This is a genomic window from Comamonas sp. CAH-2 (genome assembly GCF_009668305.1).
Lineage (GTDB): Bacteria > Pseudomonadota > Gammaproteobacteria > Burkholderiales > Burkholderiaceae_C > Comamonas > Comamonas aquatica.
On record NZ_VSWF01000002.1, the window covers coordinates 167,184 to 224,854 of the forward strand.

Genomic DNA, 57,671 nt, shown 5'->3' on the forward strand with positions numbered 1-57,671 from the left:
GCAACGACTGCGCCAGCCACAGGTAAGCGGCATCGTAGGTGGGCAGGCCGGTATCCAGCGCCACGTCCAGCACGGCCTTGTGCTGGGCGGGCGCCAGCTCGTGCAGCTCCACACGGTGGCGGATGGCTTCCAGCACGCCCCACAGCCCCTCGACGGAGCCATGCGGAATACGGCCCTGGTGCACGCCCGATGCGATCAGGTTGCCACACTCCCACTGCCAGAGGTTGGGGGCCTGCGGCTCCACCTCGTCGCGGCGGATGCGGACATACAGGCGCTGGGTGTGGGGGCTGGCCTGATCGGGCAGCAGCCAGGCGGCGGTGACGGAGGTGTCCAGCACAAAGGCGGTCATGCGCGGCTCCGGCCGGTGTGACGCAGCTCAACTACAGAAACTGTAGCTGCTGGCGCTTGTATGGTGCGCTGCAATGCCTGAATTTGCTCCAACTCCCGCGCAATCTGCTCGTCGGTGATCACCGGCCGGCGGCGCACCGGCAGCATGCGCACCACTTCCTTGCCGTGGCGCGTGATGCGCACCTCTTCGCCGGCCTCGACCAGTTCGATCAGGGCAGAGAAACGGGTCTTGGCTTCGTAGATACCGACGGATTGCATGGGATGGAAATAAAAAAATCTGGCCGAACCAGAAGTTCAGACCAGATTTTAGCATTCTGACCAGAACTATGTGGTTCTGGTCTGTTGAAATCACCCCACACCGTGCCAGCACTGCTTTCGCTACAGGCAGCGAGCAAGCGTCGCCTGGCAGTGACACAACTATCCCGCTGAGGGGATGCCGCGCAGCGGCACCGGGGGTGATCGACGATCAGTCGGCGCGGTAGTTGGGCGCTTCCTTGGTGATCTGCACGTCGTGCACGTGGGACTCACGGATGCCGGCGGCCGTGATTTCCACGAACTCTGCCTTCTCGTTCATCTCCTTGATGGTGGCGCAACCGCAGTAGCCCATGGAGGCGCGCACGCCACCGGCCATCTGGTAGACGATGGAGACCATCGAGCCCTTGTAGGGCACGCGGCCTTCAATGCCTTCAGGCACCAGCTTGTCGGCATTCGGGTTGCCGGTGGACGATTCCTGGAAGTAACGGTCGGCCGAGCCCTGCTGCATGGCACCGATGGAGCCCATGCCGCGGTAGCTCTTGTACGAACGACCCTGGTACAGGATCACTTCGCCGGGCGCTTCTTCGGTACCGGCGAACATGCCGCCCATCATGATGGTGGAGGCACCTGCCGCCAGGGCCTTGGAGATGTCGCCGGAGAAGCGGATGCCGCCATCACCGATCAGCGGCACGCCTGTACCCTTCAGGGCATCGGCCACGTTGGAGATCGCCATGATCTGGGGCACCCCCACACCGGCCACGATGCGTGTGGTGCAGATGGAGCCAGGGCCAATACCCACCTTGACCGCGTCGGCACCGGCTTCCACCAGGGCCAGGGCGGCAGCGCCGGTGGCAATGTTGCCGCCGATCACGTCGATCTGGGGATAGTTCTGCTTGACCCAGCGCACGCGGTCGATCACCCCCTTGGAATGGCCGTGGGCCGTGTCCACCACGATGGCGTCCACACCGGCCTTGGCCAGCAGCTCGACACGCTCTTCGGTGCCAGCGCCCACGCCCACCGCAGCCGCCACACGCAGGCGACCGGCCGCGTCACGCGCGGCATTGGGGAAGTTGGTCTGCTTGTTGATGTCCTTGACGGTGATCAGGCCCTTGAGCTCGAACGCATCGTTGACCACCAGCAGGCGCTCCAGCTTGTGCTTGTTCAGCAAAACCTTGGCCTGGGCTGGGGTGGTGCCGTCCTTTTCGTTGACGGTGATGAGCTTCTCGCGGGGCGTCATGATCTCGCGGACCTTGACGTCGTAACGGGTTTCAAAGCGCACGTCACGGCTGGTCACGATACCGATCACCTTGCCGCCATCGCACACGGGGAAACCGGAGATGCCACGCTCTTCCGACAGCTGCAGCACCTGCAGCACGGTGTGCTCGGGGGTGATCACGATGGGGTCATGCACCACACCGGATTCATGGCGCTTGACCTTGGACACTTCGGCCGCTTGCTCCTGGGCCGTCATGTTCTTGTGGATCACGCCAATGCCGCCTTCCTGGGCAATGGCAATCGCCAAACGCGCTTCGGTGACCGTGTCCATGGCCGCCGAGACCAGGGGCAGGTTCAGCGTGATGTTGCGCGTGAACTGGGTGGAAAGAGAAACGTCCTTGGGCAGGACTTCGGAGTAGGCGGGAACGAGCAGGACGTCGTCGAAGGTCAGTGCTTTTCCGAGAAGGCGCATTGTGAAGGCTCCAAAAGAAAGATTGTAGCTTTCTCCGTGCAAGCACGTGCCGCGCACGCAACAAGAAACCTTGCAACTGGCAGCTACACTTGCCCTATGAACGCCCTGCACTTCTGTCTTGCCACAACGCTGCTCGCGTGCTCCCAGGCTGCTTTCGCCCAATGGCAATGGGTGGATGAAAGTGGCCGCAAAGTGTTCAGCGACCGACCGCCGCCAGCGCACATCGCGCCACACCAGATCCTGCAGCAGCCGCGGCCTGCATCGGCAGCCACCCAGCGCATCATCTACCCGGCCGAGAACGGCTCCGCACCCGGCGCCGTCATTGACCCCAAGGAAGCGGAGGCCGCTGCCAAGGCCCAGGCCCTGAAGGCCGAGCAAGAGGCCCACAAGGCTGCGGAAGCCAAGGCGCAGGAAGACAGCAAGAAAGAGGAAGCCCAGCGCAAGGCCGAGGAAGCCGAGCGCAAGAAAAAGGAGCAGGAAGTGGCCAAGGCGCGGCAAGAGAACTGCCAGCGCGCCAAGTCCACCCACAGCACCATGCAGTCCGGCATGCGCCTGGTGTACACGAATGAAAAAGGCGAGCGCAGCTACATGACCGAACAGCAGCGCCAGGCCGAGTTGCAGCGCGCCCAGGAAGCGATCAAAAGCAACTGCCCCTGACCGAGCACGCAGCCGCCTGCCCTGGCGGCAGGCCAACCCCAGCCGCCAGCAGCGCCAAGCGCAGGTTGTGCAAGACCAGGCGCTGTGCAGCGCGCTAGAGCACACTCCCCCCTGACTCTGCGGTCAATACCCCGATTTGCTGTTGGGCCGGCGGCTGGCAAACAGGCCGACCCCCCGGGCACCCTGCTGGGCAAAGCGCTCGCGGCGCGCCACCTTGGGGTCCACCTTCAGCGGCTGGTACAGCTCCACACGATCGCCGTCCTGCAGGCCATGGTCCGGCGCCAGGGTACGCCCCCAGACACCGCAGGCAGCGTGCGTGCCGGGCTCCAGCCCGCAGGCGCGCAAGGCATCGTGGATCTGGGCGCCGGCCGGCAGCGCCACGCTGCGTTCCTGCACCTGGGCCTGGGCATCCACCCAGACCACCTGCACCGCCAGCATGCCGGTCTCAGCCATAGACTTTTTCGGCGCGCTTGATGAAGGCATCGACCATGGAGTTGGCAATCCGGTCGAAGATGGGGCCGATCAGGGCCGCCACCGCGTTGCTGTCAAAGCCATAGTCCAACTGCAGCTGCACCTTGCAGGCACGCTGCGAGCCATCGCCCACGGGGTGGAACATCCAGTGCCCCTCCAGGCGCGAGAACGGCCCCTTGATCAGGCGCATGCTGATCTTGTGCTGGCCTTCGTGCACGTTGCGGGTCACGAAGGATTTGCGCAAGGCCCCCATGGACATGCCCACCTCGGCCGTCATGCTGTGTTCGTCCTGCTCCAGCACCTGGGTGTGCGAGCACCAGGGCAAAAATTCTGGATAGCGCGCCACGTCGGCCACCAGGGCGAACATTTCTTCGGGGCTATACCAAATGAGGACGGACTTGTTGACGTTTTTCATGAAAGCAAAAGCCTGCGTGGCGCATGCCCTGGGGCATTGCACCGGCAAACGGGTGGCGCGAGGCTGAAGAAACTAGAATTGCTGCTTAGCGGGAGAAACGCCCATTGTAGGTAGAGCCCGGCATCTGCGGGTCACCCGCCCAGAAAGACCCATGGCAAAAAAACCAGAAACACCATCCCGCATCGCGGAGAACAAGAAAGCGGCGTTCAACTATTTCTTCGAGGAACGCCATGAGGCCGGCATCGTGCTGCACGGCTGGGAAGTCAAGGCCCTGCGCAGCGGCAAGGCGCAGATCAGCGAGGGCTACGTCATCATCAAGGAAGGCGAGCTGTACCTCATCGGCTGCCAGATCCAGCCGCTGAAGACCGCCTCCACCCACGTCAACCCGGACGCCGCACGCATCAAGAAGCTGCTGATGAAGAAGGACGAAATCCGTCGCCTCATCGGCAAGGTGGAACAAAAAGGCTACACCCTGGTGCCCACCAAGCTGTACTGGAAGAACGGCCTGGTCAAGTGCGACGTGGCCCTGGCCAAGGGCAAGGGCGAGCACGACAAGCGCGATGTGATCAAGGACCGCGAAGGCAAGCGCGAGGTCGAGCGCGCGATGAAGAGCCGCAACCGCTGAATCGGCAGCACACTTTCAATAAAAAGAGCTGCCAGCGCTGTCTTGGCAAGGTTTTCAGGTCGCAATGACTGGGAATCCTTGGCAAGGCAAGCGCTGGCAGCTCTCTTTTTGTTGGGGCCTTGCGCCGCGGCACTACCTGCGCGGCCCACGATGACCGCCCCCTGTGATGCAGAACACCAACGGTCTGCACCAAATTCGTGCCATTTGCACCATCTCAACGCTGTCACAAAAACTTCATCTCTAAAATTTCGAAGGCGCATTCACACCGTCAATACACAAAAACCCGCAGCCAGCCTGCGACCCAACGGATTTCGAGGAAACCACCATGTCTTATGGCAACTGGCCGATTGGCCGCAAGCTCGCGGCCGTGCTCGGCAGCATCCTGCTGCTCTTCGTCAGCAGCAGCGGCCTGGCCATCTACCAGTCCCTGCAGCAGGACCGCATGCTGTCGCACATGATGGACGAGGTGCTGGTGACCGAGCGCGCCCTCAAGAACTGGTCCATGAACGTCACCGCCGGGGTGCAACGCGCTGCGGCGATTGCCAAAAGCGACGATGCCAGCCTGGTGCAGTACTTCGACAAGGCCACCAAGGAAGCCACGGCCGACACCGCCGTACAGATGAAGATCATCAACGCCCACCTGCGTGATCCGGCGCAGCTGGCCCTGCTGGAAAAATCCTCCAAGCTGCGCGATGCCTACCTGGCGCAGCGCAAGGAGATCGCCGCGCTGAAGGCCGCCGGCAATGCCGAGGGGGCGCACCGCGTCTTCACCCAGCAGTTCGAGCCCACCATGACGGCCTACCTGCAATCCGTGGCCGACCTGGCGGACGCGCAGCGTGCGCTGTTCGACCAGCTGTCGGCCCAAAGCCGCCAGTCGCGTACCGCCAGCATGTGGCAGCTGGGCGTATTCACCAGCGCGGCCCTGGCCCTGGGCCTGCTGTTTGCCGTGCTGGTCACGCGCAGCATCACCCGCCCCCTGCACCTGGCCCAGCAGGCCGCGCGCGAGGTCGCGGCGCTGGACCTGAGCGGCACGCCCCAGACCCACTACCACAGCGATGAAACCGGACAGCTGCTGCGCAGCCTGGACGAGATGCGCAGCACCCTGAACCGCACCATGGGCCAGGTGCTGCAGTCGGCGCAAAGCATCTCCACCGCCAGCGAAGAAGTGGCCAGCGGCAGCAACGACCTGAGCAGCCGCACCGAGACCACGGCCGCCAACCTGGAGCAAAGCGCCAGCGCGATCGAGCAGCTCAGCAGCAGTGCCCAGCAGTGCACGGAGGCCACGCGCCAGGCCGAGGCGCTGACGCGCAACTCCTCGCTGGCCACGCAGCAGGGCTATGACAAGACCCAGCACGTGCAGCAGACCATGGAGCAGATCCACGCCAGCAGCCGCAAGATCGGCGACATCATCGGCGTGATCGACGGCATCGCCTTCCAGACCAACATCCTGGCGCTGAACGCCGCCGTCGAAGCGGCGCGCGCCGGCGAACAAGGCCGCGGCTTTGCCGTGGTGGCCGGCGAGGTGCGCACCCTGGCCCAGCGCAGCGCCACCGCCGCCAAGGAAATCCGCCAGCTGATCGACACCAACCTGCACAGCGTCAGCGCCGGCACCGCGCAGGTGCACGATGCCAGCCAGGCCATGCAGGCCATCCTGGACAACGTCACCCGCGTGCAGGACATCGTGGCCGAGGTCAACGCCGCCACCAACGAGCAAAGCCAGGGCGCGGCCCAGGTCAACCAGGCGATTGCCCAGCTGGACCAGATGACGCAGCAGAACGCCGCCCTGGTCGAAGAATCCAACGCCGCGGCCGCCCACCTGCACGCCCAGGCCAGCCAGCTGCGCCAGGTGGTCGAGGCCTTCAAGCTGTCGCAGCAGCCCACGGCACAGCGCGCGCACACCCTGCCCCGCAGCCGCGAGCCCGCGTTGCTGTCTGGATAAAAAAAGAGCGGCCAGCGCTTGCCGGCACAAGGTTTCAGCCGCAAAAAGCCCTGAAACCCTTGCCAGACAAGCGCCAACCGCTCACGGAATTGATAACCCCAGCCACCGGCCACGCCGCGTGGCTTTTTTAACGCCACGCTCCTGGCCGCAGCTGTCCGGCCAGGCGCGGGCACTAGAGCACTGGACAGCGGCACCCGCATGGGGCCTGGCCGCTGCGGCCATGGCGCGGCGGGGTGTGGCCGCCTCAGTCCTTCAGGCTGGCCAGCGGGTGCGAATGCGCCGGCCAGGGGCTGACGAAGAACGCGCGCCACAGGGCCTCGGGCACGTCCTCGATGCGCGCGGGGTTCCACTGCGGGTTCTGGTCCTTGTCCACGGCCAGCGCGCGGATGCCTTCCACGGTTTCGGACTGGCCGGGGCGCAGGTAGAAGCAGTGGCGCACCATGTCGCGCTCCATCCGCAGGTCGGTGGCCACATCCATGCCGCGCGCGCGGCGGATCTGCTCCAGCACCACCCACAGCATCAGGGGCGAACGCTTGCGCAGTGCCGCAGCCGTGGCCTGTGCCCACTCGCTGGCGGTGTCGGCCTCCAGCGTGTCGATCATGGCCTGCAGCGTGGGCAGGCCAAACACGCGGTCGATGTCCGCCGTGCTGCGCACCACACCGGGCGCCTGGGCCTGCGTGCGGGACTGCACAAAGGCCTGCACGGCCTCACCGCTGGCAAAGTTCTGCTGCGCCAGGGCATCCCAGACGGCGCCCTGCTCGCTCGCGGGCAGGTAGACATCGGCCAGCTGGAAGGCGATCGCCTCGGCCGCGCCGATGGTGTCACCCGTCAGCGCCAGCCACTCGCCCACGGCACCGGGGCAACGCGACAGGAAGTAGCCGCCGCCCACATCGGGGAACAGGCCGATGATGGTCTCGGGCATGGCCATCTTGGTCTTCTCGGTCACCACGCGCAAGCTGGCGCCCTGGCTGATGCCCATGCCACCGCCCATGACGATGCCATCCATGAAGGCGATGTAGGGCTTGGGGTAGGTGAAGATCAGGTGGTTGAGGGCGTATTCCTCGGTGAAAAAGTCTTCCAGCTGCGGGTTGCCCGTGCTGCCGGCCTGGTGCAGGAAGCGGATGTCGCCGCCGGCGCAGAAGTGGCCGAACACGCCTTCCTTGTGGCTGCCGCGGATGGCCACGGCCAGCACGGCGGGATCGTCCTTCCAGGCCAGCAACTGGGCCAACAGGTCACGCACCATGCCCAGGGACAGGGCGTTGATGGCCTTGGGGCGGTTCAGGGTGATGAAGCCGACCTGCCCGTGCACTTCACTGACGATATGTTGCTCAACCTCGCGCATTGTGTCTCCTTGGTTCTTGTTCAGGGGGAATCAGTGGCCCGCATTGTGCCCCAGCGCCCAGGGGCTGCACGTCTCCGACGCACCAGGGCCCATGCCGCGCCTTCAGCGCGCCCAGCGCCGCAGCCCCAGTTCCTCGGCCAGCTGTCGAAAGGACTGCAGCTGGTTTTCCACGTGGTTCTGCAAGGGCTTACCCGTCAGTTCCAGCGGGAACAGCCCATGGCGCGCCTGCAGTCGCGCATAGCCGGGCGCGGTCACGGCCTCCTGGAAGGCCCGCGTCCAGGCCTGCGCCACCTCGGCAGACACATTCGCACTCAGGTACAGGCCCCGCACCGTGGGCCACACCAGCTCCACACCCTGCTCACGGGCCGTCGGCACCGCCGCCCAGTCACCCGGCAACCGCTGGGGGGCAAACACCGCCAGCAAACGGATGGGGGCCCCGCCCCTGATGCGCTGGTGCACCTCGGCCGCATCCCCGCAGCAGACTTGCACATGCTTGCCTTGCAAGGCCTCCAAGGCCTCGCCCCCGCCTTCAAAGGCCACGAAACGCATGGCCTTGTGGTCCCGGACCGCTGCCCGCACCAGCAAGGCGGTCTTGACCCAGTCCTGGCTGCCCACGGTGCCGCCAGCGCCAAACACCACGCGCGACACATCGTGGCGCAGTGTCGTCAACAACTCCTGCAATGTTTTCCACGGCGCATCCCGGTGCACAGCCACCACGCCATAGTCCGTGCCCAGCGTGACCAGCCAGTGCACCGCCGTCGGCGCATGCGGGCCAAAACGCCCCTGGGCCAGGTTCAGCAAGGAGCCACTGGAAAACGCCACCAGCGTGTGGCTACCGCCCAACTGGCCCGACGCCACCCGGTCAAACGCCACGGCACCAATGCCCCCGGGCAGGTAACGCTGCCCCAACGGCGGCCGCTGCGGGCGCACGGCCTGCAAGGCATCGCGCGCTAACGCGCAGGTCAAGGCGAAGCCGCCACCCGCACGCGCCGGGATCACGCAGTCGGCAGCCAGCAGACTGGGGTCGACCGCTGCGGCGCTCTGCGCCTGTGCCAAGCCTGGCGCCGCCACCCAACTGCCGGCCCATGGCAGCAGCGCCCAACCACGCAGCACGCGACGGCGGGACAGGCGGTCAATCGAAAGAGGTTGTTTCGGCATGGGCAAGCGGAGGACGTCAAGGTGCAGCGACTGTATCGGCAGCGGCGGTGATGCGTGGCCACACGATCATGGCATGCAGCCCTGGGCCTGTGCTGCGGGCCGCCAGCAGCAGGTGGCCGCCGTGGCGCTGGGCGATTGTGCGCACGATCGACAAGCCCAGGCCAAAACCGCCCTGCCCGGCATTCGCGCCGCGCCGGAAACGCTGCCCCAGCGCCGCGCGTTCGGCCTCCGTCAGACCTGGTCCGCTGTCCTCCACCTGCAGAGACCAGTCATGGGCATCGGCGGCCGCAGACAAGGTGATGCTGCCCTGCACCGGGGTGTACGCAATCGCGTTGGCCACCAAATTCGACAGGGCCTCGTGCAGCAAGCCGGGATCGCCCACCGCCACCAGCGCGGGTGCTGCCGACGGCTGCAAGCCCAGGTCGATGCGTTTGGCCCGTGCCTGCGGCAACCACTGCAGGGCCACGGCCCGCAGCAGCGCCTGCAGATCCACGGGCACCATCGCCACCGCCGCCGTATCGCTGCGCCCCAAGGCCAGCAGCTGCTGGGCGCTGCGCGTGGCCCGGCCGATCTCGTTGGCCAGCGCGTCCAGCGCCGTGCGCACCTGCCCTGCATCGTCCGTGCGGCGCGCATAATCCACCTGCATCTGCAAGGTGGTCAGGTGGGTGCGCAGCTGGTGCGATGCATCGTCGAGAAATTCGCGCTGCACGGCGATCAGCTCCTGGCTGCGCCGCATCTGCTGATTGACCGCTGCTACCAGGGGCCGCACATCGGCGGGCAGGTCGCCATCATCGATGTGTGTCAGGTCATTCGCCGAGCGCGACTGCACCTCGCGCGCCAGGCGGGCCAATGGCCGCAAGGCCACCATCAGCACCACGGCCGAACCACTCAGCAGCAGCAGCAAGACCAGGGCATCGTGGCGCATCGCGCCGCGCACGAAACGGTCGCTGAACTCCTGGCGCGAGCGCGTGCTTTCGCCAATCTGCAGCAACACGCTGGCCTGGCTGGGCGCGTCCTGCACGCCTCCCAAGGCGCGGCGGTAGGCGGCAACCCGCAAGGGTTCGCCAAAGTACACGGCGTCATAGAACACGGGGGTTGCCAAATCGGGCGGTTGCGCGGGTTCGGGCAGGTCGGCGCTGCCCAGTTCCACCAGGCCGTCCGATGTCGCCACACGAAAAAACACCTGGCCACTGGCCGTCAGCTCAAAGAACTCGAACATGCGGTATGGCAGCTCCACCGACAGCCCGCCCGAGGCCGTGGAGATGTTGGCATCGATGGACTTGAGCGCCCCCAGCAAGGAGCGGTCATAGGCCGCATTGGCCGCCGCCAAGGCATCCTGGCGCGTCATCCACAGCTCCAGGCTCATCACCAGCAGCAAGGCTGGCAACAGCCACAGCGCCAGGCGCTGCCACAAGGTGCTGCGCCGCCACCAGCGCTGCAGCCAACGGCCTCCGGTGGACTGTGCCCCGCGCTTAATCCGCTTCCAGCACATAGCCCAGTCCCCGCAGCGTGACGATGCGCACGCCCTTGCCGTCCAGGCGCTTGCGCAGCCGGTAGATGAAGACCTCGACCGCTTCCGGGTGCACATCCTCGTCGTCGGAAAACACGCGCTCCAGAATCTGCGCCTTGGACAGTGGCTCACCGCTGCGCAGGATCAGCACCCGCAGCACGCTCAGCTCGCGGGGCGACAAACTCAGCACCTGCCCGGCCAGCTGGAACTGCTTGCGGCCACTGTCGTAGATCAGGGGGCCGCAGGCATGGCGCGCATGCTCGCTGCCCCGGGCACGGCGTACCAAGGCGTGCAACCGCGCCTCCAGTTCCGCCAGGGCGAAGGGTTTGAGCAGGAAGTCATCCGCCCCCGCATGCAGCGCGGCCACCCGGATGTCCAGCGCATCCTGTGCCGTCAGGATCAATGTGGGCAGCCGCTGGTCACGCGCCCGCAGGCGCTGCAGCACCATGCGGCCATCCATGCTGGGCAGCCCCAGGTCCAGCACCAAGGCGTCGTAATCGCCGTGCTGCAGGGCGCGATCGGCCAGCAGGCCGTTGTCCAGCCAGTCGACCTGGATCCCCGCATGCTCCAGCGCCTTGCTCAGCCAGGTGCCCAGGGCTTGTTCATCTTCAACCAGCAGGATTCGCATAGATGGCAATGCTAATGCCTGGTGGCTCCGCGCACGCGACTGGCCACATCAGCTCGGCTGAATGGCGGCGCGCGCGATCACCTTCTTCCAGCGCACCTGTTCGCTGGCGATGAACTGCGTAAACTGCTCTGGCGTTCCGCCAATCGCCTCGGCGGCATCGCCCGTCAAGCGCTTGAGTGCCTCCGGCGCCTTCACCGCCTTCATGGTTTCCGCCGACAGTTTGGCGATCTGTGCATCGCTCAGATTGGACGGCGCCATCATCCCGTACCACTGCGTCATTTCGAAGCCCGGGAACCCTTGCTCGGCCACCGTTGGTACGTCGGGCAACTGGGGCAGGCGTTGGACCGAGCCCGTGGCAATGCAGCGCAGCTTGCCCGCCTTGATGAAGGGAATGACGGCTGCCGCGCCGATGGCCGAAGCCGGCACACGCCCGGACAGCAGGTCGTTCACCATCGGGCCGGTGCCGCGATAGGGCACGTGCAGCATGAAGATTTCGGCCGTCATCTTGAGGTATTCAAACGCCAGATGCCCCGCACTGCCATTCCCTGCCGAGCCATAGCTGAGGTTGCCGGGGCGGGCCTTGGCGTATGCGATGAACTCCTTGAGGTTCTTCACCGGCAAGTCCGGGTGCACCACGTACAGGCTGGGCACCTTCGCCAACAAGCTGACCGGCTTGAAGTCCTTGGCCAGGTCGTAGGGCAGCTTGGGAAAGATGTAGGGATTCACCGCCAAAGTGCCAATATGCCCCAGGATCAGGGTGTGCTCGTCAGTGCTGCGCGCCACTTCCGACATCGCGATGTTGCCTGCCGCGCCGGGCTTGTTGTCCACGAACACGCTCTGACCCAGGGTCTTGGTCAGCTCCACCGCCGTGGACCGGGCCACGATTTCCGAGCTTCCGCCGGGCGCAAACGGCACCACAAAACGCACCGAGCGGCTGGGCCACGCCTCTTCGGCATGGACGCCAGGCAGCAAGCCGCCCAAGGCCAAAGCACCACCGGCGCGCAGGCAGTCGCGACGTTGCTGGGAAAAGGTATGCAAAGGGGAAATGCTCGAAGGCTGCATGGCGTTGTCTCCAAATATGCTTATAGGAGTTCCATCTTGCCGATGCCGTGCTGTCTGGAAGCTGTCAGTCCCCGCCCCCCCGCATTGCCCCCACAAAGCACAACGCCATGCGGTTGCATGGCGTTGGGAGTGTCGTTCCGTTACCGTAACGATGCTGCGGCCTGTTCAGGCCCCAGATCAGGATTCACGGCTGGCGCGCTTGCGGTCGTGTTCCTTCAGGTGGCGCTTGCGCACGCGCAAGCTGGTGGGGGTGATTTCCAGCAGCTCGTCGTCTTCGATGAATTCCACACCGTATTCCAGCGACAGCTCGATGGGGGGCGTGATCTTGATCGCATCTTCCTTGCCGGACACGCGGAAGTTGGTCAGCTGCTTGGTACGCGTGGCGTTCACCACCAGGTCGTTGTCGCGGCTGTGGATGCCGATGATCATGCCTTCGTACACGGGGTCGCCGGCTTTGACGAACATGCGGCCACGGTCGTCCAGCTTGCCCAGGGCGTAGGTGAAGATTTCACCGTCGTCCATGGAAATCAGCACGCCGTTCTTGCGGCCACCGATGTCGCCCTTGTGGGGTTCATAGCTGTCGAAGATGTTGGCAATCAGGCCAGAACCACGGGTCAGGTTCAGGAATTCGTTGGTGAAACCGATCAGGCCACGCGCAGGAATGCGGTATTCCAGACGCACACGACCGCGGCCATCGGGCTCCATGTTCACCAGCTCGCCCTTGCGCTCGCCCAGGGCTTGCATCACGCCGCCTTGGTGGCCTTCTTCGATGTCGGCTGTCACCAGCTCGATGGGCTCGTGCTTTTCGCCGTTGATCATCTGCATCACCACGCGGGGCTTGGACACGGCCAGCTCGTAGCCTTCGCGGCGCATTTCTTCCAGCAGGATGGTCAGGTGCAGTTCGCCACGGCCAGACACTTCAAAGATACCGTCTTCGTCGGTTTCCTTGACGCGCAGGGCCACGTTGGAGCGCAGTTCCTTTTGCAGGCGGTCCCAGATCTGGCGGCTGGTCACGAACTTGCCTTCACGACCGGCCAGGGGCGAGGTGTTCACGCAGAAGTTCATGGTCAGCGTGGGCTCGTCAATCTTCAGCATCGGCAGAGGCTGGGGATTGGCCGTGTCGGTCACGGTTTCGCCGATACCGATGTTTTCGATACCGCTGATCAGAACGATCTCGGAAGGACCGGCTTCGGACGCCTGCACGCGGTCCAGACCCTGGAAGGTGTGCACCTGGTTGATCTTGCCGGTGTAGGGCTTGCCTTCAGGGCCCGCCATCACGGTCACTTGCTGACCGGGCTTGATCGTGCCCTGGGTGATGCGGCCCACGCCGATACGGCCCACGAACGTGGAGTAGTCCAGCGCCGAGATCTGCAGCTGCAAAGGCGCCGCAGCGTCACCCTTCACGGAAGGCACGTGCTCCAGGATGGTGTCGAACAGGGCGGACATATCCTCGCCCCACTTGGCGCCGGGCTCACCCTCGACCTTGGAGGACCAGCCGTTGATGCCCGAGGCATACACCACGGGGAAGTCCAACTGCTCGTCGGTGGCACCCAGCTTGTCGAACAGGTCGAACGCAGCGTTGATCACCTTGTCGGGGTTGGCACCGGGCTTGTCCACCTTGTTCACCACGACGATGGGGCGCAGGCCCAGGGCCAGGGCCTTCTTGGTCACGAAGCGCGTCTGGGGCATGGGGCCTTCCTGCGCGTCGATCAGCAGCACCACACCGTCCACCATGGACAGGGCACGTTCCACTTCACCACCGAAGTCCGCGTGGCCGGGTGTGTCGAGGATGTTGATGTGGGTGTCCTTCCAGGACACGGCACAGTTCTTGGCCAGGATGGTGATGCCGCGCTCACGTTCGATGGCGTGGTTGTCCATCACGGTGTCGACGACTTTTTCGTGCTCGGCGAAAGTACCGGACTGGCGCAGCAGCTGGTCCACCATGGTGGTCTTGCCATGGTCAACGTGCGCAATGATGGCGATGTTGCGGATTTCTTTGCTCATAGGGTTTCCAAATTGCCACGGCACTTATGCGCGCGGCGTGCCTTCCAAAATTTGTTGAATTTCTAGGGGGCTGAGCAGGCGATCGGGTATCAGCTCCCCACTTGTGATGTGCCCCACACCCAGCAAGGCGCGCGGTTCATCTCCGTAAATGGCTACGGCCTCGGCATCGGGCCAATCACCACGGCGACGCAGCCCGGTCAGAAACCGGCCGCTTTCGCGCGCATCGAGCGTGATGCGGGTGTGGGCATGCAGCAGGCAATCTGCCGGCTGCACCACGTGCATGCGCTCTGCTTCGGGCATGGCGATCAAGGCATCCAAAGTGATGCAACGATCGACACCAATGCCGCCCGTATCGGTACGACGCAGCGAACGCAGGTGAGCGCCGCAACCCAGCGCCTCGCCCACGTCCTCTGCCAGCGTACGAATGTATGTGCCTTTGCTGCAGGTCACGGTCAGTTGCAACGCATCCCGACCGTCGGCATCCTTGCACAAAACGATGTCCAGTGCATGAATGGTCACGTCGCGTGCAGGACGTTCGATTTCAATGCCGGCGCGCGCATATTCATACAGCGCCTTGCCATCCTTCTTCAGTGCGCTGTACATGGGCGGCACTTGCTGAATGGGCCCGGTGAAGCGCGTGCGCACCTGGGCCAGCACCTCGGGGGTGATGGCGGGCAGGTCCACGGCACGCTCACGCAGCACCTCGCCCTCGGCATCGGCCGTGGTCGTGGTCTGACCCAGGCGGGCGATGGCGATATAGGTCTTGGGCGCGTCCAGCTGCAGCTGGCTGAATTTGGTGGCCGCCCCGAAGCACAGCGGCAGCACGCCGGTGGCCAGGGGGTCCAAAGTTCCAGTGTGGCCGGCCTTTTCGGCACGCAACAACCACTTCACCTTCTGCAAAGCGTCGTTGCTGGAAAGGCCCAGCGGTTTGTCGAGCAGCACCACCCCGTGCACAGGGCGCCGCTGCACCCGTGTGCGAGTGGCAGTCATGCTTACTGGACCTCGTCTTCCGGTCCGCGTGACGCCACAGCCTTGGCAATCAAGGCATTCATGTCGGCGGCCCGCTCGGTCGTGCGGTCGTAGATGAAATGCAAGGTGGGCACGGTGTGGATGTGCAGGCGCTTGAACAAGCCGTTGCGCAGAAAGCCTGCGGCCTGATTGAGCGCAGCCTGCGTCTCATCCGGATCACCGATCAGCAGGCTGAAGTACACCTTGGCGTGCGCATAGTCGGGCGTGACTTCCACGCCTTGCAGGGTGACCATGCCCACGCGCGGGTCCTTCAACTCGCGCGCGATCAGCTCCGCCAGATCACGCTGGATCTGGTCGGAAACTTTGAAGCTGCGATTGGGTGCAGCAGATTTACGTTTGGGTGCCATTAAAAATTATGAGCTTGTAGCGCTAGTCAGATAAGGGTTTGAAAGCCTTTCGACCTTCAAACCCTTTATTCATCAGCGCTGGCAGCTATGGTTTATAGCGTACGCGCGATTTCCTTGATTTCGAACACTTCCAGCACGTCGCCTTCGCGGATGTCGTTGTAGTTGCGCAGCTTGATACCGCACTCGAAGCCTTCCTTGACTTCCTTGACATCGTCCTTCAGACGGCGCAGCGATTCGATTTCGCCCGTGTAGATGACCACGTTGTCGCGCAGCAGGCGGAAGTTCGCGCTGCGGGTGACGTGACCCTGGGTGATGTACGAACCGGCCACGGTACCGATCTTGGAGGCCACGAACACGGTGCGGATCTCGGCCATACCGATGATCTCTTCGCGCTTCTCGGGGGCCAGCATGCCGGACATGGCGGACTTCACCTCATCCACGGCGTCGTAGATGATGTTGTAGTAGCGCAGATCCACGTCATTGCCTTCGGCCGTCTTGCGGGCCTGGGCGTCGGCACGCACGTTGAAGCCGATGATGATGGCCTTGGAAGCCAGCGCCAGGTTGACGTCGGATTCGGAGATACCACCCACGCCGGAGTAGACGATCTGCACCTTGACTTCGTCGGTCGACAGCTTGAGCAGCGAGGTCGCCAGCGCTTCCTGCGAGCCTTGCACGTCGGCCTTGATGATCAGCGGCAGGGTCTGCACGTTGCCTGCGGTCATGTCGGAGAACATGTTCTCCAGCTTGGCGGCTTGCTGCTTGGCCAGCTTGGTGTTGCGGAACTTACCGGCACGGTAGGTGGCGATTTCGCGGGCACGGCGCTCGTCAGCCATGACCATGAAGTCGTCGCCGGCCAGAGGCACGTCGGACAGGCCCTGGATTTCCACGGGAATGGAAGGACCGGCCGACTTGGTGTTCTTGCCGTTTTCGTCCAGCATGGCTCGCACGCGGCCATAGGTCTGACCGGCCAGCACCACATCCCCGACATTCAGCGTACCCGACTGCACCAGCACGGTGGCCACGGAGCCGCGGCCCTTGTCCAGCTGAGCTTCGATGACCAGGCCCTTGGCGGAAGCGTCCACAGGGGCGCGCAGTTCCAGCACTTCGGCCTGCAGCAGCACCTGCTCCAGCAGCTCGTCGATGCCCATGCCGGTCTTGGACGACACGGCCACGAAGGGCGAATCACCGCCGTACTCTTCGGGCAGCACCTCTTCCACCACCAGCTCCTGCTTGACCTTCTCAGGGTTGGCTTCAGGCTTGTCGGCCTTGGTGATCGCCACCACGATGGGAACACCCGCCGCCTTGGCGTGCTTGATGGCTTCCTTGGTCTGGGGCATCACGCCGTCGTCGGCCGCGCACACCAGAATCACGATGTCGGTGGACTGTGCACCGCGGGCACGCATGGCGGTGAACGCCTCGTGGCCGGGAGTGTCCAGGAAGGTCACGATGCCGCGGGGTGTTTCCACGTGGTAGGCACCGATGTGCTGGGTGATACCACCGGCTTCGCCCGACGCCACCTTGGAGCGACGGATGTAGTCCAGCAGCGAGGTCTTGCCGTGGTCCACGTGGCCCATCACGGTCACCACAGGGGCGCGTGGCAGCAACTCACCGGTGTACTTGGAGGTGTCCTCTTCGCTGAAGGCTTCTGGAGAATCCAGCGCGGCGATCTTCGCGGTGTGGCCCATTTCTTCCACCACGATCATGGCGGTGTCCTGGTCCAGCGGCTGGTTGATGGTGACCATCTGGCCCATCTTCATCAGCACCTTGATCAGCTCGGACGCCTTCACGGCCATCTTGTGGGCCAATTCGGCCACGGTGATGGTCTCGGGCACGGAAATTTCCAGTGCGCGGAATTCTTGCTGTTGCTGTTGCTGCTGGTCGTTGCGATCACCACGACGACCACCCTTGGGACCACCGCGCCAGTTGGAGCGGCCACCCACACCACCGGAGCTGTCGCCACGGGTCTTGATTTCCTTCTTCTTGCCGGGCGCATCGTTGCTCCAGCTCGAAGACAGCTTCGACGACTTGACTTCCTTGTCCTTGCCACCGCGCGCTGCACCTGCCGCATCCTTGTCCTTGGCGGCACCCGCCACTGCGGGCTTGGCATCCTTGGACGGCGCGGCCTTCTTGGCATCGGCCACAGGGGCTGCCTTCTTGGGCTCTTCAGGCTTCTTGGCCACCAGCACCTTCTTGGGGGCTGCCATCATGGCGCGGATAGCTTCGGCCTCAGCCAGCGCCTTGCGGCGACGGTCTTCCAGGTCCTTGGCACGTGCCGCTTCTTCAGCCTGGCGCTGGCGCGACTCTTCGTCGGCCTTGGCACGGGCATCGGCTTGCGCCTTGGCACGGGCCTCTGCAAACGCTGCGTTGCCTGCAGCGGCTTCCTTTTGGGCTTCCTTGGCTTGACGCTGCTTGGCAGCCTCAGCTTCGGCATAGGCGCGCGCACGCTCTTCAGCTTCGCGTTCCTTGCGTTCGCGCTCTTCGCGCTCTTCGCGTTCTTGGCGTTCTTTGGCCAATTCCTGTTCCTGTTGATTGATCATCTCTGCCTGCTTGCGCACTTCCTCTTCCCGGCGAACCAGGTCCTGGGTGACTTGCGCAGCTTGTGCAGAGCGGGCGGCTGCTTCCGCAGCCACCTCGGGGGTGTCGTCGCGCTTGATGAAGGTGCGCTTCTTGCGCACTTCCACCTGGATGGTGCGGGCCTTGCCAGTGGCATCGGCCTGCTTGATCTCGCTGGTGGACTTCTTGGTCAGCGTGATCTTCTTCTTGCCATCGGCCTCGGAGCCATGGCTGGCCTTCAGGTACGACAGCAGCATCTGCTTGTCCGTATCGGTCAAGGCGTCAGTGCTGGAACTCTTGGCCACTCCGGCGGCCTTCAGTTGTTCCAACAGGGTCTCAGGGGATTTTTTCAGTTCGCTGGCGAACTCTGCAACAGTGTTCAAAGACATACTCCGTTCGATCCTCCCTGACCCTTATTCCTGACCGTCCGTGAACCAGTGTTCACGCGCCTTCATGATCAAGGCCTTGGCCTCGTCAGCGGTTTGACCAGTCAATTCGGTCAGTTCATCGATGGCCAAATCGGCCAAATCATCACGTGTCTGCACGCCACCAGCGGCCAGCTTGGCCACCAGCTCAGGTGTCAGACCCTCCAACTCACGCAGGTCCTGGGAGACCTCGCTGACGCTTTCTTCCTGAGCAATTTCCATGGTCAGCAGCGCATCCTTGGCACGGGCACGCAACTCGGTCACGGTTTCCTCATCGAAAGCCTCGATTTCCAGCATCTCGGACAGCGGCACATAGGCCACTTCTTCCAGGCTGCTGAAGCCCTCTTCCACCAGGATGGAAGCCAGCTCTTCGTCCACGTCCAGCTTTTCCATGAACAGCTTGCGTGCGGAATCGGTTTCTTCCGCGTGCTTCTGCGCCGACTCCGCCGCGTCCATGATGTTGATCTTCCAGCCGGTCAGCTCGGAAGCCAGGCGCACGTTCTGACCACCACGGCCGATGGCGATGGCGAGATTCTCCTCATCCACCACCACATCCATCGCATGCTTCTCTTCATCCACAACGATAGAAGAGACATTCGCGGGTGCCAGCGCACCGATCACGAACTGCGCGGGGTCTTCCGACCACAGCACGATGTCCACACGCTCACCGGCCAGTTCGGTCGTCACAGCGTTCACGCGGGTACCACGCACGCCCACGCAGGTACCGATGGGGTCGACGCGCTTGTCGTGCGAAATGACCGCAATCTTGGCACGGCTGCCGGGATCGCGTGCGCAGCTCTTGATTTCCAGTAGACCTTGCTCGATTTCTGGCACTTCGTTGCGGAACAGCTCGATCATGAACTCGGGCGCCGAGCGCGACAGCACGATGGGTGCGCCACGCAGGGTCAGGTCCACTTCCATGATCATGGCGCGCACGCGGTCGCCGTTGCGCAGGTTTTCCTTGGGGATCATCTCGCTGCGACGCAGGCGGCCTTCTACACGACCGGATTCGACGATGATGTCGCCCTTGTCCATGCGCTTGACGGTGCCGGTGAAAATCTTCTCGCCGCGAGCCATGAATTCATTGAGCAGCATTTCGCGCTCGGCATCGCGGATCTTCTGCAGGATCACCTGCTTGGCGGTCATCGCACCAATGCGGCCGATGGGCAGAGATTCGATCTGTTCTTCGATGAACTCACCCACCTGGATGCCGGGCACGCGCTCTTCGGCATCCATCAGCATTTCCTCGGCTTCGGGATTTTGCAGGCCGGCATCGTCCGGCACCACCACCCAGCGGCGGAAGGTGTCGTATTCACCGCTTTCGCGGTCGATCGCCACGCGGATGTCCACTTCGCCTTCGTACAGCTTCTTGGTCGCTTGCGCCAAGGCCAGCTCCACTGCGCCAAACACCACATCGCGTTCTACGTTCTTCTCGCGCGAAATGGCTTCAACCAACATCAACAGTTCGCGGTTCATGCGATGACTCTCCTAATTTCAATCTTTCAAGCGGTGGCACCGGACAGGCACCTTCACCTTGTTAGCTAACTGACTTGCCTGTCACGCGGGCTTGGCGCCACGCCCCTTGAAGTTCACCACGGGGGCCAGGCGCGCCTCGCGCAATTCACCCAGCGTGAAACCCATGGCCTGCAGGGGCGCGGGCTCACGCTTTTTGCTCACCTTTTGTCCGGGCTTGCGTGGAGGCTCGTCGCTCCACACGATCTGCCAGCCACCGGCTTCCGCACGCTCCAGCGTGCCCCGAAATTTCTTGCGATTGGCATTCACCACACCACCGCCGGCCGCACCAATCGCTTCCTTTAGGGTAATGTCGATTTCGGCACCGACGAATCGGACAAAGTCCATTTCATGGCGCAAAGGGCGATCAATGCCGGGAGAAGACACTTCCAGGCGGTTGTAGTCAACACCATCCACTTCCAGCGCAAATTGCAGTTGGCGCGTGACCTTCTCGCAGTCTTCCACGGTCACAAAGGCCTCGGGCACAGGCTCAGCATCCTCTGCTGGCGCCTGCCAAGGCAGGTCGATGGTGATGCGCAGCAGCCCGCCTGCGGACCGCTCGATCTCCACCAGGTCATAGCCCAGACCCGTCACGGTTTGTTCAACAATTTGCTGTAGTGCCACGTGTTCAGTTCAATCCCGGAAGTACAAAAAACCCGATAACCATCCTGCAATTGCTTGCCGGCGGCTTCGAGCTCCAAATGCAAGCGACCAAAAAAAAAGGGCGGTGAATACCCGCCCGTTTGGTCGTGAATGCCGTATTGTAGCCGCAAAGCATTGATTCGCAATGTCAAGCGTTGCAAATACCAAGAGGATTCAAGCCAGCTGCGCCGCAATGCGGCGCCACAGCGCTGCCGCCTCGGCAGGCAGCCCTGGCGAAGCGGCCTGCGCCTCTTGCAGCGAGGCCAGCATGCGCTCCAGCACCTTGATTTGCGGCAGCAGCGGCCCCAGAAACATGGGGCGATCCAGGTGTGCGATCAACAGTGTGGGGAAGGTTTCGACGTCGAGGTCACCAACCAACTCCTCCCCATCCTCCACATCCAGCCACACGAAGCGCACCTGCGGGAACTGCTGCTGCAGCGCACGAAACTCGACCTCGTACTGGCGGCAGACCCCGCACCACGCCGCGCACAAACACACCACACTCCACGCCTGCGCACTGGGCGCGGCCACCGACTGCGCCACCTCGACCGGCTTGTCACTGCTCATACCGACTCACTCCCACTGCACCCGGCAGTTTTACTGGATTCACCAGCGCACATCGTAGCGGTTGCCCCGCCTGGGACCCTGGCCACACACCCCAAACAACAAAGCCCCAAGCAGGGCCTGGGGCTTCGGAAGGCAGGCTCGGGCGGATTCCAGCCCGAGCTGCAGCAGCAATCAACCCGAGTGGGCGCGCTTGCCAGGGTTCTTTTTGCTGCGCGTGTGCGAACCACGCTCCAGGCTCAGGCGCTGGCCACGGCCTTGGGCCAGCAGAGTCACGCCGTTGGGAGCAACGGGACGGGGTGTGCGCTTGCGATCAGCTTCGGTAACGATCTTGTTGCCCATGGCAATCTCTCCAGTTGAGGTTTGAGTAAACCCTGCATTTTTCCACACACTGCCATGTTGCGTGGCAGCAAGGCCCAAAAATTTGTCCCGCGGTGATGCAAACCCTGGAATTTGCTGATTTTTTAAGCACGAATACCACATCCCCGGGCCATCAGGACACACATTCACGTGCGCGACCTACAACCAGGCCCTCCTTCTGCTACAAATACTCAGTGCATCCAGCGCAAGGCCCTGGCCCTGCGTTCGTGTCTTTTGCTACAGGATTTTTGCCTATGTCCTTCTTCGACCGCTCTCGCAAGACCGACCACCCTGATACACTGCACCATGCCGTGCAGCACCTGAAGACCGTGCTGGAGCAACGCCAGCAGGCCTTGTCCAGCCACCTGCCTGCCAAGACCAGCACCGCCGTGTGGTGCGCGATCGGTCTGGCTGCCCTGGCCGGCGGCGCCATCTATGCCGCACGCAATCCCCGCATTCCCGAGGGCGTGCACCCGGTCGATGGGTTCGACCTGGACCGCTACCTGGGCAAATGGTACGAGCTGGCCCGCATCGAGCACAGTTTCGAAAAAGGCCTGCAGCGCACCCAGGCCGAATACAGCCGCCGCCCGGATGGCAGCGTGCAGGTCATCAACCGCGGCTTCGATGCCCGGCGCGGCGAATGGAAGGTGGCACACGGCAAGGCCAAGCCCACGATTGCCCCCGATGTGGCCGCACTGAAGGTGACGTTCTTCGGCCCGTTCTATGGGGGCTACAACGTCGTGGCCCTGGGCGAAAGCTACCAGTGGGCGATGGTGATCGGCTCCAGCCTGGAACATTGCTGGATCCTGTCGCGCACCCCGACCTTGCCCGACGGGGTGGAAGGCCGCCTGGTGCGCCAGGCCGAGCGCCTGGGCGTGGATACGCAAAAACTGGTGTGGGTGCACCAGGATGGCGTCAACCCCACGGGCAGCTATTCCTAAAAAATGAGCGCATGGCGCATGCTAAATCAGGAATTCAGAGATTTATCTGCGCAAAATACTTGATGGGCGCGCGCCGGATGCTCTGAAACTTAGAAGCGCGCCACGCTGCCAACCATAAAAAAAACGGTGCCTAGCACCGTTTTTTTTATGGCTGACGACAGGCATGTGCTCTGCAAACGCTGGCTCGCAGCCCTCCAGCCATCGACTACGCCTACCCGTCCATGGCCGTGGCGAGGCTCAGTCGTTCAGGATCATTTGCAGGATCACCCCCGAGCCGATGGCCACCAGCAGGTAGTCCCCGCCGTACTGCATCCAGTGGTAGCCGCGTGGTGGCTGGCGCAGACCATGCCCGCGCCAGTCGGTCACCACGTAGTGCGAGGTGCGGTACTGCACCGGCACGCGGCTGCCCTTGACCCATTGGTGGTTGGGCCCGGCACCCATGCGCTTGGCCTGCCCGGGCGGCATGCCGTGGGGATGGCCGGGGTGGCCAGGCTGCGCCTGCATGCGCGGCCCCTGCTGGTGCTTGGGCCCCGAGCCCTTGCCACCGTGCCCATGCCTCTGCTGGGGCCCGTCGGGGCCTTGGCCGTGGCGTGGCTGCGCCACCGCGGCCACACTGCCCAGGCCCATCACCAGGGCCATGGCCCACACGCTTGCTTTCGGGATCTGCATAAACTGCCTTTCTTTGTGAACATGCATGCCGCCATCCTAGGCATGCCAAGCCCGCCGCCTGCCAGCCAGCGGGCACAAACCCAGGCGCCCGCCGCCGACACGGCACCTCCGCCAATTGCTGGGCAGCGTGCAGGAGCGCGCCTACAAGGTGGCCTGCACCAGCTGGCGGGTGTAGGGGTGCTGCGGGCGCAGCAGCACCTCGTCGACCGGGCCAGCCTCGACCACCTCGCCACTGTGCATGACCATCACCTCGTGCGCCATGGCGCGGATCACGTCCATGTCGTGGGTGATGAGCACATAGCTCAGGCCCAGCTCACGCTGCAGGCGCTGCAGCAGGCCCAGCACCTGTTTCTGGATGGTCACGTCGAGCGCGCTGGTCGGCTCGTCCAGCACCAGCACCTTGGGCCGCAGGATCAGCGCGCGCGCCACGGCCAGGCGTTGGCGCTGGCCGCCGGAAAACTCGTGCGGGTAGCGCTGCAACAGGCCGGGGAACTGCTGTTCGCTCAAGCCCACGCTCAGCAGCACGGACAGCACCTGCTCGCGCCGCCCGGCTTCGCTGATGTCCGGAGCATGCACGCGCAGGCCCTCGCCGACGATCTCTTCCACCGTCATGCGCGGCGACAGCGAGGAAAACGGGTCCTGGAACACCACCTGCACCTGGCGGCGCAGCGCCTGGTTGGCCGCGGTGTTGCGCATGGCCGTCTGCTGCCAGCTGTGGCCCGTGATCTGCAACGCCCCCTGGCTGGGCAGCAGGCCCAGGATGGCCTGCGCCAGCGTGGACTTGCCCGAGCCGGATTCACCCACCACGCCCAGGGTCTGCCCCTCGCGCAAGCAGACATCGGCGCCCTGCACGGCTACAAACTCACCTTTGCGGAACCAGCCGCGGATGCCGGGCAGCGCCACCGGGTAGGCCACGCGCAGGCCTGTGGCCTGCACCACCGGCTTGGCATCCGGATGGGGCAGCTGCACCTCGCGCACCGGCTGGCTGTGCAGCAGCTTGTGGGTGTAGGGGTGCTGTGGGTGCTCAAACAGCTGCGCCACCGGGCCCTGCTCCACCAGCATGCCCTGCTCCATGACGGCGGCGCGGTCGGCAAAGCGGCGCACCAGGTGCAGGTCGTGCGTGATCAGCACGATCGCCATCCCGGTCTGGCGCTGCAGCTCGCCCAGCAGCTCCAGGATCTGCGTGCGCAGCGTCACGTCCAGCGCCGTGGTGGGCTCGTCTGCCAGCAGCAGCTTGGGCTGCGAGGCCAGGGCCATGGCGATCATGGCGCGCTGGCGCTGGCCGCCGCTGAGCTGGTGCGGATAGGCCTGGGCGCGGCGCTGCGGATCTGGGATGCCGGTGGTGGCCAGCAGCTCCAAGGACTGCGCCCAGGCCTGGGCCTGGCTCAGCCCCTGCTTGAGCTGCAGCACCTCGGCCACCTGCGCGCCCACGGGCATCAGCGGGTTGAGCGCCGTCATCGGCTCCTGGAAGATCATGGCCACGTCGCTGCCGCGCACGGCGCGCATCTGGCGCTCCGGCAATGTGAGCAGGTCACGCCCTTTCAGCAAGGCCTGGCCGCTGATCTGTGCATCACCGGCCAGGCGCAGCAAACTGAGCGCCGTGATGGTCTTGCCCGAGCCGGACTCGCCCACCAGGGCCAGCTTTTCGCCCGCCTGCACCTCGAAGCTCACGCCCTGCACCACCTGTTTGTGGCCAAAGCGCACCGACAGGTCGTGCACCGACAGCAGGGGCCCCGGGGTCTGGATGGCATCCATCATCGCGCGCCCCCTTTCGCGTCGCTAACCTGGGCCTTGCGCGGGTCCAGCGCATCGCGCAGCGCATCGCCCATGAAGGTCAGCAGCAGCAAGGTGGTGACCAGCACGGCAAAGGTGCCCAGCGAGATCCACCACGCGTCGATGCTGTTCTTGCCCTGGCTCAGCAGCTCGCCCAGGCTGGGGGTGCCCGGCGGCACGCCCAGGCCCAGGAAGTCCAGCGAGGTCAGCGCCAGGATGGCCGCGCTCATGCGGAACGGCAGGAAGGTGACCACCGGCGTCAGGCTGTTGGGCAGGATGTGGCGCCAGATGATCTGCCCGTTGGGCACGCCCAGGGCGCGTGCGGCCTTGACGTAGTCGAGTTGGCGGTTGCGCAGGAATTCGGCGCGCACATAGTCCGACAGCCCCATCCATCCAAACAGACTCAAAAGGATGAGCAGCAGGCTGATGCTGGGCGCCAGCACGGCGCTGAAAATGATGAGCAGGTACAGCTCGGGCATGGAACCCCAGATCTCGATGAAGCGCTGGAAAGCCAGGTCGGTCTTGCCGCCGAAAAAGCCCTGGATGGCCCCGGTCACCACGCCCAGCACCACGCCCACGGCCGTCAGCGCCAGCGCAAACAGCACGCTGACGCGAAAGCCGTAGATCAGTTGCGCCAGCAGGTCGCGCCCGCGGTCGTCCGTGCCCAGCCAGTTGGCGGCCGAGGGCGGCGCGGGGTTGGGGGCTTCGGCAAAGTAGTTGATCGTGCCCGCGCCATAGCGGTTGGGGGGAAACAGCGCCCAGTTGCTGCCGGTGCGCAGTTGCTGCTGGATGAAGGGGTCCAGGTAGTCGGTGGGCGTCTCGAAGTCGCCGCCGAACACCGTCTCGGGATAGTCCTTGAGCAGGGGGACATAGGTCTGCCCCTCATAGCGCACCAGCAGCGGCTTGTCGTTGCTGACCAGCTCGGCGCACAGGCTCAGCAGTAGCAGCACGCCAAAGATCACCAGGCTGTAAAAGCCCAACGGGTTGCGCTTGAAGCGCTGCCAGGCGCGCCGGCTGGGCGACACCGGAGCGGCCGGCAGCAATGCTGGCGCTTGCAAAGAAGTAGCTGCTTGCGCAGACTGGGTGGGCGCTGGAGCCATATTTCAATCAAATTTCACACGGGGATCGACCCAGACGTAGCACAGGTCGCTGATCAGCTTGGTCACCAGGCCGATCAGGGTGAACAGGTAGAGCGAGCCCAGCACCACCGGATAGTCGCGGCGGATCACGCTCTCATAGCTGAGCAGTCCCAGCCCGTCGAGCGAGAACAGGGTCTCGATCAGCAGCGAGCCGGCGAAGAAGGCCCCGATGAAGGCCGCCGGAAAGCCGGTGATGATGGGAATCAGCGCATTGCGCAGCACATGCTTCCACAGCACCTGGCGCTCGGACAGGCCCTTGGCCCTGGCCGTCAGCACGTACTGCTTGCGGATTTCCTCGAGGAAGGCGTTCTTGGTCAGCATGGCCGTCACGGCAAAGCTGCCCGCCACCATGGCCGTGACCGGCAGCGCGATGTGCCACAGGTAGTCCACCACCTTGCCCAGCAGCGTCAATTCGTCCCAGTTGGCCGAGGTCAGCCCGCGCAGCGGGAACCATTGCAGCTGCCCGCCAAAAATCACCAGCAAGGCCACGCCCAGCACAAAGCCCGGGATGGCATAGCCCACCAGGATCAGCAGCGTGGTCACCAGGTCGAAGCGCGAGCCGGCGCGCACCGCCTTGGCGATGCCCAGGGGCACGGCCACCAGGTAGCTGATGAAGAAGGTCCACAGCCCCAGGCTGATGGACACCGGCAGCTTCTCGGCAATCAACGTCCACACCGGTTTGTTCTGGAAGAAGCTCTGGCCCAGGTCGAAGCGCGCGAACTGGCCCAGCATCTGCACAAACCGTTCGTGCGCGGGCTTGTCAAAGCCATACAAGGCCTTGATCTGCTCGATGCGCTGCGGGTCCACCCCCTGCGCGCCACGGTAGGCCATGCCACCGCCTTCGGCGCTGCCGCCCAGGCCGGCCTTGGCCTCGGCCAGGTACTGCTCGACCGGCCCGCCGGGCACAAACTGGATCACCACGAAGGTGAGCAACAGCACGCCCAGCAGCGTCGGGACCATCAGCAAGATGCGTTTGAGGATATAGGCCAGCATGGCTCAGGAACCCTCCTGCGCCAGCACCGCCGGGGCGGTCTGCGCGTTCAAGGGCGGCATGCGCGCCCACCAGGTGTCCATCACCCAGCCTTCGCCATTCGAGTACGGTGGGATGATGCTCGGGTGCGCCAGGCGCCAGGCGTTGTAGGCCATGCGGTGCGTGTTGGCCGACCACTGCGGGATCAGGTAATGGCCGTGGGCAATCGCCCGCTCCAGCGCATGGCAGGCAGGCAGGAGCTGCTCTTGTGTCTTGGCCGACACCATGGCCCGGATGAAGGCATCGACCGCCGGGCTTTTCACACCGGGGAAATTGCCCGAATCCTCCTGATCCGCCGCCGCGCTGCCGAACAGGTCGGCAAACTCCTGGCCCGGGTTGTTCGTGCCCTGGTAGGCAATGGAGGTGATGTCGAAGTCGAACTTCTGCAGGCGCTGCTGGTACAGCGCAAAGTCCACCGACCGGTACTGCAGCGTGATGCCCAGCTTCTGCAGATTGCGCTGCCAGGGGGCCACGGTGCGCTGCCCGCCCTCGCCGCTGTCCATGTACTCCAGCACCATGGCCTGGCCTTCGCTGTTGCGCAGCACACCACCCTGCACCGTCCAGCCGGCAGCAGCCAGCAGGCCCTGGGCCTTGCGCAAGTTGGCGCGCAGGCTGCCGTCGCCATCGGTACGCGGCGGCACGGTCATGGGGCCGAACGCAGCAGGCGGCAAATCCTTGCCGAAGGGCTGCATCAGCGCCAGCTCCTGCGTGCCCGGCAGGCCACTGGTCTGGCACACGGTATTGCCAAAGATGCCGTTCACGCGCTGGTAGGCGCCGTAGAACATCTGGCGGTTCATCCATTCATAGTCCAGGGCCAGGCCCAGTGCCTCGCGCACGCGCACGTCCTGCAGCAGCGGGCGGCGGGTGTTGAGCACATAGCTCTGGAACCCCGTGGGCTGCTTGTGCGTGAACTCGCCCTTGACCAGCTCGCCGGTGTTGAACTTGCGCCCCGTCACGCGGCGCGCCCAGTCGCCGGCGCTGAAAAAGCGCATCAGGTCAAACTCGCCCGCTTTCAGCGCTTCCAGCCGGGCGGTGTTGTCCTTGTAGATCTTGACGCTGATGCGGTCGAAGTTGGCCGAGCCGCGGCGCACCGGCAAATCCCTGGCCCAGTATTGGGCATCGCGCACATAGGTGATGTCCTTGCCGAAGTTCACGGAGCCGATTCTGTAAGGCCCGCTGCCGATAGGCTGCTCCATCACCACCTCGTTGAAGGGCTTGCCCGCCCCCCAGTCGCGGCTGAAGATGGGCAGGCCACCGACGCGCAGTGGCAGCTCGCGGTTGGGGGCCTTGAAGACAAAGCGCACGGTGCGCTCGTTCACCACCTCGCAGGCCACCACCTCGGCCAGCATGGTCTTGTAGGCCGGTGAGGTGTGCGGCCCCACCAGGGTGTCGAAGCTGTGCTTCACATCCTGCGCCAGCACCGGCTTGCCGTTGTGAAAGCGCGCCTCGCGGCGCAGGCGGAAGCTGGCCGACAGGCCATCGGCCGCCACCTGCACGTCCTCGGCCAACAGGCCATAGCCGGTGGCGGTTTCATCCATGCTGCCAGCCAGCAGGGTGTCAAACAGCAGGTCCGACAGGTAGGCGGGCGCACTGCCTTTGATGGTGAAGGGGTTGTACTTGTCGAACGTGGACGTGCGCAGGTTGCTGACCAGCCGCAGCTCGCCGCCCTTGGGGGCCTGCGGGTTGACATAGTCAAAGTGCGCAAAACCCTGGGGATACTTGGGCTGGCCCCACAAGGCATAGGCATGGTCGGCCCAAGCCGGGGCAACCACAGAGGCTCCTGCGAGCAAGCAACAGAACTTCCAAAAGCGCATGCGACAATTCTGCACCACGGCGGCCCTCCCACCCGGCTTTTTCGACAACGCCAACGCAGGGAGTGGCCTTCACTGAATTTCCTCTAGGAGAAGAACAATGGGTTTTCTGACCGGCAAGAAGCTGCTGATCACGGGCGTGCTGTCCAACCGTTCCATCGCTTACGGCATCGCCAAGGCCTGCCACGAGCAAGGCGCCGAACTTGCCTTCAGCTATGTGGGTGAGCGCTTCAAGGACCGCATCACCGAATTCGCCGCCGAATTCAATTCCACGCTGATTTTCGACTGCGACGTCTCAGATGACGCACAGATCGAAGCCATGTTCAAGGGCCTGGGCGACGCCTGGGGCAAGTTCGACGGCTTCGTGCACTCCATCGGTTTCGCCCCCCGCGAAGCGATTGCCGGCAACTTCCTGGACGGCCTGAGCCGCGAGTCCTTCAAGATCGCCCACGACATCAGCGCCTACAGCTTCCCCGCGATGGCCAAGGCCGCCCTGCCTTACCTGAACGACAAGTCCTCGCTGCTGACCCTGTCGTACCTGGGTGCCCTGCGCTCCATCCCTAACTACAACACCATGGGCCTGGCCAAGGCGTCCCTGGAAGCCTCCGTGCGCTACCTAGCCGAGGCCGTGGGCCGCACCGCCGACGGCCGCGCGATCCGCGCCAACGGCATTTCCGCCGGCCCCATCAAGACCCTGGCCGCCTCGGGCATCAAGGACTTCGGCAAGCTGCTGGGCCGCGTGGCCGATGCCGCGCCCCTGCGCCGCAACGTCACGATTGAAGACGTGGGCAATGTCGCCGCCTTCCTGCTGTCCGACCTAGCCTCGGGCGTGACCGCCGAGATCACCTACGTGGACGGCGGCTTCAGCCAGACTGCTGGTCTGTCGGCCGACCAGGTGTAAGCCCCCGCGCTGCACAGCCCACCCCGCAGGTCGCAAGGCCTGCGGGGTTTTTTCATGCCCGGCGCGGCCCATTCACCGGCAATTTGCATTGAAATTTGATAATAAGAATAATTCTCATGCATTGCAAATCAGTGCTTGACTGACACCCACAGAGAACGCTCCGTCGCACCCTGTACCCAACCGACCGCCTGCGCCCTGGCCTATGAAACATACCGACCCCAACCATCCCCTGCCGCATGCCCTGGGTGTGCCTGGCGCCCGCCACAGCGTGCGCCTGTGGATTGGTTTTGCCATTTCCGCGCTGGGCATCTGGGCACTGTTTGCGCAGTTCTGGGCCTTCGCCCAGACGCAACCGGTCGTGCTGCAGGCACTGGGGGGTGGCATGGTCGCCGCACTGGCGACTGCGCTGGGCACTGTGCCGGTGATGCTGTCGCAGAGCATGAGCGATCGCACCCAGGACACCATGTACGGTTTTGGCGCCGGGGTGATGCTGGCCGCCTGCGCGTTCTCGCTGATCCTGCCCGGCATGGAGGCCGTGCGCCAGCAAGGCGGCTCCGACTGGATGGCCGCCGGCGTGCTGGCAGCCGCCATCCTGCTCGGGGCGACCGTGATGCTAGGCATGGACCGCCTGCTGCCCCACGAGCACTTCATCAAGGGCCGCGAAGGCCGAGACGCCGACACGGCCCGCAAGCTGCAGCGCACCTGGCTGTTTGTATTTGCGATTGCCCTGCACAACCTGCCCGAAGGGCTGGCGATTGGCGTGGGCTACGCCGGCAACGACAGCCTGGCGGCCAACGCGCTGGCCATGGGCATCGCCATCCAGGACGTGCCCGAAGGGCTGGTGGTGGCCGTGGCTCTGCTGGCCGCAGGCTACCGCCGGCGCCTGGCCGTCACCCTGGGCATGCTCAGCGGACTGCTGGAGCCGATCGGCGCCGTGCTGGGCGCGGCCGTGGTCAGCACCTCGCTGGGGCTGCTGCCCTGGGGGCTGGGGTTTGCGGCAGGGGCCATGCTGTTTGTCATCAGCCATGAAATCATTCCCGAATCCCACCGCAAGGGCCACGAGACCTTTGCCACCGGGGGGCTGATGCTGGGCTTTGTGCTGATGATGGTCATGGACACCGCACTGGGCTAGCGCATGGCGATGGTCGGCGCTGGGCCGGGATAGGACAAAACACTACGCCAAGCTCAGACACGGCGCACGCAACAAGCCGCATCGGCGTGAAAAATTGCTGCTATCAGCAACCACCAGATCCCAAGGAAATCCTATGACCTACCGCCTTTTGCTCTCCAGCATCGCCGCAGCAGCACTGGCCGGCTGCGCAGGCCTCGGCAACGACCCCACCGCCACTGCAGAGCTGCAACCCACGGCCGGCAACACGGTGACGGGGAAAGTGCACTTCATGCAGCACAAGCACGGCATGGTCAAGGTGTCTGGCCAGATCAGCGGCCTCAAGCCCAACTCCGAGCACGGCTTCCACATCCATGAGAAGGGCGACTGCTCCAGCCCCGACGGCACCAGCGCGGGTGGGCACTTCAACCCCGGCAACACCGCGCACGGCAAGTACGGCCATACGCCCCACCACGCCGGCGACCTGCCCAGCCTGCGTGCCAACGCCGATGGCGTGGCCATCGTGAACTATGAAACCGCCCAGATCAGCCTGGGCAGCGGCGACAACGACGTCACGGACCGTGGCCTGATCGTGCACGCCAACCCCGACGACTACACCACCCAGCCCACCGGCAACGCCGGTGCCCGCCTGGCCTGCGCCGTCATCAAGCGCCAGTAAAGCCCCCTCGCACCCGACCGCTGCACGCCACCGTGCGTCGGCTCCCGGCTTGTCCACCGGCGCCTGGCAACCGGCACCGGTGGTGTTTGCAGCCTTGAATGACGGCACCGCCCAGGTCACACCGCAGCATTGCACGGAGGCGGGATGGTTCATGCATCGTGACGTGGGCGACTCGCCACATTCCAGGCGAGTGCACGCAGCAGCCACCGTGTGCGCTGGGCGTGCAACAGCGGCATCGCCAACCACAAATTCAGGCGCAAGCCCCCCAGACCGATGCGGGATGCACAGATTTTTAGCAGTGTTTTTGGCCTCCAACGCACACCAGGCAAGCGCAGACTGCTCTATTTTTAAAAAACCCACAGACTGCAAGCCCCGTCAAGCGATGTCCATGCTACGTGCACAGGTTTGACCTGAAATCGACGCGTATTTGGCGAACTCGCACAATCGCGCACATCTCAGTTGTCCGCATTGTTTGTGCACTCCGCAAAATCTTCTCTCACAGCCCTCACCCTGGGCGCCCTCGGTGTGGTGTATGGCGACATCGGCACCAGCGTTCTGTACGCACTCAAGGAAGTCTTCAACTCCGGCCACATCAGCCTGACTCCCGAGCATGTGTACGGTGTGTTGTCGCTGGTGGCCTGGACGGTCACGGTCATCGTTTCCCTCAAATACGTCACGCTGGTGCTGCGGGCCGACAACCGCGGCGAAGGCGGCCTGGTGGCCATGCTGGCCCTGGCGGCCCAGGCGGTCGAAGGCCACCCCCGCCTGCGCAAGGTGCTGATGGCGATTGGCATCTTCGGCACCTGCCTGTTCTATGGCGACGGGGTCATCACCCCGGCCATTTCCGTGCTCTCGGCCGTCGAAGGCCTGGCCGTGCTGTCGCCCCGCTTTGAATCCTCGGTGGTCCCGCTGACCCTGGCCATCCTGCTGGCCCTGTTCGCCGTGCAAAAGCGCGGCACGGCCGGCATCGGCCGGTGGTTTGGCCCGATCATGCTGGTGTGGTTCCTGAGCCTGGCCGGCCTGGGCATCTGGCACATCGCCCACCACCCCACCATCCTGTGGGCGCTGAGCCCGCACTATGCGCTGCAGTTCATCTGGGACGAGCCCGGCATTGCCTTCTTGCTGCTGGGCGCCGTGGTGCTGTGCGTCACCGGCGCCGAGGCCCTGTATGCCGACCTGGGCCACTTCGGCAAACGCCCGATCCGCCACGCCTGGTTTGGCGTGGCCATGCCCGCGCTGCTGCTGAACTACCTGGGCCAGGGTGCCCTGCTGCTGCAGCAACCCGAGGCCGTCAGCAACCCCTTCTTCGCCATGGCGCCACGCGCGCTGCTGCTGCCCCTGGTGGTGCTGGCCACGGCGGCCACGGTGATTGCCTCCCAGGCGCTGATCACCGGCGCCTTCAGCGTGACCAAGCAGGTGATCCAGCTGGGCTACCTGCCGCGCCTGCAGGTGCTGCACACCAGCGAGACCGACACCGGACAGATCTACATGCCCCTGGTCAACTGGGGCCTGTGCGTGGGCATCGCCCTGGCCGTGATCTTCTTCCAGTCCTCCGGCGCGCTGGCCGCCGCGTACGGCATTGCCGTGACGCTGGACATGCTGATCACCACCATCCTTACCTTCTTCGTGGTGCGCTGGGGCTGGCGCTATCCCCTGCTGCCCGTGGCCGCCGCCACGCTGTTCTTCCTGATCGTGGATGTCAGCTTCTTTGCCTCCAACCTGATCAAGCTGCCGGACGGCGGCTGGTTCCCGCTGGCGATTGGCGGTGCCATGTTCGTGCTGATGCGCACCTGGCACACCGGACGCCAGCTGATCACCGCGGCCATGGAGCACCACGCACTGCCGCTGGCCAGCTTTCTGGACATGCTGCGCCATGACAGTAACGTCACACGCGTGGCAGGGACGGCGGTGTTCCTGTCGTCGCAGGCCGGCACCGTGCCCAGCGCCCTGCTGCACAACCTCAAGCACAACAAGGTGCTGCACGCGCGCAACCTGTTCGTGACCGTGCGCCACCACGAGGTCGCGCACATCCCGGTGTCGCAGCGCTTCAACGCCACCGACCTGGGCCATGAGTGCTGGCAGGTCATCCTGCACTTCGGTTTCAAGGATGAACCGCATGTCCCGGCCGCCCTGTACCTGCTGGCCAGCCGCCAGACCATCCCTTCGCTGAGCGACATGGAGACCAGCTACTTCCTGTCGCGCGACATCATCGTGGCGCAACGCGGCCATGGCATGGTGCTGTGGCGCGAGAAGCTGTTCGCCCAGATGTACCGCAACGCCGGCTCGGCCGCCGACTTCCTGCACCTGCCGCACCGCAGCGTGGTGGAGCTGGGCAGCCAGATCGTGATCTGAACCCCGGGGGCACCTGTCCCGTGCAGCGCGCCCTGGCCTGGATCAATCCGCCCCCAGCTGACCGAGGTGCGGTCATCCACCCCGCTGCAAGGCCGGCCCGCACAGGCCGGTGCCGGCTATGCTGTCTGCCATCCTTGGCTGTGGAGACACCATGCGCGACACCTTCCGCACAGCGCCGCCCCACGATGCGGTAAGTGCCACCCGCTTGCCCCCTACTGGGGCATACCAAGCCCGTGATTCGGCAGTGTTCACACGCCTTGGGCGCAATGTCCGCCCCTGCCGTGCTACCCACCTGCTGGCGCGGACCTAGGCCCGCCATGCCGCTTGCCGACCGCCCCACACGCCCGCACGTGGTCCGGCACGCGGTATGGGCCCTGCTGCTCGGCGGGTGGCTGGCACTCTCCAGCGCCTGGGGCCAGACGCTGACCCTGGCCGCCCCCTACCACCGCCAGCTGGACATCCAGGCCTACTGGGTCAGCGAGAAATATGACGGCATCCGTGCGCACTGGACGGGCCAACAACTGCTCAGCCGCCAGGGCCTGCCGATCGAGGCGCCGGCCTGGTTTGTGCACGGCTGGCCCCGTACCCCGCTGGACGGCGAGCTGTGGGCCGGGCGCGGCCAGTTTGCCGCGGTGCAATCGACCGTGGCCCAGGGCGCGCAGGATGACGCTGGCTGGCGTCGGTTGCGCTACATGGTGTTCGATGTGCCCCAGCAACCCGGGCCGTTCACACAGCGCCAGCAGCAGTTGCAGCGCACCGTGGCGGCCATCGGCCAGGATTGGGTGCAGGTGGTCCCGCAATGGCAAGTGCCCAGCCATGACGCCCTGCAGCGCCAGTTGCGCAGCTACAGCCAGGCGGGCGCCGAGGGCTTGATGCTGCGCCACGCCCAGGCACCCTACCGGGGCGGGCGCAGCGAGGACCTGATCAAGCTGAAGCTGTTCGAGGACGCCGAGGCCGTGGTCGTGGCCCACCTGCCGGGCCAGGGCAAATACCGCGGCATGACCGGTGCGCTGCTGGTCGAGTCCCCCAGCGGCCAGCGCTTCAAGCTGGGCAGCGGCCTGAGCGATGCCGACCGCCGCCAGCCACCACCGATTGGCAGCACCATCACCTACCGCTTCAACGGCACCCACCCCAGCGGCCTGCCGCGTTTTGCGCGCTACTGGCGGTTGCGCACCAGCGATCAGCCATAAAAAAAGAGAGCTGCTTGCGCTGGTTTTGCAAGGATTTCAGATGGTTTGACATCCTAAGTCCAGGCAGAACATGCGCTGCTTGCTCTCTTTTTCATGGACCCTGCCACGGCCGTGGCCAGGGTCCGCCATCCCGACTTAGGCCTTCTTGGCCACGGTCTTGCCGGCAGCCTTGGTCGTGGCCGCCTTCACCGCAGGCTTGGCCGCCGGTGCCGCCTTGGCGCGTGCCGCGCGGGGCTTGGTCGCAGCCTGGGCCGACGGGGTCTGCACCACGCAGTCGGCGTAGAAGCGCACATTGCCCTGGTCGTCCTCGATCTCCACCAGGCCGTGGATGTCGGTTTCAAAGCCGGGGCACTCCTTGGCGAACTCGCGCGCGAACAGCAGGTAGTCCACGATCTTCTTGTTGAAGACTTCGCCGGGGATCAGCAACGGAATGCCGGGGGGGTAAGGCGTCACCAGACCCACGGTGATGCGGCCTTCCAGGTGGTCGATCTCGACCCGCTCGGTCTTGCGCTGGGCAATGTGGGCGTAGGCGTCCGAAGGCTTCATCGCGGGCTGCAGGTCCGACAGGTACATCTCCGTCGTCAGACGGGCGATGTCGTACTTGGCGTACAGCTCGTGCACGTGCTGGCACAAGTCCTTGAGGCCCATGCGCTCGTAGCGGCGGTGCTGCTGCACGAACTCGGGGAGGATGCGCGCCAGCGGCTGGTTGCGGTCGTAGTCGTCCTTGAACTGCTGCAGCGCCGTCAGCATGGTGTTCCAGCGGCCCTTGGTGATGCCGATGGTGAACATGATGAAGAACGAGTACAGGCCCGTCTTCTCGACCACCACGCCGTGCTCGGCCAGGTACTTGGTGACGATGGAGGCGGGAATGCCGGTGTCGGCAAAGTCACCGTCCAGGTCCAGGCCGGGCGTAACGATGGTGGACTTGATGGGGTCCAGCATGTTGAAGCCGTCGGCCAAGTCGCCAAAGCCGTGCCAGTTGTCAAACTCCTTGCCGCCGTTTTTCTTTTTCGACTTGCTCTTGGGCGTCGCGTCCTTGCCGCGGATGATCCAATCGTCCGCGCGGCCCACGCCCTCTTCGGCCAGCTTCTCGGGGCCCCAAACCTGGAACCACCAGTCGTCGTCGCCAAACTCGTCGTCCACCTTGCGCATGGCGCGGCGGAAGTTGAGCGCCTCCAAAATGGACTCCTCCACCAAGGCCGTGCCCCCGGGCGGCTCCATCATGGCGGCCGCCACGTCGCAGCTGGCAATGATGCTGTATTGCGGGCTGGTCGAGGTGTGCATCAGGTACGCCTCGTTGAACAGGTGGTGGTCCAGCTTCTCGTTCTGCGAGTCCTGCACCAGCACGTGCGAGGCCTGGCTGATACCGGCCAGCAGCTTGTGGATGGACTGCGTGGCGTAGACCACGGACTCCTTGGGACGCTGGCGCTTCTTGCCCATGGCGTGGTAGGTGCCATAGAAGGGGTGGAAGGCCGCGTGCGGCAGCCACGCCTCGTCGAAATGCAGGTTGGCCACGTAGCCGTCCAGCATGGTCTTGATGGTCTCGGTGTTGTACAGCACGCCGTCATAGGTGGACTGCGTCAGCGTCAGCACACGCGGTTTGACGGTCTGGGCGTCCACACCCTTGAGCAAGGGGTTGGCGGCAATCTTGGCCTGGATCGACGCGATGCTGAATTCGCTTTGCGGGATCGGGCCGATGATGCCGAAGTGGTTGCGCGTGGGCTTCAAGAACACCGGAATCGCACCCGTCATGATGATGGAGTGGAGGATGGACTTGTGGCAGTTGCGGTCGACCACCACCACGTCACCGGGCGCCACGGTGTGGTGCCAGACGATCTTGTTGGAGGTGGAGGTGCCGTTGGTCACGAAGTAGCAGTGGTCGGCATTGAAGATGCGCGCGGCATTGCGCTCGGACTCGCCGATGGCACCGTTGTGGTCCAGCAACTGGCCCAGCTCTTCCACGGCATTGCACACGTCGGCGCGCAGCATGTTCTCGCCATAGAACTGGTGGTACATCTGGCCCACGGGCGTCTTCAGGAAGGCCACGCCCCCAGAGTGACCGGGGCAGTGCCAGCTGTACGAGCCGTCTTCGGCATAGTCCAGCAGCGCCTTGAAGAATGGGGGTTGCACGCTTTCCAGGTAGGCCTTGGCTTCGCGGATGATGTGCTTGGCCACGAACTCGGGCGTGTCCTCGAACATGTGGATGAAGCCATGCAGCTCGCGCAGGATGTCGTTGGGCAGGTGACGGCTGGTCTTGGTCTCGCCGTAGATGTAGATTGGCACCTCTTCATTCTTGCGGCGCACTTCGCCAATGAAGCTGCGCAGGCTGTGAATGATGGGGTCGTCGTTGTCGCCGGTCAGCTCTTCGTCGTCGATCGACAAGATGAACGCACTGGCACGACTTTGCTGTTGCGCAAACTGGCTCAGGTCACCATAACTGGTCACCCCAAGGACCTCAAAGCCCTCATCCTCAATGGCCTGCGCCAGGGCACGAATGCCCAGGCCAGACGTGTTGTCGGAGCGGTAATCCTCGTCGATGATGACGATGGGAAAACGGAATTTCATGCGCAACCCCTTGCAGTCGGGAACCAATAAAAGTCAGATAGGCGCGCAGTGTAAGTAATATCTAGGTTCAGCCTGCAAATTGCAGACGCTTTTCCTAAATTTGCGGGCAGTTTCACCACTGCGCCGCACACATAACCTAGGGAGTGACGCCGTGGAGGCAAGTACTATTTGGTGGATTTTGGCCGGCATTGCGATTGCCGCAGAGCTTCTGACGGGGGGCATCTACCTGCTGATGATTTCCACCGGGCTGGCTGCGGGCGCCATCGCCGCCCACCTGGGCCTGGGCCTGCCCGCACAGATCAGCATGGCCGCCATCATCGGCGTGCTGGCCGTTTTGCTGTGCCGCCGCATCCGCGGCCGCCGCATGCCCGAGTTGCCTGCCGCCGCCAACCCCGACCTGAATCTGGACATTGGTGAAACCCTGCACGTGCCCGAGTGGAACAGCGATGGCACGGCGCGCATCCCCTACCGCGGCAGCCAATGGACCGTGGTGCTGCGACCCGGCAGCCTGCCGTCGACAGGCCTGTACCGTGTGATCGAGGTACAGGGCAACCGCCTGATCGTGGACAAGGCCTGACCTGGCCAAGTCACCTGTTTTTTGTCTTTCGTTTTTCTCTTCAAAAGGTTTGGACCATGGAAATTGCCATCATCGGTTTAGTGATTGCTGCCATCTTCATCAGCATGTCGGTCAAGATCGTTCCCCAGCAGCACGCCTGGATCAAGGAACGCTTCGGCAAATATGCCGGCACACTGAGCCCCGGTCTGCGCATCATCATTCCCTTCATCGAGAAGGTGTCGTACAAGCACAGCCTCAAGGAAATCCCGCTCGATGTGCCCAGCCAGGTCTGCATCACGCGCGACAACACGCAGCTGCAGGTGGACGGCATCCTGTATTTCCAGGTGACCGACCCCATGCGCGCCAGCTACGGCTCGTCCAACTACATCATGGCGGTGACGCAGCTGGCCCAGACCTCGCTGCGCAGCGTGATCGGCAAGCTGGAACTGGACAAGACCTTTGAAGAGCGCGACATGATCAATGCCCAGGTCGTCAATGCGATCGACGAAGCCGCGCTGAACTGGGGCGTGAAAGTGCTGCGCTACGAAATCAAGGACCTGACCCCGCCCAACGAAATCCTGCGCGCCATGCAGGCCCAGATCACCGCCGAGCGCGAGAAGCGCGCGCTGATCGCGGCTTCCGAAGGCCGCCGCCAGGAGCAGATCAACATCGCCACCGGCGAACGCGAAGCCTTCATCGCCCGCTCCGAAGGTGAAAAGCAGGCCGCCATCAACAAGGCCCAGGGTGAAGCCGCCGCCATCACCACCGTCGCCGAAGCCACCGCCCAGGCGCTGGAGCGCGTGGCCCAGGCCATCCAGCAACCGGGTGGCGAGCAGGCCGTGCAACTCAAGGTGGCCGAAAGCGCCGTCGATGCCTACAGCAAGGTGGCCCAGGACGCCAACACCACGCTGATCGTGCCCAGCAACATCTCCGAAGTCTCCGGCCTCATCGCCTCCGCCATGCGCGTGGTGCAGCAAGGCGGCTCGCGCGGCTGAACGCGAAATCACGCCCACCTGCAAAGTTTTGCCCCTTTCTCCATTTGAGGCTGTAAAAGCAGGTTAGAATTTCAGCTTCACGGAGAGGTGGATGAGCGGTTTAAGTCGCACGCCTGGAAAGCGTGTGTGGGTTAATAGCCCACCGCGGGTTCGAATCCCGCCCTCTCCGCCAAATTGCAAGCCAAGCTGAATGCTTGGCTTTTCAATTCAGCTCGCAGCTTGGCTGTGCAGCCAGGAAGGGTGGATGAGCGGTTTAAGTCGCACGCCTGGAAAGCGTGTGTGGGTTAATAGCCCACCGCGGGTTCGAATCCCGCCCCTTCCGCCAAAAATTCAACTAAGCCCCTGATTTCAGGGGCTTTTTTGTTTTTTAAATTATTAAATCTACCATCCTATCCACCATTAAATTTCTGATTGATCCGTACTCCATCGGACTTCTTCGGACTTGTGCAGAGATACCCGCAGCAGCTGAACTCTATTTTTTTCAACTACATATCACTAGCTTGGCCTACCTACCAGGCCCTTTACCAGCCATGCAAGCCTGAGCCATCGCTCGGGCTTTTTTGCATCTACACCTTCGTCTGGAGCTACTGATGGACTTCCCCCCTTTCTGCCCCTACTGCCAAAGCCGCGATGTGGTCCCTCGGGCCACGGGCCTCAAAATCTTTGGTGCCATCGGCATCGTTGTGGGCGCTGCCGGCGCCTTCAAAGCCTCGCTCAAGGCCTTGCAAGTGCTGCAAAGCGGCAGTGTTGCCTTGCCAGGTATTGCACTCACAGGCATTGCCAGCGCGGTCCTGACCGCAATGAGCGCCAGTGCCCTGGGCTGCGAAATCGGCACCAAAGCGGGCGCGCAGCTCGATCGCATGCTGCTGGGCAACCGCTTTTGCAGGAGTTGCAAGCGCAGCTTTATCTACCTGTGACCTCTCTCTATTGGGTGGTGTTTTTTTACACCGCTTATTGAATAAGACGCATTTGTTTTTAAAGGATTTCTCATGGCACATCTCGTTGAAACCATGGCCTACGCTGGTCAAACCCCTTGGCATGAACTGGGCCACGCACTGCCCGCCAAGCAAAGCATCGATGTCTGGGCCCAGGCTGCCGGCATGGATTGGCGCATTCAAGAAACGCCGGTGCGTTATCTCGCCTCTGATGCGGAGTCCGGTCTTTCAGGTCTGTATGCCGAACCCAAGGAGTTTCCAGAGCAAAAGGTGCTGTATCGCAGCGATACGCAAGCGCCCTTGTCGGTGGTGGGCAGTCGCTACCAGGTGGTGCAGCCCCGTGAGGTGCTAGAGTTCTACCGGGACCTGACCGAAGTGGCCGGCTACGAGCTGGAGACAGCCGGGGTGCTCAAGGCCGGGCGCAAATTCTGGGCTTTGGCCCGCACAGGCAAATCTGCCGCTCTTAAGGGCAAGGATGTGGTCAACGGCTATTTGCTGCTGGCGACGTCCTGCGATGGGACGCTGGCCACGGTGGCGATGCCCACGACCGTGCGGGTGGTGTGCAACAACACACTGACGATTGCGCTGCGTGATGGTGTGGGCGCAGTCAAAGTGCCGCACAGCACAACGTTCGATGCCCAAGCAGTCAAGCGCCAGTTGGGCGTGGCCGTGGGTCAGTGGGACAGCTTCATGTACCGCATGAAGACGCTGGCTGAGCGCAAGGTCAAGACCCACGAGGCGATGAACTATTTCCTGAAGGTGATCTGCAATGCGGACAGCCACACCGATTTGTCGGTGGGCCTGACCAATGAGCGGGCACTCAAGAAGGTGCAGATGCTCTATGAGGGCCATGGCCGTGGGGCAGAGATGCATGCCGCCAAGGACACGGCCTGGGGCTTGCTGTGCGCCGTCACGGAGTTCGTGGACCACGAGAAACAAGCCCGCAGCCAGGACAACCGCCTGGACAGTGCCTGGTTCGGCCAAGGGGCTGTGATCAAGCAGCGGGCCTTGGACCATGCCTTGCAACTGGTGGCCTGAACGTGTTGGCCTGCATGCGTGTTTGGCGGCCTTTGGACAGGTTGTACCGTCCTCCTCTCACCTTGTTTGCGCTTTTATTTGCGTCTCTTTTGTCACCCCCACCAGCCGCCTTCTAAGGCGGCTTTTTTATGCCCGCATCCTTACGGGCCAAGGAGTTTTGTATGTCTTTGCACTTGGTCAGCCCTTCGGGGCATGGCGCAGCAGCGCCAGCCTCCCCTGCCCGCTCGCCCCGCAAAGGGGCTGCACTGCGCCTGGTGTCCACCAAGGACATGGCGCGTGATGATTGGCTGGAGGTGCGCCGCACCGGTATTGGCAGCTCCGATGCTGCCGCAGCCGTGGGGCTGAACCCTTACCAATCGCAGCTGGAGCTGTGGATGCTCAAGACGGGCAAGGGCGATCTCTTGCCAGCCATCGACCCTCTGGATGACACCAGCCCCATGTTCTGGGGCACGTTGCTGGAGCCCATTGTGGCGGCGCATTACACCAAGCGCACTGGCAACAAGGTGCGCCGCGTGAATGCGGTCTTGCAGCACCCGGAGCATGCGTGGATGCTGGCGAATGTGGACCGTGAGGTGGTCGGAGCTGGCGATGTGCAGATCCTGGAATGCAAAACTGCGGGCATCCATGGCGCCCGCCTGTGGCGCGATGGCGTGCCCGAGTATGTGCAATTGCAGGTGATGCACCAGCTGGCAGTCACGGGGCACCAGGCGGCCGATGTGGCCGTGCTGATCGGTGGTCAGGAGCTGCGGATTTTTAGGATTGAACGGGATGAGGCGCTGATTGCCCGTTTGATTGCCTTGGAGCAAGAGTTTTGGGAGATGGTCCAAAGCGGCACAGCGCCGCCTGGCGATGGCTCCGAGAGCAGCGAGAAGGCCTTGCGTTACCTCTACCCCGTCGATAGCGGCGAGCAGGTGGATTTCAGTGACGACGAGGGTCTGAGCGCCTGCTTTGAGGAGTTAGTGCAAGCCCGACTGGAGCTGGACGCTGCCAACAAGCGCGAAGCCCGTTTGCGTCAGCACCTGCAGATGCACATGGGCGAGGCCAGCAAGGCGGTATTTGCCTGCGGCGGCGCTGTGACCTGGAAGCGCAGCAAGCATGGCCAGGTCTTCAACACCAGCCAGTTTGTCCAGGACCATCCCACACTGGCCCAGCGCTACCTGAGTGTGCGAGCCGGCTCACGGCGGTTTTGCGTCTATGAGCCACAAGCGCAGACTTGAGGCCTGCGGGGGGCATTCCCAGTGCAACCCGTGCGTTTACACACCGGCCTCTTCGAATAAGCGGCGCAAGACCTGCATAGGCAAGAACTTGACTTTGCGCCGCTTGAGCTCGCGTCTAAAAATGCGTCCTCTTTCGATGAAGTTGATCTTGGGTTTCATATCGATCTGACGATTTACCAACGCCCCAAATCTAGCAGCAAAAGTCAGGGGGTTTTGACATCACGGGCTGGCCTGGATGCCTCCCCCCTTCCGCTCTCTTGCTTTACCTCTGTCTGTCCTCCTGGGCTTGGCCCTGGAGGTTTTTTTTTATTGGAGCATTTCATGATCAAAGGTTTGATGATCACGCCCCCAGTGATTGGCCGCATCGCCATCGGCAAGGTGGTGGAGCGCAATGGCAAGCGCTTGCCCGAGAAAGACGATGAGTTCACCATCACCACGCAGGTGCAGTCGCGTGGACAGTGGGTACTGCACCCGTTGGATGAAGCCCTGCGCCAAGCACAGCACAGCGGCATAAAGGAAGGCATCTCGCCCTCCTCTGCCGGTGATGTTGCGGATGGTGATGCGCAAGGTGATCCAGGATCAGCTGCTGCACCTGCGGCGCCTGTGTCCAAAGCCGTCTCAACCCGTGTATCCAGCAAGCGTTCACTCAAGGACAAGCTGGGTGTGGCAAAAGATGCCGAACCAGGCACTGCCAGCACCGCTGCCCTTGCTGCCCGGCGCAAGCTGCGCAGCATTCCGGTACAGGTGCTGTTCAACGAACCGGACTTGAACCTGCGGGCCCACTACACCTTGTTCGATCGCACCACGGCCAGACCAGTGTGTGTCGGTGATGGCGAGAGCTGCAAGCGGGTCACAGACCAGGGCTTGGAATCATTGCCCTGCCCCGGTCCGGACGTTTGCAGCTTCGGCCAGCAAGCGTGCAAGCCTTATGGGCGCTTGAACCTGGTGATTGGCGACAGCGACGAGCTGGGCAGCTTTGTGTTCCGGACCACGGGCTTCAACAGCATTCGGACATTGACGGCCCGGCTGCAGTACTTTGCAGAGGTCTCGGGCGGGCATCTGGCCTGCATGCCACTGGAGCTCAAGCTGCGGGGCAAGTCGACCACGCAGTCGCACCGTGCGGCCATTTACTACGCGGACCTGGTGGTGCGCAGTGGCATGTCCTTGAACGAGGCCATCGCTCACGCCAAGGAGGTGGCAGCCCAGCGCCTGGCTGCCGGGTTTGATCAGACGGCTTTGGATGCAGCAGCACGCCAAGGCTATGCGAATGGCAGCTTTGAAGATGCGCCCGATGAAGTGGAGCAGATTGTGGAGGAGTTCTATCCCGAAGAGGCTGGCTCTGCTGCGGAACCATCGCTGGCTTCCGCCAATGCTCCAGCGTTTGCGACCAACCAACGTGCACACCGTGGTGCGCATAGTCCGTGTGCGCAAAGGCCGTGAACACATAGGCCGTGAACGCGCAGTCCGTGGACGCATGGTCAGTGGGTTCTTAGCCCGTGGACTCATGGTCTGTAGCCAAGTTATCACGCTCTTGTAACCATAGCAGCCATGGATAAAAAAGCACCCCAGTGTGGCCCTGAGCCTGTGCTGCTGGCCTTTGGGCAGGCGGTGCGGCAGTTGCGCAAAGCGCGAGGTTTCTCGCAAGAGACCTTCGCCCAGTACTGTGGCCTCGATCGTAGCTATCTGGGTGGTGTAGAGCGTGGCGAGCGCAACATCACCTTGGCCAACATCGAACGCATCATCGCCGCCCTGCACATGAAGCCGTCCGAGTTCTTTGTGGCGTTGGATGGGCACTTCAGAGACATCGCCGTGCAACGCGGCACATCACATCTGAACGGCTTTGCGCCTTACTTTGTGCCGGGGACTCCTCGGCAAACACCCTGAACCAAGCGTTTGCTGCGCTGCCCAGGCTGGGCAGTGCAGCCGTGCTTGGTTTTTTTGATTGGATAGACCTAGAGAGGGACACATGAAACAACTACTGCTGCTTGGTGCAGCCCTCGCATTGGTGGGCTGCAACTCTACTCCCAGCGAAGGCGATATCGAGGATTTTCTGGAGTCCAGATTTGCCCCCTGCCAAAACATCAAGGTCGTCGACATTACGAAGACCAACGGGTACGAGCAAGATGGCTACTACCGGGTGGAATTTGCCTATAGCTTGGAGCTCAAGGATGCCAAGGCACTGCGTGCCGCGAAAGCACGCTGGCAGGAGGAAAACGACTCTGCAGAAAAGGCATTCCTAGAGAAGTGGCCAGGCTACCGCTTCCAACGTAAATCGCCAAACGATGCCATCTACAACTTTTACTTCGCAGGCTGCTCCAGTGGCGCCAGACAACTGATGCCCAACTACCTAGAGGTTCATAGCAGGGGGTTCAGTGAAGACGACATGGAGATGACAGGCACAGTGCTCATGCACAAGACTGAGAATGGCTGGCGCGCTTTGAGCGGGGGCTGAACCTGGAACTCCGCGTTTAGCAACACACATCTCCCCTTACCCGGCGCTCAATGCGTCGGGTGGGATTGAAGGATGGCATTTTTTTGGCCTGTTGAGTTGCAATCAACGTGTGAATGCCGGTTCACCAGCGTCACCGCGCCCACTTCGCGAGCAAGCAGCAAAAACTCTAGATAGCTGCGCAGCACACCATGCAGATTGATAAAAATCTTTAAATACCTGACTAGTCAGAGCACCTCGTCACTGGCTGCGTTACAAACTGAGTCTGACACCGAAAAAACTCAACGAGAACGTTGACTCGGTTCGTCTTTCACAGGTTTAAGAAGTCTGTCTAGCTACAACACGATCAAGCTACCTCCATGCCTATGCATGGCAAGTTGCATCAGGAGTAACAGTTGTCCTTTATTACAGACTTCATACCGCGAAGTTTTCTGCGGCAATGGACAGCGCTGCTTGCGGCTTGGATAGGCGTCGGCGTTTTGATCGTCGCACTGCTTTGCGAAGAACGCAGTGACATCGAGACTTCAGAAAAAGCCCTGCTCAGCCATCAGGCACACATCATCCATGACAACTTAAGCCGGCAGTTGGATGCGATTGATCGTGCCTTAAGAACTTTGGCCCAAGAAGTTCCAATTGCTCCTTTCTACGCGCAAGAAGACAGCCGACTCAATAGCCGTCTGCGTGCATTCAGCGATGCGATGACAGGCGTGCGAACACTCGCCGTTCTGGACAAACACGGAACAGCGATTTCTGCCAATCGACCAGAACTGATTGGGCAAAACTTCCAACACAGAGATTACTTTCAGACTGCTGTGCGAGGCTCGCAGCTACCGCAAGATGCGCTCATGGTGAGCGCACCGTTTCAAACGTTGTCAGGGTTTTGGTCTATCACCTTGGCTCGTGCGGTACACACCGAGAATGGACAGCTGGCAGCGCTCATGGTTGCGACCCTTGATCCAGAGGACTTCCGGATCTTGCTCAACTCCGTGCGATATGCACCCGATGTAGTGAGCAGCTTGTCCCATGCAGATGGCCTGCGCTTCTTGACCGCACCAGAAAATTTGGAGCAGCACAGTATTTCCGCAGAGCAAACAAGCACTCTCTTAAAGCGACACATAGTCAGCGATCAGCAGGAAACGATTACCAAAGGCGTGCTGGATTCCGGCACCTCGCAAAGGCTGGTCGTCATGCAGACCTTCCAGCCACCCCAGCTAAAGATGGACAAAGCCTTGGTGGCGACGGTGAGCCGCGATTGGAGTGCTATTTTCGCTCCCTGGCTCGCCAAAGCGGCGTTGGTGGGATTCCTATGGTTTGCAGCAGGCATCGCTGCTGGCGCTACTTTAGGTTTTAGCCAACATCGCCGCCGCGAACTGATGCGCCGCGAACAGGCGCTTGAACAAGAGACTGCAGCTTTACAAGCACGCTGGCATGCTGTGTTGATGGCAACGCAGCAAGGTGTCTGGGACTGTGACATCAAAGCTGGAACCATCTATCTGTCGCCTGTTTGGAAGGAAATGCTCGGCTACGGGCCGTTAGATCTTGGCAACACTATGGGGGATTGGGAGGCTTTAGTACACCCTGACGACCTCCCACAAATGCAGGCTGTATTGCAGCAACACTTCCAGGGACAGAGTGCTCTCTATGAGAGCGTGCACCGTGTGCGCTGCAAAGGTGGGGAGTTCAAATGGGTCCTAGATCGCGGTCAAATCATTGAACGAGATGCCGAGGGAAAGCCAATTCGCTTGATCGGCACGCAGACCGATGTCAGCACTCAACGACAACAACAAGAAACGCTCAATCGCTTGGCTGATCACGTACCTGGAGCGCTCTATCAGTACCTGCTCCGTGCAGATGGACACGCGCACTTTCCATACATCAGCCGCGGAATTGAGGATCTTTACGGAAAGCCGCCTCAAGCACTGTGCGATGACGCGGCATTGATTTTTAACACCATCCATCCGGACGATTTGCCCCACGTCTACGAGAGCATTCAAGCATCAGCTCAAAGCCTCCAACTCTGGCGCGAGGAGTATCGCGTCGTCTTGCAACAAGGCGTGCGATGGATCAGTGGTCAAGCCATGCCGCAAAGGACGGCTGATGGCGATGTGCTCTGGCATGGTTACATCCAGGACATTACGCAGGCCAAGGAGCAATCGTTGCAGCTTCAAAACACTGAGCGTCTATTGCAGCACCTGCTGCAAGAAATGCCAGTCGGGCTGTGCATGGTCAACGGCGCTGGGGAGATGTACTTTCGCAACCGCAGGTTTTTGGAAATCTTTGGCTATACACAGGAAGAAGTGCCTACGCTGGACGAATGGTGGCAGCGAGCCTATCCTGATGCAACCTACCGAGCCAAAGTGATGCAGACTTGGAATGCTGCTCTAGGCCATGCTCGCGCACGTCAAGGAGAGATTGAGAACCAAGAGTACTACGTTACCGACAGTGATGGCAGAAACCGCACAATGGCCATCAGCGGGGTGACCTTCGGGGACGATTTCTTAGCCATGTTTGTTGATCGTACTGAACAGCAAATGCAGAAAGAAATGTTCCGTAAATTGGCCTTCTTTGACAGCTTGACTGAACTACCCAATCGCAGGCAGTTTGACCACAGCCTTAAAGCTGAATGGCGCCGCAGCCGGAGAAGTGGCAAGCCCTTGGCATTGATCATGTTCGACATTGATCACTTCAAGCAATACAACGATTTGTACGGACATCAAAAAGGCGATGAGTGCTTGCGCACAGTGGCACAGGCACTACGTGATGCACTTGTACGACCTCACGACTTGGTCGCACGCTACGGCGGCGAAGAGTTTGTCTGCCTGCTTCCAGAATGCGATTTAGATGGCGCTATGGCCAAGGCCGAAAAGCTCTGCCAAGCAGTTCAAGAAAAAGCCATTCCACATGCGAACTCTTCAACGGGACAGTTCGTCACTGTCAGCGCAGGCGTCGCTTGCTTGATCCCAAACGCGCTACTTGAACCTTCTTCACTCATACAGAGAGCCGATGAGAACTTGTACAAAGCAAAAGTTCAAGGACGAAACAGGGCTGTCAGTTAAGCGGTGCCAACACAAACTATGCATGCAAGTGCGCTGATGAATTTGATCCATGCTCATGGCAGCAGCACTTGCCAGTCTCAAACTCATCGAGCCTTTAGGCTTACGTGCGTGTACGTTTTGGGCCCGTGCTCCATCGGCTGAAATACCTGCGGGCGCTGGTACTAATTGACCATCATTCCGGAGCAAGATGACCGGTATGGTTGTACATACCACCGGCCGCAACCGACCCATTGCTGTCGTTCCTGCCTCAGCCACTAATGTCTGCCTGTCAGCGTGAATGGTCGTTACCCGATGTCTGATGCGTTCAAACATGAACTGCACTCGTGATTGAGGGAGTCCCTGCCTGAAACTCTGAGGTGTCCACAGCACTCTGTCGGCCCTCGCAGAAAAGTTGGCGGTATGCCGATGGCGATGTATGAAGTTGGCTCGCGAAGTGCTGCCGCAACGACAAGGCCGAGCCCAGACCCACTTCGGTCGCAATCGACTCAATCGACAGCTCGGTGGTTTCCAGCAACTGCTGTGCGCGTGCGATGCGGGCCGCCGCGAGCCACTTCACGAAGGTTGTGCCAGTTGCTTCCCTGAAGCGGCGTGTGAAGGTCCGTCGGCTCATGTGCGCCACTTCGGCCAATACATCTAGCGAAAGCGGCTGCGACAGGTTCTCTCGGGCCCATTCCAGAACGCCTGGCAAACGGCTCTCGCTGGGCAGAACGGGTACCGGCTGCTCTATGTACTGGGCCTGACCGCCTTGGCGGTGCGGAGGTGTCACCAATAGTCTGGCGACCCGATTGGCGACATCCGCACCGTGGCGCTGGCGTATGAGGTTCAGACAGCAGTCAATCGCAGCAACTGTGCCCGCAGACGTGACGACATTGCCATCGTCCACATAGAGCACGTCTGGCAAGAAATTGACTTTGGGAAAACGCTGGACAAAGAGGTCGCGACAGGCCCAGTGCGTGGTAGCACGGCGCTCGTCCAGCAAACCTGCATCACCCAAGACAAAAGCGCCAAGACACAGACCGACCACTTGGGCACCACGGGCATGGGCTTGTTTGAGAGCTTCCGTCAACACGGCCGGCGCTGCCGCTTCTGGATGATTCCAGGCCGGAACGATCACAAGGTCAGCGCTGGTCATGGCCTCAAGCCCGCCAGGCACCTCAATCTCCACGCCTTGATCACAGCGCACTTTGCCCGGCGTCGGCGCGCAGTACCGCACTTCGTGCGGTGGCAGCCCTGTGGGCGCTGGTGTCACTCCAAACACGATGCCTGGTACAGAAAGGTGAAACAGGCTGACGCCTTCGAAAGCAAGAACGGCGACGCGGACAGGTTGCATGGACGCTCCAACGGCAGAGGCTGAGAAATTGGCCCGATTTTATCTAACATTGTCATTTGGGCCAATGGTTCAAAAAGCCAGCCCTTCGGACAATTGGCATCAACGCGCTGAAGACCCTTCATGCCGCGACATTCGCCACTTGAACCAAGGACAACACCATGAATATTTCGAACGTATTGCGAAACGCCGCCGCCCTCGGCGGCATTGCGACCCTCATCGTATGCGGCACAGCCAATGCGGCAACACCCGCCAAGGCCAAACTGTCCGCCGCGACACATGCCGTCAAGGTTCAGCAAATCCGCAACGCGACCATCAAAGTGAACTACGCGGGCACCACCTTCCTCATCGACCCAATGCTGGCCAAGAAAGGGACATACCCTGGTTTTGAGGGGACGTACAACAGCCAGTTGCGAAACCCGTTGGTCGAGCTGCCGATGCCACTGGCCGAGGCGATGAAGGCTGACGCCATCATCGTTACCCACACCCATTTGGATCATTGGGATGACGCGGCCAAGCAAAACCTACCTAAGAACCTCCCGCTCTTCGCACAAAACGAAGCCGATGCCCAAAGCATCCGCAAAGACGGATTCACGAATGTGCGCGTGCTCACCAAGGGCACCGAGTTCAAGGGCACACGCCTCAGCCCCACAGGCGGTCAGCATGGGGATGACAAAACCATGGCGGTCGCTGGTGAACTGCTGGGGCAGGTGATGGGTGTTGTCTTCCAACGGCCAGGCCACAAGACAGTCTACGTCGCTGGCGACACGGTCTGGAACAAACAAGTGGAAAGCGCCATTCAGGACTACCAGCCTGAGGTCATCATCCTCAACACAGGCTACGCCCGCATCCAGGGACTGGATGGCTCCATCATCATGGGCAAGGAAGACCTCTTGCGCGCATCCCAACTAGCGCCTGATGCCAAGGTCATTGGCAGCCACATGGAGGCCGTGAACCACGGAATGCAGACGCGCAAGGAGTTGCGTGACTTCATCGCGGAAAAGGGCATGGACCCCAAGCAGGTTCTCGTGCCTGCAGACGGTGAGTCGTACAGCTTCTAAGTTGCAGTTGGGCTAGATGCCGTCGCGTCTCTTTCTACAGGCTTGATTAGATGGTGGATGGCCTAGGGCACCTGCGTCAGGCCGTAGCCGAACGCAGGCCTCCCACTGTGTGCCTATATCGATAAGCAGACATTCAATAAAAGGGAGGCGAACGGCGGCTTCTGGCCGAATTCAGTCGGTCACGATCAGCGGACTAGTCAGTCCCAATCGGCACAGCTGGTCAATCAGACCAGCATCCGCAAAACCACTGGTTTCCGGTCTGCTTCTTGGCCCCCTCCACAAGTTGTGCGCGCAGTACTTTCGAGGTGGTTACTGGCGCGCTCTAACACCTACGCCAATCGTGAAAACTCTGAGCTTGGATCTGAACAAGTGCCTGCCCTACCCTCAAGCGAAAAAACACTCGAATGCGATTGTGCTGAGCCGATGGGCACCCGCCGAAAGTAGCTGACTACTGGCGTTGAGGCTCACCAACCAAAAAATTGATGAAGGCATTAATGTTCATCGGACGCCCCAGGGCATACCCTTGCCCATAGGGCACACCTTCCGACAAAAGCAGTTCCACCTGCTCAATTTTTTCAATTCCCTCGGCTACTGTGTAAGCGTTGACGGCAGAGGCTATCCGGACGATCTCAGGGATCAGGTTGGAGCGAACCGTGTTGTCCTCCAACTCATAGACGAAAGATCTATCAATTTTGAGTATCTGCGGCGAAAGCTGTGTGACGGTTCTGAGGTTGGAATAGCCTGTGCCAAAGTCGTCCACAGCGATCAAAAAACCATGCGCTTTTAGCTGCTGTACTTCGGTGATTAATTCACTGGACAGACTGTGCTCTGTCACCTCTATGCAGATCTCAAAATCTTTTCTTCCGCACTCTTCCAACGCATCCGCCAACAACGGGATCAGTCGGCTGGCCTCTATGTTTTGTGGAAAACAATTGAGTGCAATGCTGAACTTGTCTTGGTCAATCTGCGGCAGATGCTCGGCAAGCTCATGAATGGCCTTGCGCATCACCGCATGATCAAAATTGCGCTCCAGCCCCTGACTCATAATCGCGGGGATCATCTGATCAGGGGGCCACGTTTGATCTCCCTCCTTCAAACGTGCTAAGACTTCACAGCCTATGGGGCGCATCGTCCGCAGATCGAATACAGGTTGGTAAAGCAGCATCAAATGTGCATCATCGCAAAGAAATCGTATGCGATGGCTCAGACGACCAAGCTTTTGCACATAGGGACTTACGGCAGCAATCGCAAGCGCAGCGATCAATAGCAACCCTGGCAAAAAAGCTGGTAGCAACATATCGTGCCGAACTATCGTGAATAGGCTACGTTGCGTCTGCAGCACCACATCTAGCCCAGGCGTCATGCTGATAAGTTCATAGCTCAGCCCTCGCCATACAAATCTTGTTGCATTCTGGCGCGCCACTCGGACCTTCATGTCCGAAGATTGCTCGATGCCAGTACGTGCATGCAGCAAGATCAGGCCCGCTCTCGTGCGTAGCCAAACAACGTCTGCACTCGCATACAGATCATCGGTAACGTAAGGGCTGACAACGACATTGACTCTTGGGCGCTGCACGATGATGGCAGACTGCTTCTTACCTGACATCGTCAGCGGCACATTGACGAGCAATTCTGCACCTGAGCTTGTGATGTGCACAGGGTAGTTGCCTTTGATAGGCTCGTATAAAGCGCCTAGGGCTGTAGAGCACGTGAGTCTGCGTTCATCATCTAACAGACCAATTTCGCGCAGATAGCGAGTACCCAGCAAGTAAGAATTCAGACTTATCAAACCTGCTTCACTGCACCTCAGATCGTCTAGAGCGACCAAACGATCAAGCAGCTCTGTGCTTTCAGCTGCGACTTTCTGGAAAGTTCGCAAAGTGTCCTCATGCTGCTGGCTAAGTCGGCGTTGATCCAACCACACCGTGGCGACCAGTGCTCCCAACACAAGCGCGAAGGCCAGAAGAAGTCCGATCCCGAAAGCAAAAAACCTTGGCATTTCTGCCATTTTCAGAAGCAGCCAGTAACGGATCTTATTCAAACCAGCCCCCCTACTCTCAGCAAATCGGATTGGACAGAACAAGGATGCCCATCACTTCAGCGAACATGAAGGGATGCAGCGTTGTCTGCCGGACTATTTTGCGGCGGTCGAACTGGAAAATTTGACAATTTCTTAGTCAATTGTGTCAACCACGCGATTTCGACCTTCGTGTTTGGCGAGGTATAAATTTTTGTCAGCACGCTCTATGGTGCTTGCCAGCATTTCTTTCTTATTGCGCCGCAGTGCCAGCCCCACGCTGATGTGGATCTGAATCACTTTTCCACCAACACGCACTGGCTGAGATTGCATTGCAAGGCGCAACCGCTCAGCGACCGCACGAGAGCTAGCTTGGTTGGCTTGGCGTAACAATACGATGAACTCTTCACCACCATAGCGCGCCAGCACATCACCTTCACGCAACTGGGCCTGCGAGCGACGAGCGACCTCTCGCAGCACTTTGTCACCGACCGGATGACCAAATCTATCGTTGATTTTTTTGAAATAGTCGATGTCAAACATCAACACCGCCAAGTCCTGGGATGTATCGCTATCAAACGCTATCTTGTCTTGGGAGTTTTGTGCTTGATAGTGGGCTTGGGCTAGATCGAAAAAAGCACGGCGGTTCAACAGCCCAGTCAGGGGATCATGTGACGCCTCTCGTCTCAGCATTCGCTCGAGTCGAATTTGAGCCGTGACATCTTGGAAAAGCCAAACTCGGCCATTGTGAGCATCATTGAGGACAGGATGTGTGTCTACTCGCCAGATGCATTCGTCCAGCTCCCAATTGGCTGTCACCTGAGCATTCAAAGAGTGCTGTAGCGCCTGGTAGACAGGCTCCAAGTCAGCGGCGTTATCGCAACGCGAACGCGCAGCACGCATGGCTTGCGCAAGTGTGTTCAGTGGAACATACCCGGCCGAGATGTTGAGCAAACCTGAGGCGACTTGATTGACTTGGGCATGTTGGTCCAGACCTGATACGACAACGACCCCCTGTGGCACGCTGTTGAAGATGTCGTGAAACTTCGCACCAGACTCAATGGTCTCTTCAGCCAGATGACGAGCATCCAGCAAACGTGCATAGATTGGTCTGAGCAATCCGATCAAGTGCTGCTGCGATAGTGGATTGCTGCTTAGCGTTACCGCTTTGGGTACTTGGGAAGCATCCCACACAAAAAGCACACCACCCTCTGCCCGTTCTCCAAAATCCAAGCAATTCAGATAAGCGACTTTAGCCACGGTGAATGTCAAACCAGCCGTCAGCATGCTGGGTAAGTCTGCAGGGCACAAAAACTGCAAGGCCCCAGCTTCATTGCTTAGTTCTTTAGGAATGCGCCAAGACCATGCTGTGCTGCGCTGCCAGCTCAAAGGAGGCTCGCTGCGCAGCGGTACAACCTGATCAACCGCGCGTTGCTGCAATCCGATCACCAAGCTTGCTTGAGATAGCTGACGCGCCAACTCCAGAAAAGCCGCCAGTGAATTCGCGTGCATCTTCACGGGCAGAAGCTCTCAGCGATCCAAGAGATGACGCAATACGGCAGGGGCCACGATCTGAGGTTGCGTTATGTGAGGCAAGTGTCCTTCCAGCTCCAAAACCTCGGACACACTGCCAGGTATGTGGGCATGCAGCCAGTGGGCAACATCTACTGGCACAGCCATATCCTTGCGACTATGAATCAATCGAGTGTCCGTAGTCACACGGGGCACAAGAGTGCGGTGATCACTTTGAAAGATCATGCGCAGTATGTGTTGTGCGATATCTGGTCGAATTTTGAACAACGTCGCGCTGAAATGTGCAAGGGAGTCCTGCGCTGCCAAGCCCATGACCATGGGCACGAAACCAGCTGCCCAACTCTGATAGTTGGTGGCCATGGCATCGTAGAGTGCATTCAGGTCGTTTTGCTCAAAGCCGCCGACATAAGACGTTGCAGGATCATTCAAGTAGCACGGAGAAGGTTGCAACAGGACCAAGCGATCAAACAACTCAGGACGTGCTACTGCAGCAATCATGCCGATCATTCCACTGACCGAATGACCCACGTAATGCACTCGGCTCACTTGCTGCTCGGCAATGAGTGCCAACAGATCATCGGCGTATCCAAACAACGAGCTGTGCAAGTGCAAGTCATAGCTAGCCTCGCCGTGGTCGCCACAGCCAGCCAAGTTGTAAGAAAGCACCCGGAAATTTGCATCCAAAACGGGACGAATGTACTCCCACGATGTCTGATCGGAACCAAAACCGTGACTGAGCACAACTACTTCATCCCCAGAACCACTCCACGTGGCTTTCAAACGATTGGAAGCAGTTGTCACGTCATAAGGCTGGTTGGTCATCGTCTTTGAATTATGAGGCAAATTACTTTTTGACACAGATTTTTTTGCTATGGCTTTCGATGGATGATCTACGAAACGATGACGAATAGCCTGTGGGCCAAAAGCTACTTACGTAGCAGGCTGCTCTAGACCAACTCAAGCGAGAGCTTGAGCCAACAAGCGCCCCCACCACCACCCTCTGCAAAAAAACGAGCTCTGCCAATCCTAGTAAGCTAGGCTCTACTGAACTCACTTATGAATGCTTGCGATAGGCATGAGTCGCAGGTTTTTTTTCAGCTTTTTGGCACACCCTTTGACCACGAACGACGATGCGTTGGTAGGTTAAGCCTTCTGTAGTGCAGCTCCTTGATAAACAAGTCATCGATCAATTGGCGTACTGTGCAGGCCCGTGACCCAGAATGCTTCTGCAAAGCCAGCGCTAGATCATTGATGGTCAATCGAACAGGCGCGCAACCTTTCTCAAGCCGCTGACGATTGAAATCGACTTCAAGCGCATGTAGCTGCGTTTTCCAATCGTCAGCTGGTAGCAAAGGCTTCAAGAAAAATAGCATCACGCACTGTGGAGCTAACTGATTCGACCTGGTGACTTTGACCAAGTGCCCCAGCAGCGATCCTCTCCAGGCCGTTTTAAACCTTGAGATGTAAGAAGAGGCTGTCTTGAAACACGCCATGTAGGCATGCACAGACGAGTACTCAGTTGACACTACGGCCTCTGTCGTTTGCTGCTGGTCAACGAAGCCTTCAAGCATGTTCATCTCTACGAGCAGCGTGACAGCGCCAGAAATATCACTTTCAAGATAGCGCACATACTTGTCGATAGATCGCTTTGTTTTGAGCATCTCCACGTAGAGATGCCTATTGAGGGTACAAGAGTACGGCCTGCTCATCCATCGCAATGCTGCTGTCAAAGCTCTTTGCAGTTGAGCGACATCTTCTTTGCTCAGCTGTCGGCCATCCACAAAATCCCTGTTTTGCCTGGTACGCACTTGGGCAGCTGATACGGCGAACGTGGCACGGAACAAACTGATGTAGGAGCTTTGGAGATAGACCCTGTCGTCATTCCAGCCCAACGGAATCCTTTGGCTAAGGTATTGCTCCAAAAGGTCTGCACAAAGTAAGAGCCTGCTGCCAAGCTCCGTAACCACAGCACTTTGGGACGTTTCACCCCACTCGAAGTGGGGCCCAGCAATCTTTAAAAGCAATCCCATGTAGGTATGCATAGCCACACAGAGTGCTAGCTGGTCATCCTGCTGAAATTGCATTACTTTGAGAGCGATCCGTCCTGTGCCAGCCAGCGACTTCAAGCGCTCATCCGTCCCCCTGCCACGCCCCTGCTCGACAGAGTAATACTTCACGAGCAAACCGACATTAGCTTCCGTGGCATCCAGAAGGCTTTTCTTTTTTGTCAGTCTTTCAGGCACGTGCAATTGGTGTCTCGCTAAGCGTATGGGTCTACCGTAGCTTCGTACGTAAGACGCCCTCGTTTTTTGTGTAAATGCTGCACTTGCAACAGGCTATGCAGCGTTGCCATAGCGTCAGTCTATGTGAAGCCCTCTCGATTTCCTGAGTCAGTCAGAAGTAGAGGTTTAAGAAAAGTTTGACACGGTACTCGGCCGGTGGGATTCGGCAAAGGGCTTCATGAGGTCGATGGTGGCTGCAGCAGGCTAGCCAGAGGCTGCTTTGCAGCGATTGCTGCAGATCACGTCTGCAAATCGTAGTACCGCTTTCTGCCAGGTAGCAGCCCACCCAGTGGCACTGCTTTCGGTCCTCAATAGCTGCTTTGGAGTGAGTAACGGTCAGTGAGGAAAAGGTCAGTCAATATGGTGCTGAATTTCAGCTATCACGGGAGATCTAGTGGTGCTATCGCATGGGCCCTGCCGCTCATTTCAAGTGTCTGGCTGACATTCGAACCTTCCCCTTGCGCTGCGCTTGGGGTAGGCAGTCATTCGGCAATGTCACGTGATGTCAAGACTTTGGCGTCTTGGGTCATTTCTGCACTCTCCGATGTACGGCACAGTTGATCGTTGACTGATCTCTGAGGAACGTACAGATGAATACTTCGTCCAAGCGCTTGATCACTGCAGCCAAGGTCGGCAGCCTTTCGTTTGCGACTCATGCTGCAGAGACGGGCCTCCCTTACGCGAGCACCCGATTTCTGCCTGTAGATGAAGGCCATATTGCCTACGATGACACAGGCGGCAGTGGCCCACTGGTTCTGGCCGTTCCAGGGATGGGTGATCTGCGTTCAGAATACCGGGCGCTGCGACCGCTGCTTCAGCAGGCCGGATATCGCGTCGTCACCATGGATGTTCGTGGACACGGGGACACGACAGCGCGTTGGCGTGACTATTCCGCGCATGCCGTCGGCCGTGATGCTTTGGCACTGATTGACCATTTGAACGCAGGCCCCGCAGTGATCCTGGGCAATTCATTTGCTGCGGGATCTGCGTTGTGGGCGGCCCACGATGCGCCAACAAAAGTACGTGCCGTCGTGCTGTTAGGGCCCGTGGTGCGTGACGGACAGCCATCATGGTTCGCCAAGACCGCCGTTGCCGTAGGTTTTGCTGGACCTTGGCGTGTGCCTTTCTGGCTGGCATTTTGGAACAGCCTATTTCCGTCTCAAAAGCCAGAGGACCACGCCGAAGCCAAAGCTGCGCTCGCCGCCAATCTCAGAGAGCCTGGTCGCATGGAGGCGTTGCGCATGATGATCGGCCTATCCAAAGCCGATACCGCCGCTATCGTCGAGCAAAGCCGTGTGCCAGCGCTGGTGGTGATGGGCACGAAGGATCCCGACTTTCCCGATCCTGTAGTCGAAGCGCGGTGGTTAGCATGTGCTCTTGGCTCCATCCCTCTGATCGTTGAAGGAGCAGGCCATTACCCGCATCTAGAGATGCCTGAGCGCGTGGCACCAGCACTACTGAGCTTTCTTGCACGCATCGGCACGAAGTGACTCATGTTTGCTTGCCGCAGACAC

49 protein-coding genes and 2 tRNA genes (1 of these 51 only partly in view) are annotated in these 57,671 nt (G+C 61.4%); 22 read left to right on the plus strand and 29 right to left on the minus strand.

Annotation, left to right across the window (positions count from 1 at the left end; all coding sequences use genetic code 11):
- From FYM52_RS02910 to guaB, 3 genes are all read right to left on the minus strand, one after another.
- On the minus strand, positions 1–349 hold the 5' portion of the coding sequence (locus tag FYM52_RS02910) for a type II toxin-antitoxin system VapC family toxin (protein WP_154163026.1). The gene continues 86 nt to the left of window position 1, outside the view; the window shows 349 of its 435 coding nt (coding positions 1–349); its start codon is at positions 347–349; its stop codon lies beyond the left edge, outside the window.
- Positions 346–606 (minus strand): type II toxin-antitoxin system Phd/YefM family antitoxin, encoded by a 261-nt coding sequence (locus FYM52_RS02915; RefSeq protein WP_043386393.1) that lies wholly within the window; start codon positions 604–606, stop codon positions 346–348. Before FYM52_RS02915 ends, FYM52_RS02910 begins: the two co-directional genes overlap by 4 nt.
- Positions 607–814: 208 nt before the next feature.
- Complete coding sequence (guaB, locus tag FYM52_RS02920; RefSeq protein WP_043386395.1) at positions 815–2,290, minus strand: IMP dehydrogenase; 1,476 nt, start codon at positions 2,288–2,290, stop codon at positions 815–817.
- 96 nt (positions 2,291–2,386) lie between these two features.
- Here guaB and FYM52_RS02925 point away from each other — a divergent pair, with 96 nt between their 5' ends.
- Complete coding sequence (locus FYM52_RS02925) at positions 2,387–2,947, plus strand: DUF4124 domain-containing protein (RefSeq protein WP_154163027.1); 561 nt, start codon at positions 2,387–2,389, stop codon at positions 2,945–2,947.
- A gap of 123 nt (positions 2,948–3,070) precedes the next feature.
- Here the strand turns inward: FYM52_RS02925 and FYM52_RS02930 are convergent, their stop codons facing one another.
- Together FYM52_RS02930 and FYM52_RS02935 are read right to left on the minus strand one after the other, a co-directional pair.
- Positions 3,071–3,400 carry an RnfH family protein gene (locus FYM52_RS02930; protein WP_154163028.1) on the minus strand — a complete coding sequence of 110 codons (330 nt, stop codon included), beginning with the start codon at positions 3,398–3,400 and terminating at the stop codon, positions 3,071–3,073.
- Positions 3,393–3,833: a type II toxin-antitoxin system RatA family toxin gene (locus tag FYM52_RS02935; RefSeq protein ID WP_042418355.1), complete on the minus strand. Its 441-nt coding sequence runs from the start codon at positions 3,831–3,833 to the stop codon at positions 3,393–3,395. The genes FYM52_RS02930 and FYM52_RS02935 overlap by 8 nt, the downstream gene beginning before the upstream one ends.
- A gap of 151 nt (positions 3,834–3,984) precedes the next feature.
- On the opposite strand from FYM52_RS02935, the gene smpB reads away from it, so the two are divergent.
- Together smpB and FYM52_RS02945 are read left to right on the plus strand one after the other, a co-directional pair.
- Positions 3,985–4,458, plus strand: a complete 474-nt coding sequence (smpB, locus tag FYM52_RS02940) for an SsrA-binding protein SmpB (RefSeq protein ID WP_042418352.1) — start codon at positions 3,985–3,987, stop codon at positions 4,456–4,458.
- Positions 4,459–4,783: 325 nt separating this feature from the next.
- Positions 4,784–6,397 (plus strand): methyl-accepting chemotaxis protein, encoded by a 1,614-nt coding sequence (locus FYM52_RS02945; protein ID WP_154163029.1) that lies wholly within the window; start codon positions 4,784–4,786, stop codon positions 6,395–6,397.
- 244 nt (positions 6,398–6,641) lie between these two features.
- On the opposite strand, the gene FYM52_RS02950 is transcribed toward FYM52_RS02945, so the two are convergent.
- From FYM52_RS02950 to FYM52_RS18715, 13 genes are all read right to left on the minus strand, one after another.
- Positions 6,642–7,739 carry an enoyl-CoA hydratase/isomerase family protein gene (locus tag FYM52_RS02950; RefSeq protein WP_154163030.1) on the minus strand — a complete coding sequence of 366 codons (1,098 nt, stop codon included), beginning with the start codon at positions 7,737–7,739 and terminating at the stop codon, positions 6,642–6,644.
- Between the two features lie 102 nt (positions 7,740–7,841).
- Complete coding sequence (locus tag FYM52_RS02955; protein WP_154163031.1) at positions 7,842–8,897, minus strand: tripartite tricarboxylate transporter substrate binding protein; 1,056 nt, start codon at positions 8,895–8,897, stop codon at positions 7,842–7,844.
- A gap of 16 nt (positions 8,898–8,913) precedes the next feature.
- Positions 8,914–10,389: a sensor histidine kinase gene (locus FYM52_RS02960; RefSeq protein ID WP_154163032.1), complete on the minus strand. Its 1,476-nt coding sequence runs from the start codon at positions 10,387–10,389 to the stop codon at positions 8,914–8,916.
- Entirely contained in the window at positions 10,370–11,035 is a 666-nt protein-coding gene (locus tag FYM52_RS02965; protein WP_154163033.1) for a response regulator, read from the minus strand. Before FYM52_RS02965 ends, FYM52_RS02960 begins: the two co-directional genes overlap by 20 nt.
- Positions 11,036–11,083: 48 nt before the next feature.
- Positions 11,084–12,097 carry a tripartite tricarboxylate transporter substrate binding protein gene (locus FYM52_RS02970; protein ID WP_154163034.1) on the minus strand — a complete coding sequence of 338 codons (1,014 nt, stop codon included), beginning with the start codon at positions 12,095–12,097 and terminating at the stop codon, positions 11,084–11,086.
- A gap of 177 nt (positions 12,098–12,274) precedes the next feature.
- Positions 12,275–14,101: a translational GTPase TypA gene (gene typA / locus FYM52_RS02975; RefSeq protein WP_043387112.1), complete on the minus strand. Its 1,827-nt coding sequence runs from the start codon at positions 14,099–14,101 to the stop codon at positions 12,275–12,277.
- A 24-nt stretch (positions 14,102–14,125) separates the two neighbouring features.
- Positions 14,126–15,091 carry a tRNA pseudouridine(55) synthase TruB gene (gene truB, locus FYM52_RS02980; RefSeq protein ID WP_154163035.1) on the minus strand — a complete coding sequence of 322 codons (966 nt, stop codon included), beginning with the start codon at positions 15,089–15,091 and terminating at the stop codon, positions 14,126–14,128.
- A gap of 2 nt (positions 15,092–15,093) precedes the next feature.
- The gene (rbfA, locus tag FYM52_RS02985) at positions 15,094–15,477 is read right to left on the minus strand and encodes a 30S ribosome-binding factor RbfA (protein ID WP_042418332.1); all 384 of its coding nucleotides are present in this window, start codon (positions 15,475–15,477) and stop codon (positions 15,094–15,096) included.
- A gap of 92 nt (positions 15,478–15,569) precedes the next feature.
- A complete protein-coding gene (infB, locus tag FYM52_RS02990) occupies positions 15,570–18,419 on the minus strand; it encodes a translation initiation factor IF-2 (protein WP_154163036.1) in 2,850 nt (949 codons plus the stop codon).
- 24 nt (positions 18,420–18,443) lie between these two features.
- Positions 18,444–19,931, minus strand: a complete 1,488-nt coding sequence (nusA, locus tag FYM52_RS02995; protein ID WP_042418326.1) for a transcription termination factor NusA — start codon at positions 19,929–19,931, stop codon at positions 18,444–18,446.
- An 81-nt stretch (positions 19,932–20,012) separates the two neighbouring features.
- Entirely contained in the window at positions 20,013–20,591 is a 579-nt protein-coding gene (gene rimP, locus FYM52_RS03000) for a ribosome maturation factor RimP (RefSeq protein WP_162524636.1), read from the minus strand.
- Positions 20,592–20,783: 192 nt separating this feature from the next.
- On the minus strand, positions 20,784–21,176 hold the full coding sequence (locus FYM52_RS03005; protein ID WP_154163037.1) for a thioredoxin family protein: 393 nt from the start codon (positions 21,174–21,176) through the stop codon (positions 20,784–20,786).
- A 171-nt stretch (positions 21,177–21,347) separates the two neighbouring features.
- Positions 21,348–21,515: a hypothetical protein gene (locus FYM52_RS18715; protein ID WP_162858917.1), complete on the minus strand. Its 168-nt coding sequence runs from the start codon at positions 21,513–21,515 to the stop codon at positions 21,348–21,350.
- 272 nt (positions 21,516–21,787) lie between these two features.
- On the opposite strand from FYM52_RS18715, the gene FYM52_RS03010 reads away from it, so the two are divergent.
- Entirely contained in the window at positions 21,788–22,474 is a 687-nt protein-coding gene (locus tag FYM52_RS03010) for a lipocalin family protein (RefSeq protein ID WP_154163038.1), read from the plus strand.
- 237 nt (positions 22,475–22,711) lie between these two features.
- Here FYM52_RS03010 and FYM52_RS03015 read toward each other — a convergent pair whose 3' ends face one another.
- The 5 genes from FYM52_RS03015 to FYM52_RS03035 all read right to left on the minus strand — a co-directional run bounded on the left by FYM52_RS03015 (position 22,712) and on the right by FYM52_RS03035 (position 28,899).
- Positions 22,712–23,143 (minus strand): RcnB family protein, encoded by a 432-nt coding sequence (locus tag FYM52_RS03015; protein ID WP_162858918.1) that lies wholly within the window; start codon positions 23,141–23,143, stop codon positions 22,712–22,714.
- Positions 23,144–23,284: 141 nt separating this feature from the next.
- On the minus strand, positions 23,285–24,901 hold the full coding sequence (locus tag FYM52_RS03020; protein ID WP_154163039.1) for an ABC transporter ATP-binding protein: 1,617 nt from the start codon (positions 24,899–24,901) through the stop codon (positions 23,285–23,287).
- A complete protein-coding gene (locus FYM52_RS03025; RefSeq protein WP_154163040.1) occupies positions 24,898–26,016 on the minus strand; it encodes an ABC transporter permease in 1,119 nt (372 codons plus the stop codon). The genes FYM52_RS03020 and FYM52_RS03025 overlap by 4 nt, the downstream gene beginning before the upstream one ends.
- A 3-nt stretch (positions 26,017–26,019) precedes the next feature.
- Positions 26,020–27,048, minus strand: a complete 1,029-nt coding sequence (locus tag FYM52_RS03030; protein ID WP_042418308.1) for a microcin C ABC transporter permease YejB — start codon at positions 27,046–27,048, stop codon at positions 26,020–26,022.
- Positions 27,049–27,051: 3 nt separating this feature from the next.
- A complete protein-coding gene (locus FYM52_RS03035) occupies positions 27,052–28,899 on the minus strand; it encodes an extracellular solute-binding protein (protein WP_154163041.1) in 1,848 nt (615 codons plus the stop codon).
- A 97-nt stretch (positions 28,900–28,996) separates the two neighbouring features.
- On the opposite strand from FYM52_RS03035, the gene fabI reads away from it, so the two are divergent.
- From fabI to FYM52_RS03060, 5 genes are all read left to right on the plus strand, one after another.
- Positions 28,997–29,797 carry an enoyl-ACP reductase FabI gene (fabI, locus tag FYM52_RS03040; protein WP_042418303.1) on the plus strand — a complete coding sequence of 267 codons (801 nt, stop codon included), beginning with the start codon at positions 28,997–28,999 and terminating at the stop codon, positions 29,795–29,797.
- Positions 29,798–29,999: 202 nt separating this feature from the next.
- A complete protein-coding gene (locus tag FYM52_RS03045; protein ID WP_051519681.1) occupies positions 30,000–30,929 on the plus strand; it encodes a ZIP family metal transporter in 930 nt (309 codons plus the stop codon).
- Between the two features lie 133 nt (positions 30,930–31,062).
- A complete protein-coding gene (locus FYM52_RS03050; RefSeq protein WP_043387090.1) occupies positions 31,063–31,584 on the plus strand; it encodes a superoxide dismutase family protein in 522 nt (173 codons plus the stop codon).
- Between the two features lie 474 nt (positions 31,585–32,058).
- Entirely contained in the window at positions 32,059–33,936 is a 1,878-nt protein-coding gene (locus FYM52_RS03055; RefSeq protein WP_162524637.1) for a potassium transporter Kup, read from the plus strand.
- Between the two features lie 317 nt (positions 33,937–34,253).
- Positions 34,254–35,126, plus strand: a complete 873-nt coding sequence (locus tag FYM52_RS03060) for a DNA ligase (RefSeq protein WP_154163042.1) — start codon at positions 34,254–34,256, stop codon at positions 35,124–35,126.
- A gap of 135 nt (positions 35,127–35,261) precedes the next feature.
- Here the strand turns inward: FYM52_RS03060 and FYM52_RS03065 are convergent, their stop codons facing one another.
- Positions 35,262–37,691 carry an arginine/lysine/ornithine decarboxylase gene (locus FYM52_RS03065; RefSeq protein ID WP_154163043.1) on the minus strand — a complete coding sequence of 810 codons (2,430 nt, stop codon included), beginning with the start codon at positions 37,689–37,691 and terminating at the stop codon, positions 35,262–35,264.
- Between the two features lie 151 nt (positions 37,692–37,842).
- Here FYM52_RS03065 and FYM52_RS03070 point away from each other — a divergent pair, with 151 nt between their 5' ends.
- From FYM52_RS03070 to FYM52_RS03120, 11 genes are all read left to right on the plus strand, one after another.
- A complete protein-coding gene (locus FYM52_RS03070) occupies positions 37,843–38,268 on the plus strand; it encodes an NfeD family protein (protein WP_045266964.1) in 426 nt (141 codons plus the stop codon).
- A gap of 56 nt (positions 38,269–38,324) precedes the next feature.
- Positions 38,325–39,242, plus strand: coding sequence for an SPFH domain-containing protein (locus FYM52_RS03075; protein ID WP_154163044.1), 918 nt, complete (start codon positions 38,325–38,327; stop codon positions 39,240–39,242).
- Positions 39,243–39,323: 81 nt separating this feature from the next.
- Positions 39,324–39,414: transfer RNA gene (locus tag FYM52_RS03080), tRNA-Ser, on the plus strand.
- A gap of 62 nt (positions 39,415–39,476) precedes the next feature.
- A tRNA-Ser gene (locus tag FYM52_RS03085) sits at positions 39,477–39,567 on the plus strand.
- A 265-nt stretch (positions 39,568–39,832) separates the two neighbouring features.
- Positions 39,833–40,159, plus strand: coding sequence for a hypothetical protein (locus FYM52_RS03090; protein ID WP_051519679.1), 327 nt, complete (start codon positions 39,833–39,835; stop codon positions 40,157–40,159).
- Positions 40,160–40,231: 72 nt separating this feature from the next.
- Positions 40,232–41,215 (plus strand): DUF932 domain-containing protein, encoded by a 984-nt coding sequence (locus FYM52_RS03095; RefSeq protein WP_148748427.1) that lies wholly within the window; start codon positions 40,232–40,234, stop codon positions 41,213–41,215.
- A 161-nt stretch (positions 41,216–41,376) separates the two neighbouring features.
- A complete protein-coding gene (locus FYM52_RS03100) occupies positions 41,377–42,432 on the plus strand; it encodes a YqaJ viral recombinase family protein (RefSeq protein ID WP_154163045.1) in 1,056 nt (351 codons plus the stop codon).
- A 321-nt stretch (positions 42,433–42,753) separates the two neighbouring features.
- Positions 42,754–43,872 carry a phage capsid protein gene (locus FYM52_RS03105; protein ID WP_154163082.1) on the plus strand — a complete coding sequence of 373 codons (1,119 nt, stop codon included), beginning with the start codon at positions 42,754–42,756 and terminating at the stop codon, positions 43,870–43,872.
- A 108-nt stretch (positions 43,873–43,980) separates the two neighbouring features.
- Positions 43,981–44,316 carry a helix-turn-helix transcriptional regulator gene (locus FYM52_RS03110; protein WP_154163046.1) on the plus strand — a complete coding sequence of 112 codons (336 nt, stop codon included), beginning with the start codon at positions 43,981–43,983 and terminating at the stop codon, positions 44,314–44,316.
- 82 nt (positions 44,317–44,398) lie between these two features.
- Complete coding sequence (locus tag FYM52_RS03115) at positions 44,399–44,884, plus strand: hypothetical protein (RefSeq protein ID WP_154163047.1); 486 nt, start codon at positions 44,399–44,401, stop codon at positions 44,882–44,884.
- A 392-nt stretch (positions 44,885–45,276) separates the two neighbouring features.
- Positions 45,277–47,937: a diguanylate cyclase domain-containing protein gene (locus FYM52_RS03120; protein WP_154163048.1), complete on the plus strand. Its 2,661-nt coding sequence runs from the start codon at positions 45,277–45,279 to the stop codon at positions 47,935–47,937.
- 304 nt (positions 47,938–48,241) lie between these two features.
- On the opposite strand, the gene FYM52_RS03125 is transcribed toward FYM52_RS03120, so the two are convergent.
- The gene (locus FYM52_RS03125; protein WP_042413965.1) at positions 48,242–49,267 is read right to left on the minus strand and encodes a GlxA family transcriptional regulator; all 1,026 of its coding nucleotides are present in this window, start codon (positions 49,265–49,267) and stop codon (positions 48,242–48,244) included.
- Positions 49,268–49,425: 158 nt separating this feature from the next.
- Here FYM52_RS03125 and FYM52_RS03130 point away from each other — a divergent pair, with 158 nt between their 5' ends.
- On the plus strand, positions 49,426–50,325 hold the full coding sequence (locus FYM52_RS03130) for an MBL fold metallo-hydrolase (RefSeq protein ID WP_042413968.1): 900 nt from the start codon (positions 49,426–49,428) through the stop codon (positions 50,323–50,325).
- Between the two features lie 448 nt (positions 50,326–50,773).
- Here the strand turns inward: FYM52_RS03130 and FYM52_RS03135 are convergent, their stop codons facing one another.
- The 4 genes from FYM52_RS03135 to FYM52_RS03150 form a co-directional block, all read right to left on the minus strand.
- Complete coding sequence (locus FYM52_RS03135) at positions 50,774–52,366, minus strand: EAL domain-containing protein (protein ID WP_154163049.1); 1,593 nt, start codon at positions 52,364–52,366, stop codon at positions 50,774–50,776.
- Between the two features lie 132 nt (positions 52,367–52,498).
- Positions 52,499–53,854, minus strand: a complete 1,356-nt coding sequence (locus FYM52_RS03140; RefSeq protein WP_238826098.1) for a GGDEF domain-containing protein — start codon at positions 53,852–53,854, stop codon at positions 52,499–52,501.
- An 18-nt stretch (positions 53,855–53,872) separates the two neighbouring features.
- Positions 53,873–54,697, minus strand: coding sequence for an alpha/beta fold hydrolase (locus FYM52_RS03145; RefSeq protein WP_154163051.1), 825 nt, complete (start codon positions 54,695–54,697; stop codon positions 53,873–53,875).
- Between the two features lie 272 nt (positions 54,698–54,969).
- Complete coding sequence (locus FYM52_RS03150) at positions 54,970–56,124, minus strand: hypothetical protein (protein ID WP_162524638.1); 1,155 nt, start codon at positions 56,122–56,124, stop codon at positions 54,970–54,972.
- Positions 56,125–56,747: 623 nt separating this feature from the next.
- Here FYM52_RS03150 and FYM52_RS03155 point away from each other — a divergent pair.
- The gene (locus FYM52_RS03155) at positions 56,748–57,647 is read left to right on the plus strand and encodes an alpha/beta fold hydrolase (RefSeq protein ID WP_154163053.1); all 900 of its coding nucleotides are present in this window, start codon (positions 56,748–56,750) and stop codon (positions 57,645–57,647) included.
- Positions 57,648–57,671: the final 24 nt, after the last annotated feature.

Coding starts and splice junctions, on each gene's coding strand:
- FYM52_RS02915 (WP_043386393.1), bottom strand. CDS start 606: ATGCAATCCGTCGGTATCTACGAAGCCAAGACCCGTTTCTCTGCCCTG.
- guaB (WP_043386395.1), bottom strand. CDS start 2,290: ATGCGCCTTCTCGGAAAAGCACTGACCTTCGACGACGTCCTGCTCGTT.
- FYM52_RS02925 (WP_154163027.1), top strand. CDS start 2,387: ATGAACGCCCTGCACTTCTGTCTTGCCACAACGCTGCTCGCGTGCTCC.
- FYM52_RS02930 (WP_154163028.1), bottom strand. CDS start 3,400: ATGGCTGAGACCGGCATGCTGGCGGTGCAGGTGGTCTGGGTGGATGCC.
- FYM52_RS02935 (WP_042418355.1), bottom strand. CDS start 3,833: ATGAAAAACGTCAACAAGTCCGTCCTCATTTGGTATAGCCCCGAAGAA.
- smpB (WP_042418352.1), top strand. CDS start 3,985: ATGGCAAAAAAACCAGAAACACCATCCCGCATCGCGGAGAACAAGAAA.
- FYM52_RS02945 (WP_154163029.1), top strand. CDS start 4,784: ATGTCTTATGGCAACTGGCCGATTGGCCGCAAGCTCGCGGCCGTGCTC.
- FYM52_RS02950 (WP_154163030.1), bottom strand. CDS start 7,739: ATGCGCGAGGTTGAGCAACATATCGTCAGTGAAGTGCACGGGCAGGTC.
- FYM52_RS02955 (WP_154163031.1), bottom strand. CDS start 8,897: ATGCCGAAACAACCTCTTTCGATTGACCGCCTGTCCCGCCGTCGCGTG.
- FYM52_RS02960 (WP_154163032.1), bottom strand. CDS start 10,389: ATGTGCTGGAAGCGGATTAAGCGCGGGGCACAGTCCACCGGAGGCCGT.
- FYM52_RS02965 (WP_154163033.1), bottom strand. CDS start 11,035: ATGCGAATCCTGCTGGTTGAAGATGAACAAGCCCTGGGCACCTGGCTG.
- FYM52_RS02970 (WP_154163034.1), bottom strand. CDS start 12,097: ATGCAGCCTTCGAGCATTTCCCCTTTGCATACCTTTTCCCAGCAACGT.
- typA (WP_043387112.1), bottom strand. CDS start 14,101: ATGAGCAAAGAAATCCGCAACATCGCCATCATTGCGCACGTTGACCAT.
- truB (WP_154163035.1), bottom strand. CDS start 15,091: ATGACTGCCACTCGCACACGGGTGCAGCGGCGCCCTGTGCACGGGGTG.
- rbfA (WP_042418332.1), bottom strand. CDS start 15,477: ATGGCACCCAAACGTAAATCTGCTGCACCCAATCGCAGCTTCAAAGTT.
- infB (WP_154163036.1), bottom strand. CDS start 18,419: ATGTCTTTGAACACTGTTGCAGAGTTCGCCAGCGAACTGAAAAAATCC.
- nusA (WP_042418326.1), bottom strand. CDS start 19,931: ATGAACCGCGAACTGTTGATGTTGGTTGAAGCCATTTCGCGCGAGAAG.
- FYM52_RS03005 (WP_154163037.1), bottom strand. CDS start 21,176: ATGAGCAGTGACAAGCCGGTCGAGGTGGCGCAGTCGGTGGCCGCGCCC.
- FYM52_RS18715 (WP_162858917.1), bottom strand. CDS start 21,515: ATGGGCAACAAGATCGTTACCGAAGCTGATCGCAAGCGCACACCCCGT.
- FYM52_RS03010 (WP_154163038.1), top strand. CDS start 21,788: ATGTCCTTCTTCGACCGCTCTCGCAAGACCGACCACCCTGATACACTG.
- FYM52_RS03015 (WP_162858918.1), bottom strand. CDS start 23,143: ATGCAGATCCCGAAAGCAAGCGTGTGGGCCATGGCCCTGGTGATGGGC.
- FYM52_RS03020 (WP_154163039.1), bottom strand. CDS start 24,901: ATGATGGATGCCATCCAGACCCCGGGGCCCCTGCTGTCGGTGCACGAC.
- FYM52_RS03025 (WP_154163040.1), bottom strand. CDS start 26,016: ATGGCTCCAGCGCCCACCCAGTCTGCGCAAGCAGCTACTTCTTTGCAA.
- FYM52_RS03030 (WP_042418308.1), bottom strand. CDS start 27,048: ATGCTGGCCTATATCCTCAAACGCATCTTGCTGATGGTCCCGACGCTG.
- FYM52_RS03035 (WP_154163041.1), bottom strand. CDS start 28,899: ATGCGCTTTTGGAAGTTCTGTTGCTTGCTCGCAGGAGCCTCTGTGGTT.
- fabI (WP_042418303.1), top strand. CDS start 28,997: ATGGGTTTTCTGACCGGCAAGAAGCTGCTGATCACGGGCGTGCTGTCC.
- FYM52_RS03045 (WP_051519681.1), top strand. CDS start 30,000: ATGAAACATACCGACCCCAACCATCCCCTGCCGCATGCCCTGGGTGTG.
- FYM52_RS03050 (WP_043387090.1), top strand. CDS start 31,063: ATGACCTACCGCCTTTTGCTCTCCAGCATCGCCGCAGCAGCACTGGCC.
- FYM52_RS03060 (WP_154163042.1), top strand. CDS start 34,254: ATGCCGCTTGCCGACCGCCCCACACGCCCGCACGTGGTCCGGCACGCG.
- FYM52_RS03065 (WP_154163043.1), bottom strand. CDS start 37,691: ATGAAATTCCGTTTTCCCATCGTCATCATCGACGAGGATTACCGCTCC.
- FYM52_RS03075 (WP_154163044.1), top strand. CDS start 38,325: ATGGAAATTGCCATCATCGGTTTAGTGATTGCTGCCATCTTCATCAGC.
- FYM52_RS03090 (WP_051519679.1), top strand. CDS start 39,833: ATGGACTTCCCCCCTTTCTGCCCCTACTGCCAAAGCCGCGATGTGGTC.
- FYM52_RS03095 (WP_148748427.1), top strand. CDS start 40,232: ATGGCACATCTCGTTGAAACCATGGCCTACGCTGGTCAAACCCCTTGG.
- FYM52_RS03100 (WP_154163045.1), top strand. CDS start 41,377: ATGTCTTTGCACTTGGTCAGCCCTTCGGGGCATGGCGCAGCAGCGCCA.
- FYM52_RS03105 (WP_154163082.1), top strand. CDS start 42,754: ATGATCAAAGGTTTGATGATCACGCCCCCAGTGATTGGCCGCATCGCC.
- FYM52_RS03110 (WP_154163046.1), top strand. CDS start 43,981: ATGGATAAAAAAGCACCCCAGTGTGGCCCTGAGCCTGTGCTGCTGGCC.
- FYM52_RS03115 (WP_154163047.1), top strand. CDS start 44,399: ATGAAACAACTACTGCTGCTTGGTGCAGCCCTCGCATTGGTGGGCTGC.
- FYM52_RS03125 (WP_042413965.1), bottom strand. CDS start 49,267: ATGCAACCTGTCCGCGTCGCCGTTCTTGCTTTCGAAGGCGTCAGCCTG.
- FYM52_RS03130 (WP_042413968.1), top strand. CDS start 49,426: ATGAATATTTCGAACGTATTGCGAAACGCCGCCGCCCTCGGCGGCATT.
- FYM52_RS03140 (WP_238826098.1), bottom strand. CDS start 53,854: ATGCACGCGAATTCACTGGCGGCTTTTCTGGAGTTGGCGCGTCAGCTA.
- FYM52_RS03145 (WP_154163051.1), bottom strand. CDS start 54,697: ATGACCAACCAGCCTTATGACGTGACAACTGCTTCCAATCGTTTGAAA.
- FYM52_RS03155 (WP_154163053.1), top strand. CDS start 56,748: ATGAATACTTCGTCCAAGCGCTTGATCACTGCAGCCAAGGTCGGCAGC.